At 35.8% G+C, this 56,508-nt stretch carries 44 protein-coding genes and 1 pseudogene; 12 read left to right on the top strand and 33 right to left on the bottom strand.

Annotation, left to right across the window (positions count from 1 at the left end; genetic code table 11):
- Positions 1 to 327: 327 nt before the first annotated feature.
- Both ACU1LP_RS05760 and ACU1LP_RS05755 read right to left on the bottom strand, forming a co-directional pair.
- Entirely contained in the window at positions 328 to 918 is a 591-nt protein-coding gene (locus ACU1LP_RS05760) for a HupE/UreJ family protein (protein WP_445735810.1), read from the bottom strand.
- A 34-nt stretch (positions 919 to 952) separates the two neighbouring features.
- Positions 953 to 1,924: an NAD-dependent epimerase/dehydratase family protein gene (locus tag ACU1LP_RS05755; RefSeq protein WP_445735809.1), complete on the bottom strand. Its 972-nt coding sequence runs from the start codon at positions 1,922 to 1,924 to the stop codon at positions 953 to 955.
- Between the two features lie 202 nt (positions 1,925 to 2,126).
- Here ACU1LP_RS05755 and ACU1LP_RS05750 point away from each other — a divergent pair, with 202 nt between their 5' ends.
- Entirely contained in the window at positions 2,127 to 2,645 is a 519-nt protein-coding gene (locus tag ACU1LP_RS05750; RefSeq protein WP_445733054.1) for a hypothetical protein, read from the top strand.
- A 68-nt stretch (positions 2,646 to 2,713) separates the two neighbouring features.
- Here the strand turns inward: ACU1LP_RS05750 and ACU1LP_RS05745 are convergent, their stop codons facing one another.
- The gene (locus ACU1LP_RS05745; RefSeq protein ID WP_445733055.1) at positions 2,714 to 3,427 is read right to left on the bottom strand and encodes a hypothetical protein; all 714 of its coding nucleotides are present in this window, start codon (positions 3,425 to 3,427) and stop codon (positions 2,714 to 2,716) included.
- A gap of 178 nt (positions 3,428 to 3,605) precedes the next feature.
- On the opposite strand from ACU1LP_RS05745, the gene ACU1LP_RS05740 reads away from it, so the two are divergent.
- A complete protein-coding gene (locus tag ACU1LP_RS05740) occupies positions 3,606 to 4,073 on the top strand; it encodes a CBS domain-containing protein (protein WP_445733056.1) in 468 nt (155 codons plus the stop codon).
- Between the two features lie 2 nt (positions 4,074 to 4,075).
- Here the strand turns inward: ACU1LP_RS05740 and ACU1LP_RS05735 are convergent, their stop codons facing one another.
- Positions 4,076 to 4,426, bottom strand: coding sequence for a hypothetical protein (locus ACU1LP_RS05735; RefSeq protein ID WP_445733057.1), 351 nt, complete (start codon positions 4,424 to 4,426; stop codon positions 4,076 to 4,078).
- A 114-nt stretch (positions 4,427 to 4,540) separates the two neighbouring features.
- Complete coding sequence (locus tag ACU1LP_RS05730; RefSeq protein WP_445733058.1) at positions 4,541 to 4,672, bottom strand: hypothetical protein; 132 nt, start codon at positions 4,670 to 4,672, stop codon at positions 4,541 to 4,543.
- A gap of 646 nt (positions 4,673 to 5,318) precedes the next feature.
- On the opposite strand from ACU1LP_RS05730, the pseudogene ACU1LP_RS05725 reads away from it, so the two are divergent.
- The 3 genes and pseudogenes from ACU1LP_RS05725 to ACU1LP_RS05715 all read left to right on the top strand — a co-directional run bounded on the left by ACU1LP_RS05725 (position 5,319) and on the right by ACU1LP_RS05715 (position 8,079).
- A pseudogene (locus tag ACU1LP_RS05725) lies at positions 5,319 to 6,239 on the top strand (IS1595 family transposase).
- Entirely contained in the window at positions 6,232 to 7,344 is a 1,113-nt protein-coding gene (locus tag ACU1LP_RS05720; RefSeq protein WP_445734368.1) for a virulence RhuM family protein, read from the top strand. Before ACU1LP_RS05725 ends, ACU1LP_RS05720 begins: the two are co-directional and overlap by 8 nt.
- A 402-nt stretch (positions 7,345 to 7,746) precedes the next feature.
- Complete coding sequence (locus tag ACU1LP_RS05715; RefSeq protein WP_445735808.1) at positions 7,747 to 8,079, top strand: single-stranded DNA-binding protein; 333 nt, start codon at positions 7,747 to 7,749, stop codon at positions 8,077 to 8,079.
- Between the two features lie 55 nt (positions 8,080 to 8,134).
- Here the strand turns inward: ACU1LP_RS05715 and nadB are convergent, their stop codons facing one another.
- The 3 genes from nadB to ACU1LP_RS05700 form a co-directional block, all read right to left on the bottom strand.
- On the bottom strand, positions 8,135 to 9,694 hold the full coding sequence (gene nadB, locus ACU1LP_RS05710) for an L-aspartate oxidase (RefSeq protein WP_445735807.1): 1,560 nt from the start codon (positions 9,692 to 9,694) through the stop codon (positions 8,135 to 8,137).
- 1 nt (position 9,695) lies between these two features.
- Positions 9,696 to 10,622, bottom strand: coding sequence for a quinolinate synthase NadA (gene nadA / locus ACU1LP_RS05705; RefSeq protein WP_445731665.1), 927 nt, complete (start codon positions 10,620 to 10,622; stop codon positions 9,696 to 9,698).
- Between the two features lie 604 nt (positions 10,623 to 11,226).
- A complete protein-coding gene (locus ACU1LP_RS05700; RefSeq protein ID WP_445731664.1) occupies positions 11,227 to 13,056 on the bottom strand; it encodes a hypothetical protein in 1,830 nt (609 codons plus the stop codon).
- 470 nt (positions 13,057 to 13,526) lie between these two features.
- Here ACU1LP_RS05700 and ACU1LP_RS05695 point away from each other — a divergent pair, with 470 nt between their 5' ends.
- Entirely contained in the window at positions 13,527 to 16,115 is a 2,589-nt protein-coding gene (locus ACU1LP_RS05695; protein ID WP_445735806.1) for a phosphoenolpyruvate carboxylase, read from the top strand.
- 299 nt (positions 16,116 to 16,414) lie between these two features.
- On the opposite strand, the gene ACU1LP_RS05690 is transcribed toward ACU1LP_RS05695, so the two are convergent.
- From ACU1LP_RS05690 to ACU1LP_RS05570, 25 genes are all read right to left on the bottom strand, one after another.
- Complete coding sequence (locus ACU1LP_RS05690; protein WP_445731662.1) at positions 16,415 to 17,320, bottom strand: geranylgeranylglycerol-phosphate geranylgeranyltransferase; 906 nt, start codon at positions 17,318 to 17,320, stop codon at positions 16,415 to 16,417.
- 54 nt (positions 17,321 to 17,374) lie between these two features.
- A complete protein-coding gene (locus ACU1LP_RS05685) occupies positions 17,375 to 18,304 on the bottom strand; it encodes a mevalonate kinase family protein (RefSeq protein WP_445734752.1) in 930 nt (309 codons plus the stop codon).
- Between the two features lie 271 nt (positions 18,305 to 18,575).
- On the bottom strand, positions 18,576 to 18,698 hold the full coding sequence (locus tag ACU1LP_RS05680) for a hypothetical protein (RefSeq protein ID WP_445735805.1): 123 nt from the start codon (positions 18,696 to 18,698) through the stop codon (positions 18,576 to 18,578).
- Positions 18,699 to 18,715: 17 nt separating this feature from the next.
- Positions 18,716 to 19,846 carry a diphosphomevalonate/mevalonate 3,5-bisphosphate decarboxylase family protein gene (locus tag ACU1LP_RS05675; protein ID WP_445734277.1) on the bottom strand — a complete coding sequence of 377 codons (1,131 nt, stop codon included), beginning with the start codon at positions 19,844 to 19,846 and terminating at the stop codon, positions 18,716 to 18,718.
- A 3-nt stretch (positions 19,847 to 19,849) separates the two neighbouring features.
- On the bottom strand, positions 19,850 to 20,383 hold the full coding sequence (locus ACU1LP_RS05670; protein WP_445731659.1) for a DUF1697 domain-containing protein: 534 nt from the start codon (positions 20,381 to 20,383) through the stop codon (positions 19,850 to 19,852).
- A gap of 2 nt (positions 20,384 to 20,385) precedes the next feature.
- Positions 20,386 to 20,655, bottom strand: a complete 270-nt coding sequence (locus ACU1LP_RS05665; RefSeq protein WP_445731658.1) for a type II toxin-antitoxin system RelE/ParE family toxin — start codon at positions 20,653 to 20,655, stop codon at positions 20,386 to 20,388.
- The gene (locus ACU1LP_RS05660; protein ID WP_445731657.1) at positions 20,639 to 20,890 is read right to left on the bottom strand and encodes a hypothetical protein; all 252 of its coding nucleotides are present in this window, start codon (positions 20,888 to 20,890) and stop codon (positions 20,639 to 20,641) included. The genes ACU1LP_RS05665 and ACU1LP_RS05660 overlap by 17 nt, the downstream gene beginning before the upstream one ends.
- A 374-nt stretch (positions 20,891 to 21,264) precedes the next feature.
- A complete protein-coding gene (locus ACU1LP_RS05655) occupies positions 21,265 to 22,518 on the bottom strand; it encodes an NAD(P)/FAD-dependent oxidoreductase (protein WP_445734278.1) in 1,254 nt (417 codons plus the stop codon).
- Entirely contained in the window at positions 22,515 to 23,363 is an 849-nt protein-coding gene (locus ACU1LP_RS05650; protein WP_445734279.1) for a uracil-DNA glycosylase family protein, read from the bottom strand. Before ACU1LP_RS05650 ends, ACU1LP_RS05655 begins: the two co-directional genes overlap by 4 nt.
- Before the next feature lie 10 nt (positions 23,364 to 23,373).
- Complete coding sequence (locus ACU1LP_RS05645; protein ID WP_445731654.1) at positions 23,374 to 24,060, bottom strand: glycerophosphodiester phosphodiesterase; 687 nt, start codon at positions 24,058 to 24,060, stop codon at positions 23,374 to 23,376.
- Between the two features lie 59 nt (positions 24,061 to 24,119).
- The gene (locus tag ACU1LP_RS05640) at positions 24,120 to 24,983 is read right to left on the bottom strand and encodes an acyl-CoA thioesterase (protein ID WP_445734280.1); all 864 of its coding nucleotides are present in this window, start codon (positions 24,981 to 24,983) and stop codon (positions 24,120 to 24,122) included.
- An 84-nt stretch (positions 24,984 to 25,067) separates the two neighbouring features.
- Positions 25,068 to 25,583, bottom strand: coding sequence for a peptide-methionine (S)-S-oxide reductase (locus ACU1LP_RS05635; protein WP_445734281.1), 516 nt, complete (start codon positions 25,581 to 25,583; stop codon positions 25,068 to 25,070).
- Entirely contained in the window at positions 25,574 to 26,518 is a 945-nt protein-coding gene (locus tag ACU1LP_RS05630; protein WP_445735804.1) for an aldo/keto reductase, read from the bottom strand. Before ACU1LP_RS05630 ends, ACU1LP_RS05635 begins: the two co-directional genes overlap by 10 nt.
- Positions 26,519 to 26,549: 31 nt before the next feature.
- Complete coding sequence (locus tag ACU1LP_RS05625; RefSeq protein WP_445735803.1) at positions 26,550 to 28,112, bottom strand: protein adenylyltransferase SelO; 1,563 nt, start codon at positions 28,110 to 28,112, stop codon at positions 26,550 to 26,552.
- Positions 28,113 to 28,192: 80 nt separating this feature from the next.
- The gene (msrA, locus tag ACU1LP_RS05620; protein WP_445732989.1) at positions 28,193 to 28,732 is read right to left on the bottom strand and encodes a peptide-methionine (S)-S-oxide reductase MsrA; all 540 of its coding nucleotides are present in this window, start codon (positions 28,730 to 28,732) and stop codon (positions 28,193 to 28,195) included.
- 659 nt (positions 28,733 to 29,391) lie between these two features.
- Positions 29,392 to 29,844: a peptide-methionine (R)-S-oxide reductase MsrB gene (gene msrB, locus ACU1LP_RS05615; protein WP_445732991.1), complete on the bottom strand. Its 453-nt coding sequence runs from the start codon at positions 29,842 to 29,844 to the stop codon at positions 29,392 to 29,394.
- A 191-nt stretch (positions 29,845 to 30,035) separates the two neighbouring features.
- Positions 30,036 to 31,697 carry an alpha-amylase family glycosyl hydrolase gene (locus ACU1LP_RS05610; protein ID WP_445735802.1) on the bottom strand — a complete coding sequence of 554 codons (1,662 nt, stop codon included), beginning with the start codon at positions 31,695 to 31,697 and terminating at the stop codon, positions 30,036 to 30,038.
- A gap of 67 nt (positions 31,698 to 31,764) precedes the next feature.
- Complete coding sequence (locus ACU1LP_RS05605; protein ID WP_445735801.1) at positions 31,765 to 33,645, bottom strand: alpha-amylase family glycosyl hydrolase; 1,881 nt, start codon at positions 33,643 to 33,645, stop codon at positions 31,765 to 31,767.
- A gap of 14 nt (positions 33,646 to 33,659) precedes the next feature.
- Positions 33,660 to 34,787: an alpha/beta hydrolase gene (locus tag ACU1LP_RS05600; protein WP_445735800.1), complete on the bottom strand. Its 1,128-nt coding sequence runs from the start codon at positions 34,785 to 34,787 to the stop codon at positions 33,660 to 33,662.
- A gap of 1 nt (position 34,788) precedes the next feature.
- A complete protein-coding gene (locus ACU1LP_RS05595; RefSeq protein ID WP_445735799.1) occupies positions 34,789 to 36,738 on the bottom strand; it encodes a glycoside hydrolase family 13 protein in 1,950 nt (649 codons plus the stop codon).
- A gap of 69 nt (positions 36,739 to 36,807) precedes the next feature.
- A complete protein-coding gene (locus ACU1LP_RS05590; RefSeq protein WP_445734582.1) occupies positions 36,808 to 38,922 on the bottom strand; it encodes a glycoside hydrolase family 97 protein in 2,115 nt (704 codons plus the stop codon).
- A gap of 174 nt (positions 38,923 to 39,096) precedes the next feature.
- Positions 39,097 to 41,406, bottom strand: a complete 2,310-nt coding sequence (locus ACU1LP_RS05585) for a glycoside hydrolase family 65 protein (RefSeq protein ID WP_445735798.1) — start codon at positions 41,404 to 41,406, stop codon at positions 39,097 to 39,099.
- Between the two features lie 170 nt (positions 41,407 to 41,576).
- The gene (pgmB, locus tag ACU1LP_RS05580; RefSeq protein ID WP_445735797.1) at positions 41,577 to 42,242 is read right to left on the bottom strand and encodes a beta-phosphoglucomutase; all 666 of its coding nucleotides are present in this window, start codon (positions 42,240 to 42,242) and stop codon (positions 41,577 to 41,579) included.
- Positions 42,243 to 42,245: 3 nt separating this feature from the next.
- Positions 42,246 to 43,607, bottom strand: a complete 1,362-nt coding sequence (locus ACU1LP_RS05575) for an MFS transporter (protein WP_445731418.1) — start codon at positions 43,605 to 43,607, stop codon at positions 42,246 to 42,248.
- Positions 43,608 to 43,829: 222 nt separating this feature from the next.
- On the bottom strand, positions 43,830 to 44,903 hold the full coding sequence (locus tag ACU1LP_RS05570; RefSeq protein WP_445735796.1) for a LacI family DNA-binding transcriptional regulator: 1,074 nt from the start codon (positions 44,901 to 44,903) through the stop codon (positions 43,830 to 43,832).
- A gap of 415 nt (positions 44,904 to 45,318) precedes the next feature.
- Here ACU1LP_RS05570 and ACU1LP_RS05565 point away from each other — a divergent pair, with 415 nt between their 5' ends.
- The 6 genes from ACU1LP_RS05565 (at position 45,319) to ACU1LP_RS05540 (ending at position 56,125) form a co-directional block, all read left to right on the top strand.
- A complete protein-coding gene (locus ACU1LP_RS05565) occupies positions 45,319 to 48,366 on the top strand; it encodes a SusC/RagA family TonB-linked outer membrane protein (protein WP_445735795.1) in 3,048 nt (1,015 codons plus the stop codon).
- Between the two features lie 16 nt (positions 48,367 to 48,382).
- Positions 48,383 to 49,822: a RagB/SusD family nutrient uptake outer membrane protein gene (locus ACU1LP_RS05560; RefSeq protein WP_445735794.1), complete on the top strand. Its 1,440-nt coding sequence runs from the start codon at positions 48,383 to 48,385 to the stop codon at positions 49,820 to 49,822.
- Between the two features lie 13 nt (positions 49,823 to 49,835).
- The gene (locus ACU1LP_RS05555) at positions 49,836 to 50,381 is read left to right on the top strand and encodes a hypothetical protein (protein ID WP_445735793.1); all 546 of its coding nucleotides are present in this window, start codon (positions 49,836 to 49,838) and stop codon (positions 50,379 to 50,381) included.
- Positions 50,382 to 50,391: 10 nt separating this feature from the next.
- Positions 50,392 to 51,183 (top strand): hypothetical protein, encoded by a 792-nt coding sequence (locus tag ACU1LP_RS05550; RefSeq protein WP_445731439.1) that lies wholly within the window; start codon positions 50,392 to 50,394, stop codon positions 51,181 to 51,183.
- An 11-nt stretch (positions 51,184 to 51,194) separates the two neighbouring features.
- A complete protein-coding gene (locus tag ACU1LP_RS05545) occupies positions 51,195 to 53,159 on the top strand; it encodes a SusF/SusE family outer membrane protein (protein ID WP_445735792.1) in 1,965 nt (654 codons plus the stop codon).
- Between the two features lie 176 nt (positions 53,160 to 53,335).
- Positions 53,336 to 56,125 (top strand): alpha-amylase family glycosyl hydrolase, encoded by a 2,790-nt coding sequence (locus ACU1LP_RS05540; RefSeq protein ID WP_445735791.1) that lies wholly within the window; start codon positions 53,336 to 53,338, stop codon positions 56,123 to 56,125.
- The last annotated feature ends 383 nt before the right edge of the window (positions 56,126 to 56,508 follow it).

Genomic DNA, 56,508 nt, shown 5'->3' with positions numbered 1-56,508 from the left:
TCTATAAAAGCAAGCAAGGCCATAGAATCAAACAGTTATGCCAAAATGCAGCGTAATGGGAAATTTGTCGTACACCCTATCAATTAGTTACGATTTAGTCTTTATTCTTTTCCCTATGAGCTGTCTTGAAAAACAAAATTAATAAATAAAAAACAGAAACCACTTGATAGTTAACACAGAATCTATCGGGACTAACAGCGAAGCGGTCTTGATTCTTTGTATTAAATGAAAAAATAGCAATCATCTTAATTTTACCCATTCTTCATTTTGAAAATAATAAAGTAATTTTATATGGTTATCATCTTGCTCGAAGATGAAGCACATATATCAAGATAAAAATTCACTATTTAGTATCATGGGAATAACCAAACCGACTACAATGGCTGAAATTACCATAATCCAATCGCGTTTGTTAAACCTAAAAATAGTTTGCATGATATAACCAAATAGCAAGACTGAAAATACGATAATGATTTGGGACAGCTCGATGCCCAGAGCAAATTCAAGCAGTAATACTATTTTATTATCTGAGTCGCCCAAAAGCATTTTAAACTCGCGGGCAAAACCCAAACCGTGTATTAAACCAAAGAACAATGTCGATAAAAACAATATGCCAACCTTTTCCTTTTGGGCGCCTTTACCCGATGTAAACACGTTAAAAAGTGCCACAACCAATATGGTTATCGGTATTAAAAACTCCACCATGGATGCCTTAACGCTTACAATATTATATACTGCTAAAACGAGCGATAAGGTATGGCCCAATGTAAACATGGTAACCAATAAAAGCACGCGTTTCCAGTCTTTGAATAGGTAGGGCACCGTTAATACAATTAGAAATAACAGATGGTCATAAGCCTTTACATCCAGTACATGATTAATGCCATATTGTACGTTAAACCAAAAATTTTCCAGCATAATAATTAAGATTTAGGGGTCGCCGAATATACAATTAATTAAATTCCTTTAACGCTGCACTATACTTTTTATTGAGTTGCAAAAGCATCTCTTTGGTAATATCTTCCAGTTTAAATGCATGTTTCCATTTCCAATCTTGGCGTGCATAAGCATCATTGATGCTTTTTGGCCAACTGTCCGCTATATCTTGCCGGTAATCGGGCGTGTATGAAATCCGAAAATCCGGGAGGTGTGTTTTTATGGATTCTGCAACCTCGTGGGGTGTAAAACTGATGGCAGCCAAATTATAGGACGATCTTATTTTTATGGCATCATTACTAGCGGCCATAATATCTACGGTCGCTTTAATGGCATCGTCCATAAACATCATGGGCAATTCGGTTTTTTCACTTAAAAAACAATCATAAAAACCATCGGTTATGGCTTTATGGTAAATTTCAACCGCATAATCGGTGGTGCCGCCCCCCGGTAAAGTTTTCCAACTGATGATACCTGGGTAGCGCAAGCTTCTCACATCCACGCCATATTTATTATGATAGTATTCGCACCAGCGTTCGCCCACCTGTTTGGTAATACCGTAAACGGTTGACGGTTCCATAACGGTATACTGTGGCGTATATTCTTTTGGGGTGGTAGGTCCAAAAACGGCAATGCTTGATGGCCAAAATACTTTTTTTATAAACTTTGCCCGGGCTAAATTCAGTACGTGGAACAACGATTGCATATTCAAATCCCAGGCTTTCATAGGGAATTTTTCTCCCGTGGCACTTAACATGGCAGCCATTAAGTAAATGGTATCGATTCCATATTTTTCAACACACACTTTTACGCTTGCGTAATTTTGCGCATCAACAATTTCGAAAATACCTGAATTTACAATATCTAAATTACTATAACTTATATCGCTTGCAATAACCTGGTCATGCCCGTACAACTGCCTGAGTTTGAATGTTAATTCCGAACCTATTTGTCCGCAAGCACCAATTATTAATATTTTAGACTTCATTTAAAACAGTATTGATAAATAATATTCAAAAATAATAAGTTTTTATTGATAATATCGTATTTTAAATTTGAAATATTTTTCACTTAACACTTAATTAAGATTTCTTTTTTTAATGGAACGAACAAACTAAAGTCTGTTGTTTTGTTTTTGTTTAAAAAAGAAACTAATCTTATATCTTTGTCATTATAGATAAATATAAGCTATGAACATTAAATTTTTAAGTCTGATAAGCCTATTTCTCATGCTTTTTTCTTGTAAAAAGGATCAAGAGAACACTGATTTAATTGCTAAAAAAGGCACTGATAGTCGAGAAATTACTGCCAAAGACATTTCAGAATTTAGATATACCGATTATATTTTGGATGATAGAACGGAGGAGACGATTGCAAACTGGAATGAATACAAACAACTTCAAGAGGTAGTGGATAATGTAAAAAAAGGGGATTTAAGTTTTTTCGACAATAACAAAAAAGAGGTAAGAGAATTACTTGTAAATTTAAAAAAAAACATACCGCCTCAAGTTAATACGTCTGCCATTTATGCACGATTGACTGCTTTGGAAACTAAACTTTATAAATTGGAAAGTCTTTCAAATTTGTCCACGACTTCCAAACCAGAACTCATTGGAATTTTAAAAGAATCTTTAGTGGCTTTTTCAAACTTGAATTTACAAATGAACAAGAAATTGGAAGGTGACCATATAATTATTGAAAAGCCCTAATGGTTTGGTTTATATAAACAACGGCAAGCATTTAAAAATGCTTGCCGTTGTTATTGTTTAATGTTTTGCTAATTTTTAGGTTGCGCTGCCTGGGCTTGTAACATTTGCTTTTGTCTTAACAATTCGTTTTTTGTCAAGTTAATTAAATTAAAGTTTGGCGATACTTTTAGGGTAGCATCCAAAATATCTACCGCTTTATCAATGTTTGCCTTTTTGTCCTTATTGTAAGTAGAAAGGGCATTTAAGTACATAAAAGCCGATTTTAACGAAACCTCATAAGGCGTTTGCGTTTCGTAAAATGCTTTTTTCATATCGTCTTTAGCATTTGCCAAACCATAAGCAATGTGTTGGTCTGCCTCGGCCAATTTTTGCGTTTGTAAATAAAGTTCTGCCAGTTCATACGCCACCAAAGCATTCGGGTTTCTTTTAAACATGGCTTCAAACTGCCCAATGGCCAATTCTGGTTGTTTTACCGCTTTTAAAGAAACCGCCTTTACTTCAATAGCAATGTCCGAATCATCTAACAATCGGTCATAACCAATAGTGTTAAGTGCCTGCACATACTGGTTTTCACTCATGTAAATATAGGCCAAGGTGTCTTTTCTGGCTTGGGAAGGCGCAAGAATATTTAAATGTGTCATACCATTTATAATGCCTTGAATATCTCCCTGTTCCTTCATTTGCTTATAATAAGCTTCATAATGTTTTAGCAAATCGGTGTTACTTTGTGCATTCAACATACAACCACCTACAAATAACCATAATGCGAAAAATTTTTTCATTTTTTTAAATTTATTTTGAAGTGCTAAAACTATAAAAAATTAACACTTAAACTCTTAAAAGAATGCTAATTATTTTAATGGCCCATTAACAATTGATTATTTTAAATGACGAAAAAGCAGATTCTTTAGGAAAACTTAAAAAAATTAAGTACTTTAGGATTTACTAAACCAAATAATTATGGGAATTAAAAGCTTTTTAGCCTCTAGAAAAAACCAGCAAAAGACCACAATAGAGGTGCCTCTTAAGGTTAGCGATTACATGTCTACCAAACTGATAACCTTTAAATCTGAGGACCATATAGATAAAGTTATTGATTCTTTAATCAAATATAGAATTTCTGGCGGCCCGGTGGTAAATGACAAGCATGAATTGATTGGAATCATTTCTGAAGGCGATTGTATTAAACAAATAAGCGAAAGCAGGTACCACAATTTGCCCATGACCAATAATACCGTTGAATCTTGTATGGTAAAAAATGTTGATACCATTGATGGGAATATGAATATTTTTGACGCTGCCCAACAGTTCTTGGAATCTAAGCACCGGCGTTTCCCTATTGTTGAAAATGGGAAGTTAGTGGGCCAGATTAGCCAGAAAGACATTTTAAAAGCAGCCCTCGCTATGAAGGGCGATACTTGGAAATAGTATTAACCCTCACGTTTTACCAAAGCAAAATAGTCGCCCTCTAAGGGCAGATACCCTTGGTCGTAAACAAAGTAATATATGGTGCCTACTTTGGTGGTGTAGATGCTTGTGAAGTAATTAAAATCAAAACCCGACTCAATCAATTTTGCCCGGGATGTTTTTGTTTTCTGTTCAGGGTTGAGCGCTTCTAAAATCCTGTAATTTTTACGAAGCCTGTTATTGGTGTTCCTAATCAGGTTTTTACTGTCTTTGTTTACATTGTTGTTATAGGCATTTCTGCACCCATCACTACAGAATTTTTTATCAATTCTTCCAACAATTTTTTCTCCGCATTCTAGACATTCTTTTGGCATGGATACTTGTTTTTATGTAAATATAAGCAGGGAACTATATACTTCTTTAGACTCATTTTTGGGATTTCCGAAAATCAATTCAATTTACAAAAAACTAAGCTATGAAAAAGAGGTTTAGTTTTTTGAAATCCCTAAAATGGAATCTTGAATATTTTTGGTTTTCATTTCCAACCTATCTATACTGTTTTTTAATTCTCGTTGTTTCTGTTCTATGGCTTCTATTTCTATGGTATTTTTTGAGTTCAAACTATTTATTTTAAGTGTTATTGCAAGTATAACGACAATTAACGATAGTATTGGAACAATAATCTGAACGAAGTTTTTAAACCAGTTTGTAATTATCGTATTGTTTTTTGTTAGGCATTTCTTTTGTGAAAATGATGATAATCCTTTTTGCGTAGAAGCCAAACCAATTACCTTTATATCTGTAAATTGAACTTCTTCATTTTCAAATAGTGGAGAAAAATAATTTCACACTTTTCCTTATTACAGTTTAATTTTTCTTGCAGTTCTTCAAAACTAACACCTAAAACAAAGTTACTACCGACTTTAGTAGTTCCAAATTCGATTATTTTAGAAGATAATATTTCTAATGTTTTATGCCTTTTCCTATTATAATTCACATTTATTTTGTTCAATTAGAACTTTTTTACATAAGTACATGACAAAAATTGAAACATACATTTTAAATGACTGATTGTCAATAGCTCTATAATATTTGGCGTTTCAGACCTGTCAGGTTTTTAAAACCTGACAGGTCTTGATTTCAGTAGGCTTAATAGAGTTTAATAAATGTTAATATAATTTTTTGTCATGTACTAAACTTTTTTACACTAAATATTTATTTATTGTGTAAATAACTTCCATATTTGATATATCAAATTCCAATACAATGTTCAACAAAGAAGTAAAATCAGTTTTAGATCTAATAAAAGCCTTTCCAACAGAGCAGTCTTGTATAGACCATTTAGAATTATTACGTTGGAGCGGTAACGTTGTAAGTCCGTTTGATGCTACTTCTAAAGTATATGACTGTAAAGGAAATAAATATAAATGTAAAAACACAGGAAAATACTTCAATGTTAAGACAAATACCATATTTGATAATACAAAAATGGAATTACAAAAATGGTTTCTTGCTATTTGGTTGGTTACTTCACACAAAAAAGGCATTTCATCACTTCAATTAGGGCGTGATTTGGGTATTACTCAAAAAAGCGCATGGTTTATGCTACAACGTATCAGAAACTGTTTTGGATTGGATAATAACGACCAATAAACGGTGAAGTTGAAATGGATGAAACTTATCTAGGCGGTAAAAACGAAAACAGAAGTGCATCTAGAAGACGTGATAAATCAGAATAAATGATAGAGCATTATAAAAAATCTACTGTTTTTGGAATGATACAAAGAAATGGCGAAGTAAGAGCAATGCACGTTGAAAATGCATCAGAAATAGCTTTATTGCCTGTTATTTATCAAAACATAAGCGTAGAAACCAAAGTTTACACAGACCAACATAGAAGCTATTCTACATTAGAGCGAGTTTATGACCACAAAACAGTAATGCACAGTAGAGGGGAATATGTAAGAGGTTAAGGTATCAACAAACCCAATAGAGAGTTTTTGGGCGTTGTTAAAACGTGGTATTTACGGGATATATCATTTCACATCTAAAAAACATTTGCACTTTTACGTTGATGAATTTGTGTTTAGACATAATACTCGCAATGGTTCTGAAAACGATAGATTTAATTTACCTTTGTGTAGTATTGAGAAGAGAATAATTTATAAAGAATTGATAAATGCATAGTTTAGAAAATACAGACTTCATGTTTTATTCTTCGGGTAATGGAACAACCAATATCCAAGTAATATTAGATGATAAAAACGAAACGGTTTGGGTATCTCAAAATAGCATGGCTGAAATTTTTGATGCTTCAAAACAAACTATCAGTTATCACTTAGGTAATATATATAAAGAAGGGGAATTAAATAAATTTTCAACTGTCAAAGAAATTTTGACAGTTCAAGAAGAAGGTGGAAGAGATGTGCAAAGAAATATTGAATTTTATAATCTTGATGCAATTATTTCAGTAGGTTATCGAGTTAGTTCCCAAAAAGCAACAATGTTTAGGATTTGGGCCAATAGTGTTTTAAAAAATTATTTAGTTAAAGGTTTTGCTATCGATGATGATAGACTCAAACAAGGTAAGAATCTATTTGATAAGGACTATTTTGATGAATTAATTGAAATAGTTAGGGAGATACGCGCTTCCGAACGCAGATTTTATCAAAAAATAACTGACTTATATGCAACAGCTATAGATTATGACTCACAAGCACCAATAACACGATTATTTTTCGCTACTGTGCAAAACAAATTAGAGTATGCAATAACACGCCATACTGCACCAGAAATTGTAAAATTAAGAGCCAACTCTAAAAAACCTCACATGGGTCTGACTAGTTGGAAAAACGAAAAAAAAGGTGGTAAAATCATGAAGTCTGATGTTGGAGTTGCTAAAAATTATCTTAAAAAAGAAGAAATTAGTGAATTGAACACACTAGTTAATATGTATTTAGATTTTGCTGAGTTACAAGCAAAAAGAGGTGTTACAATGAATATGGATGGTTGGGCAAATAAATTAGATTCATTTTTAAAATTTAATGAATATGATTTATTGGATGATGCAGGTAAAATCAGAAAGGATGTAGCTAAAAAATTCGCAGAAAAAGAATATGAAAAATTCAGACCTATTCAAGACAAAGAATTTAAATCTGATTTTGATAAAATGGTAGAAGGTATTAAAAAAGGTGAACTCCCGAAGGAAAAATTGAAAATAGAACAGCCTTTGTCTGAATTTAATAAAAATATAAAAAAAGGACGAAATTATAACCCAAAGGACGAAAAGTAACTATTGATGTTAGTTAGAATTAATAGTGGAATCCGTCACGCTTATTGATAAATAAGGACCTAATTTGATTATTTAATCAGCAAGAAGCTTATTCTTGGATACTGCTGAATTAGTGGCGGTCAATGGAATAGATTAGACAACTTATAATTTCAAAAAAAGCACATTTTTTAGTGCGAAATTAAACTTTGTTGTTTAGTGTGAACTTGTATATAGTTCCCTTTAAACAAAAATCATTATCCATTTACAAACGACTACAAACATTTACAAACGAATTTAAGCATTTATCAACCGAATAACATTTTGAAACTGTGACATCTTTGCAGTGTCGAATTAATGCTGGATTTTTTTCAGTAACATAAGAACTCGATAGCATTAACTGTTTAACCATAAAAATTTAAAAACATGAACACACTTAGAAACAAAGTACAGTTGATTGGTAACCTAGGAAACAACCCAGAAATCATCAATCTTGAATCGGGCAAAACATTGGCTAAATTTGCTATTGCCACCAATGAAAGTTACACCAATACAAAAGGTGAAAAAATTACAGACACCCAATGGCACAATGTGGTTGCTTGGGGAAAAACGGCCCAAATAATTGAAAAGTATGTAACCAAAGGAAAAGAAGTTGCCATTGAAGGCAAATTGACCTCGCGTAGCTATGATGACAAAGAAGGAAACAAACGCTACATTACCGAAGTAGTTTGTAGCGAACTACTCATGTTGGGAAAATAGATACTTCGTCTATAAAATTGTTTTAAACGAGGGTCCTTTAAAAAGGGAGCCTCGTTTATTTTTTTACATTATCAATATTAAAATACCCCCCTTTATTTTCTTTTCGTTCTAAAGATTGTGTTACAATTAAATGCGACACATTGACCATGTTACGAAGTTCGCAAAGCGAGGCTGTAATTTTTGATTCCTTGTAAAGTTCTTCAACCTCACTGTAAATTAAATCCAAATGCTTTATGGCACGTTTTAAACGTTTATTGCTTCTTACGATACCTACATAATCGCGCATTAATGCTTGCAATTGCTTTAAGTTGTGCTGTATGAGAATATGCTCTTTTTCAATCACAGTTCCTTTATCATTCCAATCTGGAATAACCACGTTTGCAGATTTATACTCGTTTGCACTGTGGTATTTATAAATGTTGTGTGCATACACTAACGCTTCCAGTAACGAGTTAGATGCCAATCTGTTGGCGCCGTGCAATCCTGTTCTTGTACATTCTCCACAAGCAAATAAATTGGCAATGGTAGTTTTTCCGTTTTTATCCACATTGATTCCTCCGCATAAATAATGGGACGCAGGAACCACGGGAATCCAATCGGTTTCTATTTTAATATGGTGCTCTAAACACTTATTGTAAATATTTGGGAAATGATTTTTAAACGCCTCCATATCTAAATGGGTACAATCGAGATACACATGTGAATCGCCCGATTTTTTTAATTCGCTATCAATACTTTGTGAAACAATATCCCGTGATGCCAGTTCTGCACGTTCATCGTGATCGAGCATAAACCGATGCCCTTTTTTATTGCGAAGATAGGCTCCGAAACCTCTTACCGCTTCCGATATTAAAAAGGATGATTCTCCTTTTACTTGGTATAACGCCGTTGGATGGAACTGTACAAATTCCATATCTTCAATGTGCGCTTTTGCCCTGTAAGCCATGGCAATTCCATCGCCTGTTGCAATAATGGGGTTGGTAGTATGCCCGTAAACACAACCAATACCACCTGAAGCTAAAAGCGTACTATTTGCTTTTATAGTGAAAATAGTTCCTGTTTTTTGATCGAAAACATACGCGCCAAAACAAGCTATGTCTTCTGATTGAAGGTCTTTAACATGATGGTTTGTAACCAAATCTATCGCAAAATGATGGGGTAAAATAGTAATGTTCGATAATTGATGTGCCCTTTTAAGTAAAGCGCGTTCTATCTCAAAACCCGTAATATCCTTGTGGTGAACTACGCGATATTCAGAGTGCCCCCCTTCTTTTCCCAAATCGAATTCACCGCTGGAATCCACATCAAAATTGGCCCCCCAAAGCATGAGTTCTTCAAATCGGTCGGGACCTTCTTTCACCACCATTTCTACCACCTCTTTATCGCAAAGGCCATCGCCCGCAATTAAAGTGTCTTCAATATGTTTTTTAAAAGAATCTTTTTCTTTATTTAAAACAACCGCAACCCCGCCTTGTGCATACTTGGTATTCGATTCGTCCTCATTTGCTTTGGTAACGATTACCACATTCCTGCCAGGAAATTTTTCTGCGATCTTAACCGAAAAGGTTAAACCCGCAATCCCCGAACCTATGACCAAATAATTTGCTTCAATCATATTATTTTGATAGTTCTAACATGCGTTCAATAGGCAAAAGCGCACGCTTTCTTATATGTTCCGGAACTTCTATTTGAGGGGTTTCGTTCAATAAACAGTTGTACAGTTTTTGTAGCGTGTTCATTTTCATAAAATGGCATTCGCTACAAGCGCAGGTGTTATCTTCTTTTGCAGGGGCAGGTACCAACTCTGTATTGGGCATTTCCAATTGCATTTTATGTAAAATTCCAGCTTCGGTAGCTACAATAAATTTTTCCTTGGGATGGGTTTTTACAAAATTTATCATCCCAGAAGTAGAACCAATGTAGGTTGCCGTGTTTAAAATGTGCGTTTCAGATTCTGGATGCGCTATAATTTTATAATCGGGATGCTTTTTGTGCAAAGCGATGAGTTTATCAATAGAAAAAGCTTCGTGCACAATACAACTACCATCCCAAAGCAACATATCCCTACCTGTTTGACTGATGATGTATTTACCTAAATTCTTATCTGGCGCGAATATAATAGGGGTGTCTTTAGGAACAGAATTAACAATTTTCAAAGCGTTGGATGATGTACAAACAATATCGCTCAAAGCTTTTATTTCCGCAGAACAATTCACATAAGTAATAACAATATGGTCTGGGTGCGCTTTTGTGAATGCTTCAAAAGTATCGGGCGGGCAAGAATCCGCCAACGAGCAACCCGCTTTTAAATCGGGCAGCACCACCATTTTTGTAGGATTTAATATTTTGGCGGTTTCTGCCATAAAATGAACCCCGGCAAATACAATAATATCGGCATCCGTTTCCGCGGCTTTTTGAGACAACTGTAAACTATCGCCCACATAATCTGCTATATCCTGTATTTCGGGCACCTGGTAATAATGTGCAAGAATTACGGCATTTTTTTCCTTTTTAAGGCGGTTTATTTCTTTTACTAAATCCATCGGTTTAATTAAGCTTGCAGTTTTTTACACAACAAATGTGCCTTGTTCAAATCAATTATTATACAAATATCTTAATTATAATCTTATGGAACTGATATTAACAATAAAAATGAATTAGAAATTAAAGAGATATTATCTTTTTATTAAATTTTTAAGTTCTTTTTAAGTAACAACTAAGACACGATCACACTTTTATTTGCCACGAATGCACGAATCAAACTAAAAATCGCTATAAAAATAATTGTCACGAATAAAAAAATCTATAGATTTTTTAAAAATTTGTGTAGATGTTTGGTGTATTCACTATAATGAACTTATCTTGACTATTTCCATCTACTGAAACCTTCCGGCAGACATGAATGGCAGAAATTCCCCAATATTTTTTCTATTTTCTTGTGCTAAGCGATGCTATGCTTCTCAATAATAGTCTCATCAGAACATCCCGATAGATTCTAGGGGGATTATTTTAAAAACAAAAAATCAAGATGGATTAAATAAAAAATTAGTGCATTTGTGGCTTTTTTTAAACAGAGTATGAGTTTACCCTGGCAAGGGCTTAATTATTTGATAAAATTAAAAATACCTTATAAATTACATATAAATACTAAACAGCTATTTGGTTTTTCTGGTTTTCAATAGACAGATTTTGAATTTCTAAACTTATTAAACCTAACGTTTTTTCACCGTTTTCCAACTCGTTTAAAACGGCATCTTTTATTTCTTGAAACGCACCTTTTAATTCGTTGAACATCGACTTGTAATATAAAATACCTTCGTTTAAATTGTTGGTAAAGGTTTGTAGATATTTTTCTTCTTTAGCAGTCATGGCTGTTCTTGCGTCTTCCAACTTGTTTTTTAAATAATCTATATAAATGTAAAGTTCTTTAATGAATATATTTGGACGGTCGGTTCTTGAAATCATATTATCTCTTCCGTAAATATGATCGGTCATGTTCTTTAGGCTCATAATTTTTGAATAGTACGCCATATTTGGGCCTGGGCAAATGGAAACCCCCGTTCCTTCTACCTTGGTATCTAAATTATAAGCTAACAGTGCCGAAGTTCCCAAACCAACGCAGGTACACGATTTTTCGGTTATTTTATTAAAAGCTTTTTCATATTCTTTTAATGGCAAGTCTTCCGTATCCAACGCTTTTATTTTTAAATGTTGGTACTCTCTGGAAGCTGTACAAAGCCCAGATTCTTTAAATTCTTTATTTAAAGCTACAAACTTTTTAGGGCAAGAACTTCCTGGTCTTCCTTTATTTATTAATACTTCTTTATCTAAATCTTTAGTATTCGCTCTAAGATTGTTAAATGGCACACCTAATGGCGAAATATCGCTTAAATACAAGTCTTCTTCTTTGGCAAGCACTAATTGATTCATGGTTTTTTCATCAACAGTTGTTGCTTCTGGCACCAATAAAAAGGGGGTCCCCCAACCAATAGAGTCCAGTTTATATTCATTCAGTAAAAATTCATGCTCCTCATGGGTGCCAACACCGCCTTGAGCCGATAATTTTATTTCCAAAGGTTTTTTTGAAGTGATGCGTCCTTGGTTTTCCAATTCTTGGTTTACCATGGCTTCGATACTGCTTCTTAATTCCTCTCTTTTTTCTTTAAATTCAGCCAAAACAGGCCCTAATAAATAACCGTCGGTTGCAAAGGCATGACCTCCACAATTAAGTCCGGATTCTATTCTATATTCAGATACCCACAAGCCTTTTTTAGCTAAAAATTTACCTTGAATTAAAGCCGACCTATAATCACTCACTTTTAAAATAATTTTTTTTGGAAAAGTACCTGCTTCCGTTGGATAAAAATCGTCAAACTGACCCATATAAGCGTACAAACGTGGATTCATTCCTGCCGATAATACCACTGAAGATTGTAATTTACTATTCGCAAAACCGCGTAAAGCGGCATGTGCATCATTATACTCAACGGGTAATTTTTCGCCTTTTATATAGTTGTCTTTATCAACTTTGGTCATGATATTCACATCGATACTCCCTTTGGTCAAGTTTTCTGAAATCCAATTCTTAATTTCAGAAACATGAAAACCTTTTTCCGTAAGTTTATGAAACTCTTCTTTAATGGCTGAACCAGAAGGCATCATATTGAAATACGCTTTTAGGGCTTCGCTTTTTTCATTCGATGCATTTTTTAAAGCTTCAAATTTTTTATCGACCAAATCGCTCATCATATTCAAATAGGAGGTGATTCGTTTTGCTCTAAAATCATCAATTTTATCGGTTATTTCAGTGTATGGAATTTCAAACTTTTCGCTGTACATTTTCCTTAATTTCTCCAGTAAAATATCGTCTACCAATGAGATTACAGAATCGATTCCGTACTGTGCCACTTTTAAAGGCGAATCTATGGTAAATCCAATTCCCATAACAGGAATGTGGAACGTATGTGTATTTTTCATCTGTATTCTTTTATTGTTTTTTATAGGTCAGATGCTACATCCATTTAGCATTGTTCTTGTGTGAGAAAACTTTAGTCATGGATGTTTCATCTGCTTTACATTTAAGATTAAAGAAATTGTCCTTAATCACCACTGATAATATTCAAAATGCTGTTATAGGCAATTGCACTTTATTTTGAACGTTTTTTTAATAAAATAAAAATGCGAAGTTACGGCTTAAGCAGTATACCAAAATATGATATTTGTCATGTTTTCAAATAGCGGCCTGTTGGTTAGAAAAAAAACAAGTTGGTTTTAAAAATGAAATATCCAACAACTTTAATTATAAAGATTAAGATTAAGTCGCCATTTTATTTAATTATTCACAATTAGGAATCGTTAAATGACAAAAATCAATAAAATTTTGTAAAGTCGGCAATCTTTAATTTAGCTTCCTTACTTTTATGGTTAATTTCCAATAGAATTCCCTTATGTCTGTAGAACCAAAACTAACACGATTTAAACAAAACGTACTGTCTAAATACCAAATATACAACAGTATATTTATGACCTTGCCTTTTGATGCCATTACCAAAACAGGCGCCTTACTCCCTTTATTCCACGAAACTTGCCAAAAAGGTTTTAAAAATGGAGACGACCCCACCACCATTGTAGATACTTTTTTTAAAAAATACCAAGCACGTCGCACAAAGGAAAGCCAAATAAATCTGCTTTTTAGGTTTATACAATATATAGAGCGCCAAGTGGTTTTGTTTGATGCTGTTGAAGATGCCGCATTCCCCATAGTAAACAACATGGAAGGGATTGGCACCTTAAGAAACCTAAAAGAATCGGCTATTTCCAACAATAACCTGGAAGAACTACAAAGCTATCTTGAAGCGTTTAAAGTGCGTATTGTTTTAACAGCGCATCCCACCCAGTTTTATCCAGGTTCTGTACTGGGCATTATTACCGATTTAACACAAGCTATCAAAACAAATAACCTGTCGGAAATCAATAATCTGTTTGCCCAATTAGGAAAAACACCGTTTTTTAAACACGAAAAACCAACACCTTATGACGAGGCAAAAAGTTTGATATGGTATTTGGAAAATGTTTTTTATAAATCTTTTGGGGAAATTTATAATTACATCCAACAGAATATTTATGACGACACAAAAAAACACAACGAAATAATTAATATTGGTTTTTGGCCGGGGGGCGACCGTGACGGAAATCCGTTTGTAAAACCAGACACGACCATTCGTGTAGCGAAAAAACTTAAACAAGCCATACTGAAAAAATATTATGCCGATTTAAAAAACTTAAGGCGTAAGCTTACTTTTAGAGGTGTTGAAGAGCGCATAATAAGTTTAGAAACCATTTTGTACAATTGTAGCATCAATTTGGATTACCCACAAGCGATATCGGCAAAAGAATTGCTTACTGAATTATTGAGTATTAGAAACGTTATTGTTGAAGAATTCCAATCACTTTATGTTACCGAAATAAACAGCTTGATTAACCGAATCCATTTATTTGGATATAATTTTGCAACCTTGGATATTAGGCAAGACAGCCGTATTCACCATGCCGTTTTCACAACGGTCATTGATCATTTGATCAGTAGAGGAGATACATCATTCCCGAAAAATTACCATGATTTATCGGAAGCTGAACAAATTAAAATTTTATCGGAAGTTAAAGACATCAGTATTGATATTGATGTGTTTGAAGATGAAATGGTCCATAACACCTTAAAAACCATTGAAGCCATCAAGGAAATTCAAGAAAGCAATGGTGAGCGTGGCGCCAATAGATATATTATTAGCAACAACCAAACCGCTTTAAATATGATGCAACTTTTCGCCATGCTTAAAATAGTGGCGTTTAAAGATCATTTACCGGTTGATGTGGTACCGCTTTTTGAAACCATTACCGATTTAGAAAATGCCCCTGCCGTTATGGAACAGCTATATACCAACCCAGTATATATGGCACATTTAAAAAGCCGTGGCAACAAACAAACCATCATGCTCGGTTTTTCCGACGGAACAAAGGACGGTGGTTATTTAATGGCTAACTGGGGTATTTACAAGGCTAAAGAACTGCTTACCAAAATGTCTAGAAAACATGATATAACTGCCATATTTTTTGATGGCCGCGGCGGACCACCAGCAAGAGGCGGTGGAAAAACGCATCAGTTTTACGCATCGTTAGGGCCCAATATTGAAGACAAGGAAGTACAGCTTACCATACAAGGGCAAACCATTAGCTCTAATTTCGGGACTTTAGATTCATCGCAATACAACTTAGAACAATTAATCAGTTCTGGGATGTTTAATAGAATGGGGAAAGAAAAGCTGGAAATGGCTAAAGAAGATAGAATAGTGATGACCGATTTGGCGGAAACCAGTTACCAAGCCTACAAAGATTTTAAAAGCCACCCGATGTTCATCCCGTATTTGGAACGCATGAGTACTTTAAAATATTATGCTAAAACCAATATTGGGAGCAGGCCTTCAAAACGAGGTAATTCTGATAAACTGGTTTTTTCAGATTTAAGGGCCATTCCTTTTGTGGGGTCGTGGAGTCAATTAAAACAAAACGTTCCCGGGTTTTTTGGCGTTGGTACGGCATTAAAAAAATATGAGGAAAAAGGAGAATTCCAGAAAGTGGAACATCTTTATAAAAACTCTAAATTCTTTAAAACCTTGTTGGAAAACAGTATGATGAGTTTAACCAAATCATTTTTCGATTTAACCAAATACATGTCCAAAGACGAAGAGTTTGGCGATTTTTGGAATATCATTTATGCAGAATACATCACTACCAAAACCTTGTTATTGAAACTTACGGGCTATAAAGAGCTTATGGAAAACGAACCTTCTGGAAAAGCCTCCATTGAAGTTAGGGAGTCTATTGTTTTGCCATTGCTTACCATACAACAATATGCACTTAAAAAAATTCAGGAATTAGAAAAGGAAGATGTTAAAGACGAAGAACAAATTAAAATATTTGAAAAAATAGTGATGCGTTCTTTATTCGGAAACATTAACGCTAGTAGAAATTCTGCGTAATCACTAAGATTAACTGTAATATAAAAGGCTGTCTGGAATTTCCAGACAGCCTTTCTGCTTATAAATGTTTCAAGATAAAAACTTAGCTTAAAGCATCTCCGGCTTTCCTCCAGTTTGTATTTCCTCGAGTACGGTGGCTAAAATCATTTGCAGTTTGCGTTATACGCTTTGCGTCTTGGCGAGCTAAAAAGGGCGGAAAAATAAAAAGATTTCTTTAAGTCAGTTAATAAAGAGCAGTATTTTATTGTTGCCAATGGTTTGACTTTAAAATACCATCAATTAAACTACAATTTACAATTTTATAAAATCCTATGGAGCAACACATTCACATCTATCAATAAAATGCTAAAAACGCCTAAAACGATTATAAATTTTAAAATATTATGAAGCCATAAATAGTGTATTTTGCTTTTTGATTTCCAAAGTAAAATCACAAAAACCCCAATCAAAACGATGCTTAAATAAAAATAAAAATACATATAACCAATTTCAAACTTATACAAAAGCAAATAACTTGGGACCCATGTTAACAATGCTAAAATTGTAAGCATTTTTTTTGAAATGCCTTCGCCATAAACCACGGGGATGGTATGGTAATTTTGGGTTAAATCGCCTTTAATGTTCTCTAAATCCTTGGTAAGTTCTCGCATCGAAATAAGCAAAAACAAGAAAATGGCATGTACAAAAATAACCGTCTCAAAATTTTTGTAATACATAAAAATGGCGAAAAATGGCGTAATGGTTAAAATGGCCGAGGTTAAATTACCTATAAAAGGCAACTTTTTTAGTTTATGTGAATAAAACCAGATTCCAAAAATATATAGGGAAAAGAAGATTACCGCCCTAAAAGACACATAGCTTGCCATAACAACCGCTAAAATATTTAGAACAAAATAAAAAGAAAGCTTCGTGTTTTGGCTTACCAACTTATCTAAAGTCGATTTAAAGGGCCTATTAATTAAATCCTTTTCTGAATCGTAGAAATTATTGATAATATACCCTCCAGCAATAGTGGCAGCGGAAGCCAAAACCAACATGAATAAATTAACATCCAAAACCACCTGCCTTAACGGTTTATCGTGTGCTAAAATATAAATAGATGCTAAGTATTGAGCTATTACTATAACAAGAATATTATAGCCTCTAACCACAGAAAACAGGCTAAAAAACTTAAGAAGTATGTGTTTTTGTTTTCTGGAGAGCATTGAAAGACTTGTTTTGATGGGATCCTGAAACAAGTTCAGGATGACAAAAAAAGTTTAAAAATTATAAACAACCTCTAGTTTGTAATCTTTTAACGAGCGTTTTGCTTTGTCTATATCTTTAGTAAATCCTAAAATATATCCGCCACCGCCAGAACCACACAATTTTAAATAGTACTCGTTGGTTTCAATACCTTTTTTCCAAAGCTCATGGAACTGGACTGGAATCATCGGTTTGAAATTGCCCAACACGACTTTTGATAGTTGTTTGGTGTTTTTGAACAAGGATTTTATATCGCCTTTCAAAAAATCGTCCACACAAGCATCGGTGTGTTTAATAAACTGGTCTTTTAGCATCTTGCGGAACCCTTCCTGCTTCATGTTTTCCATAAAAATACTTACCATGGGCGCCGTTTCGCCAATAATACCGCTATCCAATAAAAACACCGCGCCTTTGCCATCGGCTTTTTGCGAAGGAATGCCTGTAGCTTCAATATTATCTTGTGAATTGATAAGAATTGGAATACTCAAATAGCTGTTTAAAGGATCTAAACCCGATGATTTTCCGTGGAAAAAAGATTCCATTTCAGAAAAAATCGATTTCAAAGTCAGTAATTTTTCGCGGGTTAAATTCTCTAAAACCGTAACCTTATTATGTGCATAATTATAGTAAATGGCCGCAACCAATGCCCCGCTACTACCAACACCATACCCTTGGGGTATTGACGAATCAAAATACATGCCCGCTTCTACATCGGTTTTAAGTGCATTGATATCAAAAGTTACCAAGGCTGGACGAATGGTTTCAAGATACCCCACGAAACGCTTTAAACTTTCATTGGATTTTTTAGCAACTTCAGAAGGATTTTTATCGGTTTTTAAGGCACCATTGTAAAAATTATAAGGAATGGACAATCCTTTGGAATCTTTAATGATTCCATATTCGCCAAAAAGTAGGATTTTAGAGTAAAATAATGGTCCTTTCATTCTTTTTAATGAAAAATTAATAATGCAAAGTTAATGATTATTCTTTAGATGTTTTTACAATACTAACCAATAATCTCAACATTTACTGCGTTTTAGGTTTATATTTTTCAAATTCTTCCAAAGTTAAAAAATCAGTTGCGTGAAGTAAATCTATCCAATAATCCGTTTCATTTGTTTATTTTAAGCTGATGGACATTTTACTTGTGAAGTCTGGCTTTACTTTGTGCAAATTCGGCTTCTCTAACTTTTGCGCCGATGGACGTTCCTGATTTTAATAGTTGCCTTGACAGACATATTCCTTTTTATTGTATGCCAAATGCTTGTATAAGTTTACGATAGCTACTGCAAAATCAAAACTTTTGTCTTTAATAATGTTGCTTTCATCTGTTTTCAATTTTCAATTATTCATTCTTAATTCTTAATTAATCGAGCCCCGAAACCAATTTGGTCGCAAATATAATGCCCGTTTTGACACTGTGCAACTAATTCATTTTTAATGAATTCTAAAATTTCAGAAGTTTCATTTTTTGGATACAACACGTGCACGTTTGCGCCAGCATCCAAAGTGAAACTGATGTGCAAACCGGTTTCTTGCCTGAACTTCCATATTTTATTGATGATTTCCAAAGTATTTGGTTTCATTAAAATGAAATAGGGCATACTGGCCATCATCATGGCATGTAGTGTGAGGGCCTCACTTTCAATCAACGCTATAAAACCATCCAAATCGCCGGATTCCAATATGGTTTTTAACTTTTCAAGGTTGTCATGTGCCTGCTGAAACCTGTTTTTCGCATACGTATGGTTGTGCATCAAATTATGCCCAACCGTACTGCTTACCTGTTTTTTACCTTTATCGACCAGTAAAATAGTGTCTTGGTACGCTTTGAAAACATCATGTATTTTATAAGGATATTTTACCCCGAATAAATTGCTGCTTCCTTCAATTGAATTGGTTTTTCCCCAAACAATTAAATCGCCTTCAATGCTTCTACAAGCAGAACCCGAACCCAACCGCGCTAAAAAAGATGCTTTTTGGTTGAAGTATTCGTTACTGGAAGATGTCTCGTCCCGATAGCAATCGGGAGCGCTCGACGGGACAACTTTTTCAATTAATTGTTTTTCCACACTCATTAAACACAACGCCAACGCGCTCATGCCACTTGCCGATGATGCAATACCCGAACTGTGTGGAAACGTATTTTTGGTTTCAATTTTGAACTTATAGTTTCTTAAAAATGGCAAATAAACTTCAATACGTTCAAAAAAGGTCTGGATTTTTGGTTTGAAATCGTCTTTCTTCTCGCCATCTAAATACACGTCGAACTCAAAATTAGAAGTATCTTTTTTTTTAGAAAAAGTCAATGTTGTAATGGTTTTACAATTACTGAGCGTAAAACTTATGGATGGGTTTTCAGGTATTTGGTCTTTCTTTTTCCCCCAATATTTTACCAACGCAATGTTACTGGGCGATTCCCAAGTTATTTTTCCACTTTCTAAAGTATTTGGATATGGCAGTAGTATAAAGTCTTGTTCAGTCATTTCTTAATTTTCAGCAGACAAAGATAATAACTTTACCATGGTATTGTAGTTTCTTGCGGTTCCTGAAACCTTTAATTTTCGTTCGTATGAATTCATATTGAATTTTGTTTTCCCATAACCCGTTGAACAGTAAAAATAAAGACCATCGTTTTTTATGATGATTTCTTCATTATCATAAGTCAATAAATCCACTTCAGCAACCAAATGACTTTCAGGAATATTGCTGAGCAGTATGAAATAGCTTTTTTCTTTTTTTTCTTTTGAAAAAGGACAACCGTCAAAAATGGTTTGCAATTCCTTATTTGTTTTTACTATCACGGAAACTTCAAACCCAAAATGTGAAGAAATAAGATTTTGAATTTTTATTTCCAATTCGGATGCTTTTTTTGAAGATTGAAAAACAATGTTTCCGCTTTGAATATAGGTTTGAACGTTTTGAAAACCTGCATTGGCCAACAAATCGCGCAATTCTGCCATGGGGACCTTTTTATGTCCGCCAACATTGATGCCTCTTAAAAGTGCGATGGAAGTTTGCATGTTTAGAAGTTTTGGTTCTGGTTTAGAATTTTTAATATAAGAATCCGTTTATTGAAAATTGTGTAATGAATTGAATAATTAAAATGTTCTAACTGTACTATTCTAACTTTTTTATAGCGTAGCTGAAACGCTTTAGGCATGGAGCAAATGAGCCTTAATTGATTGATTAAATCATCTGTAAAAGCTTCTTCCTTGTCATACATTCGGAAAAAACAAATTGCTTTATTGAGGTCAATATCTGCCTCTTTGGAAATTTCATAATTCACGTCCATAACGTTTTAAAACTTCTGAAAGCGGCGTCGTTTCTAGCGTCCCGTTTTCCGTTCTCTCCAACATATCATCCATCATTTTTTTGTATGCTTCAGAAGGCTCGCTATATCGGGTGGCGATATCTTCCAAAGTATATTCCAGATAATTTTTGAGTGAGCGTTTTTGAAGTTTCGCCTGTTTCTCGAGGATTTTTATGGCCTTATCATCTAATTCGATTAATTTTTTAGTCTTTCCCATAATATATAGATTTTATATAGTAAATATATTAAAAATATATTGCGAAACCACTAGACCTGTCAGGTTTTCCGTCATAACAAACCTACAAGGTTTTTAAAACCTTGCAGGTTGATTGGAACATAAAAAAATATTTTTATACTAACCCTCCTAATTTCGATAAATCGAAATTGTTCTTCTTGAAAAAGATTTGACCCCTCCGCCTATCGGCATACCGAAATGAATTCGGCACAGGCTCTCCCCTTAAAAAAAGGGGAGGAATTATTTTAGAGTGTTTATAATTTGTATTGACCACAGATTAGTTAATTGACTTTTGAATACTTAGTTCCAAACGCTAGTTTAAACTAAAACCTACAAGGTTTTTAAAACCTTGCAGGTTAATGAGCGATATTTTTTGCTGCAATATAAGCCCCGGTCCAAGCATTCTGAAAATTAAAACCGCCTGTAACGGCATCCACATTTATAACTTCGCCGGCAAGATAAAGGTTTTTATGAAGTTTGCTTTCAAAGGTTTTAAAATTGATTTCCTTTAAATCGACACCGCCTGCGGTTACAAATTCCTCCTTAAAGGTGCTTTTTCCATCCACTTTAAAAATGGCTTGTGTGAGTTGCGATGCTAAAGTTTCCAATTGGTTTTTATTCAAATCTGCCCAACGGGTTTCTTGGTTTATATCAGAAGCCAACACTAAATTTTGCCATAAGCGTTTTGGTAAGTCAAAATGCGCAAATTTGAATACTGTTTTTTTTGCTAAACCGTGTTTCAATTCTTTTAAAACATCCAAACAATCTTCAAACGATTGTTTTATAAAATTGATTTCAATCTCAAATTTATAATTCCTTTTTGCCAGTTCTATCGCTCCAAAAGCCGATAATTTTAAAATAGCTGGTGCACTCATTCCAACATGGGTAATAAGCAAAGGGCCCTCGGATTCTAAAACCTCTCTGTCTCTTCGAGACATCTCTCCTTCTAAAGGAGAGAAATTATTCAGTAGTTTAACCGTTACATTTTGAGCTACAACACCAGGGATGTTTTTGATGCGCTCGTCCTTAATATCAAATGTAAACAACGAAGGCACTGGTTGTGAAATAGTGTGACCCAATTTTTCTAAAAGATTCCAGATTTTAGGATTACTGCCAGTAGCAATCAATAATTTTTTAGTTGAAAAATCACCCTGCGAGGTGTCTAATTTCCAAGCATCTTCTACTTTCTTTATGGACTTTACGGAATGATTGTACAAAATTTCAACCTGATGCTTTTTAGCTTCAGTCAAAAAACAATCAATAATAGTTTGTGATGAATTTGACACGGGAAACATCCTACCATCATCTTCAATTTTCAGTTCAACACCTCGTTTTTCAAACCACTCCATGGTATCGCCCGTCATAAATTGATGAAAAGGCCCTAACAATTCCTTTTCACCACGGGGATAATGCTTTATTAATTCTTGGGGAATAAATTCGGCATGCGTTACATTGCATCGGCCTCCTCCAGAAACTTTTACTTTTTGTAAACCTTCAGTTCCTCGTTCTAATATGGCAACTTTAAGACTTGGGCTTTGTTCTGCTATATTAATGGCGGCGAAAAAACCGGCAGCACCTCCTCCAATGACAATAACGTCTTTAAAGCTCATTTACTTAAATAATGCTGTATTAACTTAGAGAATGACAATCCATAATCAGCTTTTGTTTTTATCTCATTAATATTAAAATCATTATTTATAAAAAAACTTTTTAATTTACTATATCTTGCTGCTGGATGAACAAAAGGCAAAATCGGAATTCCTCCTAAATTATCTGCTATTATTATTTCAGACTCTTTAGATAAAGTTGGTATTTTTTTATCAACCAATTCTCCAATTGCATACTTTACATCGTTACCAAATGTTACAATTACATCAGGTCTAATCAATTCTATTTCTTTTAATAATATTTCTCGAGAATTATTAGATACATTTTCTTGTTTGTAATAATTGTAACTTCTTGTAACTTTAGAGGAAACATTTGTTTTGAAAAAGGTTTTGTACAAATCTGTCAAATAGATGAAATTATCATCCTTTAAACCTTCAATAATCTTCCAATAATTATTTGTTTTACCTTCTCTAACTGCTTTAGAATGCAAAGCGTAAGGAGTGCTTAATAATACATCTTCATAAATATTTGCTTTATTACCATTAGATTTTTCGGCCTTTTCAAAAGCAGATTTACTTCTCAAAGGATCTAAACCTATAATCATTATCCTTTTTTTGGAAGCTTCTATATTTCCAAAATAGAAAGGCAAATCTACACCTCTTAAATAAGCTTTATCAGGAACATTTTGGTTAGAATTAATTACTTCCTTTTTTTGAATCCATTTACCATTAGAGGACTCCCCGCTAAACCAGACTTTGTAAAGCCATTTTATTTCATCTTTTGAAAAATTGAGCATTTCAGAATGCACAATTTCAACTATTTTCTCGTTAAACTCTTCCTTATTCATTTATATATGTTCATAACCTATTCGGAAAATCGGAAATAACCCCATCTACCCCATAAGATTTTATGCGCTTTATAGGTTTTAAGTTGTTTACGGTATAAGTAAAGACTTTAAAATCTTTTTTTAAATTCTCAACGACCTCATGGGTTAACATGGTGTAATCTGGATGTATGGAAACTGCTTTTATTGTTTTTGCAAAAGCAACAGCGTTATCAAGATTGGAATCGGTCAATACGCCTAACGGTATGTTTTTGTTTATTTTAAAAACCGTTTGCAGCAATTCCTTTTGGAAACTGGAAACTATGATATTCTTATAGTCCCAACCCTTTTTCTCAACAAAAAAAGCGATCAATCTACTTGCTTCTTCTGCCGTATCATGTCCTTTTAATTCAATATTCAATAAGCATTTGTTGTTTACAAAAGTCAAAACTTCCGACAAGGTGGGAATTTGGCAATGCCCTTTAACCTCCACTTGCTTTAATTGGTTAAGGGTGTGTTTTGACACTTCGCCAGTACCATTGGTCATCCTATCCAAGGTAAAATCATGAAAAACCACCAATTGGCCAGAAGCGCATCTATGCACATCTATTTCAATGCCATCAACCCCTAATTGCAACGCTTTTTTGATGGATTCCAAAGTGTTTTCGGCTAAATGTCCTTTAGCACCTCGATGTCCTATTTTTAAAATTGAATTATCCATTGTTCATTATTTTTTTATACGCTTTCATTCAAAAATCAAAAATCGTAAATCGTAAATCGTTAATCCTTAGGTCGCATTAAACCTTCTTGTGCTACGGAAGCAACCAACTTGCCGTCTCTGGTAAATATATTGCCCCTAGCAAAACCCCGGGCATTGGAAGTGCTTGGAGATTCCGTGGCATACAATAACCAATCATTAAAGTCAAAATCCCTAAAATACCACATGGAATGGTCTAAACTCGCGGTTTGCGTATTGCCCCAATGTGCTTTACTGGCGTGCGGATATAGTGTGGAACCTAAAATATTATAGTCGGAAATATATGTTAATATTTGCTGTTTGGTGGCTAAATCCAAATTTTTTGCATCGCCTTTTAGCTTGAACCACACATCGCTATATGGCGGTAAATCTTTTTTGTCCATTGGATTTACAATGATTGTTGGTTTAAATTCAATTGGGCGATCAATTTCAAAAAAAGCTTTGAGGCTTTTTGGTAAATAATCCCCGAATTGTTGAAGGATATCGGTCCAACCCAATAACTCTTCAGGTTGCTTTAAATTGGGTTTCATTTCTATTTGATGGTTGTGCCCATCTTCTTTTTTATGAAATGACGCCGATAAAATAAAAATAGTGCGTTCTTTTTGATGCGCCGTAACCCGACGCACCGAAAAACTACCCCCGTCCCTAACAATGCTCACATTGTAAGTAATGGGCAATTCTAGATTTCCAGCTTCCAAAAAATAGGCATGCATGGAGTGCAACATGCGGTTATTGGTAATGGTTCTACTAGCGGCATTTATAGCTTGCGCCAGCACCTGACCACCAAAAACAATAGGGCTGCCAATGGTTTTACTAACACCATTGAATTCGGTTTCACTGATTTTTTCTAAAATCAATAGATTTAATAAATCGTTTACAGAAGTCATATAATCACTTTAATTCTTATATAAAGAACCACAAAAATACATCAGATACTTTTTTAAAAATAATAATTCTGGTTATATCTACTTTTATTCTTCCAAATGCTCTAACTTTTCAATATTCACGTGTTTAGAAAACCGTTCCCTTACTAATTTCAGTTTAGGATTGATAAACGTTTTACAAAATGGCTTTTTAGGATTTTTTCCGTAATAATTCTGGATGGCTTCACGCGATGCTTTAAAGGAATGAAAGGGGTCAACTTTTGTGATTAATTCAGTATCAAATTCCTTTTGAAAATTTTTGATAATAGCTTGAGATTGCTGTTTTTGTTCTTCTGAAAATGCATAAATAGCCGAACGGTATTTGGTTCGCATGGAATGGTTGCTGGTACTTTTATGGGTATGTAAATGAATTTCCATAAGTGTTTCCAATGAAATAACTTCCGAATTAAAATGGACTATGGCCGCTTCTGGGAAAGTATTGTTTTCCTCCATTGAAGCCGCATACCCTTGTTCAACTTTTTCAACGCCAATCAACATTTGAAAAACAGCTTCGGTACACCAATGGCAACCCCCTCCCAGTGCTATTTTTAATGTTAATTCCATTTTAATTGCTTGCGCTCGTTCCAATAGGTTTCTGGTTTAACTCCAAAACTTTGTAACCGATTTAGCTCTTCTCCAGTTAAAGCAAAAGCATCCATTTTTAAATTTTCCCGTAACTGACACACCGTACTCGCGCCACTTAAAACCATACTTTCGGGCATGGTTTTAGCACAAAACCGTAATGCAACGGCATCTACACCAACGCCATACTTTTTTGACAAGCTTTCAAGCGTCTTATATAAATCGTTATACTCCGGGTAATTTTTGTTTCTAAAAACCCTCCCATTTGCCAAGGCTTCCTTTATAATCAGTTTTTTGTTTTCCTGCTTCAATAATGCGCCAACTTCTAAAATAGTTTGATCTAAAATATTATAAGTGCTTTGAAAGGTATCGAAAACCGGTGTGCCTTCTACGGTTACATCCAATGCTTTTTTAATGACCTCAACCTGATTGACGCCTGTTGTTGAAATTCCCATTTTTAAATTAAAGGCACTTTTTAAATACGCCAACTCCTTTAAAACCGCTGTATTTTCCAAAACACCTGTTTCCAAAGTTGCCGAATGAATTTGATAGGTCGTTAAAAATGGCAATAGGCTTTTAGATATTTTCCATTGTGCTTTTAATTTTGAAACGCTGTGCTCTTTAACTTCATGCACTAACGCATCTTTATTAAAATTTGCAGTATAAATGTAACCCCATTTTGTGGCGACTTGAATGGTTTTATCGTTTTTATCAGATAACCAATCTATCAGTAAATTTTCGGCCAATCCATACCCTGGTGCCGTATCAAAATAGCGCACGCCCAAATTATAAGCTTCATCCAACACCTTAAATCCAGTAGTTTTAAGGTCGTTTACATTACTTTTTGCAACGGTATTGGTCCTTACATTAATGTAATGCGGCCTTCCAATTGCTGCCATTCCTAATCCTAAATTCACTTTGTATGTTTTTTTAACTGAATGGCATATTTTACGAACTGCACGATAACATGGAACAGCCTACTTTATGTCGTGCCCAATCGGGACGTTTTGCAAACCATTTTTCCTGCTCGGGCTGTTCATCATAAGGCTTTTTAAGCATCTGGAACAACCCATCAATTAACTTATAATCGCCTTTATCGGCATCATCAATGGCCAATTGCGTCATGTAATTACGAAGCACATATTTTGGATTCACCGAATTCATTTTTTCTTTTCGTTCTATGGAATTTATTTTTTCTTGTGCTAAACGTTCAGAATATTTTTGAAACCATGATGCCCATTTTTGTTGAATATCCTCTGAAATTTCAGTTGGAACATAAAAAGCATTTTCAACAATTTCTAATCCTTCGGAAGGTTTTTTATTATCAAAATCACTTAATTTTCTAAAGAAAATGGTCATATCGGTTTCTGTGAGTAACAAATTAGCTTCCAAATCTTGAACTAACAAAGCATCTGAAACACCTTCAACTTCCAATCCCAGTTTTGAACGCATCATCGCTAAAGATTTCATATCAAAATCCGATTTATAGGCGTCTAAAACACCTTTAAGTGTTTCTTCATCTTCAATTAAAGGATATAAGGCATTGGCTAGTTTGTATAAATTCCAAAGTCCAATATTTGGTTGATTGCCGTAACGGTAACGTTTATGTTGGCGGTCGGTAGTATTGGGTGTCCATCCAAAATCGAAGCCTTCCAGCCAACCATAAGGGCCATAATCTATGGTCAACCCCAAAATGGACATATTATCGGTATTCATCACGCCATGCACAAAACCCACACGTTGCCAATGGATGATCATGTCTAAAGTTCGTTGAGCGACTTCTTTAAAAAAGACTAAATATGTTTCTTTGGAAGGCTCGCCTAAATCGCTAAAAAAATGATTAATGGTATAATCTACCAATAGTTTCAAGGTTTTAAAATCTTGGCGCGCCGCAAAAATTTCGTAGTTTCCAAAGCGTAAAAACGATGGCGACACCCTGCAAACAATGGCACCTTTTTCGTATTCTGGGTTGCCATTATATAAAACATCCCGCAACACTTGGTCGCCCGATAATGCCAACGACAATGCTCTGGTAGTTGGCACGCCTAAATGGTGCATGGCTTCACTGCATAGATATTCCCGAATGGAAGAACGTAATACCGCCAATCCATCGGCAGTTCTGGAATAGGGCGTTTCGCCGGCACCTTTTAATTGAAGTGCCCAATGTTTATTGTTGTGTTCAACTTCTGCCAAATTTATGGCACGCCCATCGCCCAATTGTCCTGCCCAATTACCAAATTGATGGCCGCCGTAACACATCGCATAGGGTTTTGTGTTTGGAAGAACGGCATTACCAGTAAATACTTTTAGAAATGCTTCACTTTGTGACTCTTCTATGGTGAGTCCTATATTTTTGAGCATTTCGGATGATACATGAAGTAATTCTGGTTTCGCTGTTTGTTTTGGCGTTACAAAGGAAAAACAAGCTTTTTCAACCTGCCGTCTGGTGTTTTCCAAAATGGGGTCTGCTGGTAATTCTTTAGTTAATGTGTCTTCTATATGGAGTTTCATTTTTTCTGATTTAAACCTGCCAGGTTTTTAAAACCTTGCAGGTTAATTTACATATATAGGGTTTACTTAAATTTGCAGGTTTATTTTAATTTATCCGAATAAAGTTTTCGCAGTTTTGATAATTTTGGCATGATAACAAAACTGCAATAGCCTTGCTCTTTATTGTTTCGGTAATAATCTTGATGGGAGTCTTCGGCTTTATAAAATATATCCAACGGACTGATTTCTGTTACAATTTTTTTATCATAATAGTCCGCCACTTTTTTAACAACTGCTTCGGCAATCTCTTTTTGGTTTTCATCATGGTAATAAATTACCGAACGGTATTGTGTGCCAACATCGGCGCCTTGTTTGTTCAAAGTGGTTGGATCGTGCGTGGTCATGAAAATAACCAAAATATCTTCATAAGAAATGGTATCCGCATCAAAAGTGATTTGGACAACCTCTGCATGTCCTGTTAAACCAGAACATATTTCCCGATAGGTTGGATGTCCGGGCACATGGCCTCCAGAATACCCCGAAATTACTTTTTCAATACCTTTTAATTCTTGAAATACGGCTTCTGTACACCAAAAGCAGCCGCCACCAAAGGTGGCTTGTTTTATATTTTTAGTTTTCATTTAATTACTCTTTTTGTTTTTAACTTTCCATAACCCTTCCGTCTTTGATTTCCTTTGGGGAAATCAAAGCCATACCGAAATAAATTCGGCACAGGCTCTTCCCTTGAAAAAAGGGAAGGAGTTGTGCAGAGGTTAGATTTTATTTTTAGTTCTATTACCATATAAGCTAACCCAAACCATGCGGTTAAAGAGTTATTGGATTTTAGTTCAAAACATACATGTATTCCCGATTTTTAACTCTCCTCCTTTTTTCAAGGAGGAGTGGATTTGGTTTCCACTTAAAGGAAACCAAAGACGAGGTGGTTTTTCCTGCCTGTCCACCAATCCAAATTCCTTTGCATAAGGAATCCCATCAATGGGAGCATTTATGGTTGCGTATTTTGTCCAAGTTTATTAACCCTTCCGTCCTGCAGACTCCTTCACTTGAAAAAAGGGAAGGAGTTGTGCAGAGGTTAGATTTTATTTTTAGTTCTATTACCATATAAGCTAACCCAAACCATGCGGTTAAAGAGTTATTGGATTTTAGTTCAAAATATCCATGTACTACCGATTTTTAACTCTCCTCCTTTTTTCAAGGAGGAGTGGATTTGGTTTCCCCTTAAAGGAAACCAAAGACGAGGTGGTTTTTTACCCTTCCCTTGAAAAAGGGAAGAAGTTTATTAATTACTGCTTTTTTCCAATTGCAGGGATTCTGAATTGATACAATACCGCAATCCACTGGGTTCTGGACCATCAGGGAACACATGCCCCAAATGTGCATCGCAGGTATTGCACATTACCTCAACCCGTACCATGCCAAACGAACCATCTTTATGGTATTTAATGGCATTTGGCTTAATGGGCTGTGTAAAACTAGGCCAACCGGTGCCCGATTCAAACTTTATGGTAGAATCAAACAATGGGGTATCACAACACACACAATTATACTTTCCAGCTTCATGGATACTACAAAGTGCTCCACTATGCGGATGTTCCGTTCCTTTTTGTCGTGTGATCCTGAATTGTTCGGGGGTCAGAATTTGCCGCCATTCAGCCTCTGTTTTCTCGACCCGCTTGTCTGGAGTTGGGTTTCCTTTTACGCAAAAATCGATAACTTCTTTCCAAGTTAGCATCATTATATTCTTTTCTTTAAGTTAAAATTGTTACTGTTCATCTAAAAATCAGTCGGATGAACAGCTGTTTTCTTTCAAGCTATAATGTATCGAAAAATAAAAAGAACTTGGCAATTTTAACATATAATTAAAGATGCTAATATGTAGATAAATAATGTCAGGCCTACAAGGTCATAAACCAAGAATTCAAATTATTTCCTTTCCAGTAGAACTATTTCAAATTCAGAATCAATCATGGCTTTCCCATTTATAACCGTTACATCTTGATTGGAATACGCATCATGAAGCACATCGCCTTCTTTAAATACTTTTGATACATCCATATCTTTTTTGCCCTTAGATAAATCGAGCCCAACAACTACCAAATCGGTATAAGCTCCTTTTGCAAAACTTCTGTAAAACACATAAGGTTGTTGGGTTATCATTTGATGGATGCCCGCGCCAATGGCTGGATGGTTTGCCCTAAACTGTCCTAACTTTTGGTAATGGGCCAATATGGTTTTTGTTTGTGGGTTGCTTTTTATGGCGTTCCAATTCATAAAAGAACGCAAGGTAGCATCACCTTGGGCGCCTTCAACAACCAACGAACGTGCCGACTCATCGCCGTAATACACTTGCGAGGTTCCGGGAGCGAGCAACAATTTTGTACCAGCTTCAAATGGTTTGTTTCTATTGGCGTCAAAAGGTACGCTATCATCGTGCGAACTTAAATAATTAAGCGTTCCAAAACCTTTTAAATCGGTGTTCAAATAATTGTAATAGGTGCTAAAAAGTGTTTCATAATCCTGTTGTGCTGCATTCCATTTGAATTGAAAATTAATAAGACTGTTAAAAGCCTTATCAAAATAATTTACCTTTTTATCCCCAAAATCAAAATATAGTCCCGTATTGATTCCGTAGTTATAAACTTCACCTACCAAATAAAATTTATTGTCATCTAAAACCTTATCGGGATGGTTTTTCTTGAATTCCGCAAAAGCAACATCGCATTCTTTTCTAAATTCCTGCCATACAAACGGCTCAGTATGCTTTACGGTATCTACCCGATATCCATCAATTCCAAATTCCGTGATATAATCGGTTAACCATTTTATGATATAAAATCGGGGCGCTCTGGGGTAGCTCGTTCTTTTAAAAAACGCATCCAATTCTGCAACTTCCCGTTCATAACGCTCTTCGGTTTTCCATTTCTCGACCAATTGAGGTGGTAGCTCTACATGGTCGTTACTATCTGTTTTTATATCCGGTAAGTTTTTAACCAGGGTACAGGCGGTGGTGTTTTCATAAGAATCATACGTACAGGTTGGTCCGGTTCTTACCCAATCATTTGGCCAAACGGGGTCTTTATCGGTAACAGGCCCTGTATGGTTTATTACAGCATCCAACACAATACGGATACCTTTTTCATGTGCCGCCGCAACCAGTTGATGCAGATCTTCCTTGGTTCCAAAATTGGGGTCTATGGCTGTCCAATCACTGGTCCAATAGCCATGAAAACCGTAGCTCAATCCGGAGCCTTCATCCGTTCCGCCATGTATTTGTTCCACTATGGGTGTCATCCAAATGGCATTGATTCCTAATTCTGTAAAATAACCTTCTTTAATTTTTTGTGTCACGCCTTTTATGTCGCCGCCTTCAAAACCTCGAAGTTTTGCTGTTTCAGCTGTTCTACCAAAATTAATATCATTGGAATTGTCTCCATTATTAAAACGATCGGTTAGCAAAAAATAAATATTGGCACCTTCCCAAACAAATGGTGTTTTTGGGTTTGCTTCAACAGCCTTTGTTTTGTTTTGTTGTACACAACTTGTGAATGCTATTACTGTTAGTATGGTAATTATAATATGTTTCATCTGCAAGTATATTCTTCTGTTGATTATGCCTACAAGGTTTTAAAAACCTTGCAGGGTTTTCATGGTTTTATTGAATTTTTAATATGAATGACTCTAACGCATCCAACTTTATATTGATGCTACCCACACCATCTTTAACCGTTAAATTTGATGAAAACCCATTGTACAAAACATCATTGGTTTTGTAGTTACCGTCTTTTAAATTCCAAGTTTCAATTAGGTCTTTCGGAATTTTCAGATTGAATCCATACCCTTTTTCTGCATCAAAATTTGAGACAACAATCAGTTTTTCATCAGTGCTCCAACGTACAAAAGACAAGACTTTATCATTATAATTTTCTGTATTTTCTCTGTTGAATAAATGAATGTCTTGATAATTTCCAGCCAATGCGGAACTATTGATCGTGAAATTCAATAGACGTTTATAAAAATCCCGCAATGTTTTTTCTTCTTCTGTTGATTGCCCGCCATCAAATTGTTTGTTATTGACCCAACGCTGAAGATGTGGTACACCCACATAATCATATATTGATGTTCTTGAAGGTTTTCCAAAACCTGCATCCTCGGCCGCTGGCTCTCCCACTTCCTGCCCAAAATAAATCATGGTTGGGGAGGTACTTATGGTTGCCGAAACCACCATGGCGGGTTTTCCTTTTTTGGCGCTTCCCGCAAATTCTGGACTTGCAATACGCTGTTCGTCATGGTTTTCCAAAAAATGCAACATGTGGTGCTCAATATCCTTTAAATCATCTTGGATAGGCGGGATATTATCTGTTTTTCCAAAACCTTGCATAATGTGTTTTATAGTGTCGTACAATTGCACTTTATCGTACAAATAATCCATTTTCCCTTTTTTGATGTAATCTCTGTACAAACTGGGGTTGTAAACTTCTGCCATTAAAAAAGCATCGGGGTTTTTCATTTTTATTGCAGAATTCATATAGCTCCAAAACTCCACAGGCACCAGTTCTGCCATATCATAACGAAAACCATCAACACCAAAACCAATCCAATACAAGGCGATGTCCTTAAATTTTTTCCAAGAATTGGGAACGGTTTTATCTTTCCAAAACTCAAAATGCTTTTTATAATCTTCATTTTCAAAACCTGCTGGCAATTCTTCAAAATCTTTTTTGCCTTCAGGGGAAATACCGTAGTTGATTTTTACCGTTTCGTACCAATCATTAAAATTGGGTTGTGATAAGCGCGATCCATTCCCGGTCCATTTTGCGGGATTTTCATCAAAATAATCATCTTCCAATAGATGTTTTTCATCCCCTAAAGGCGTATATCCATCCTTCCAAGCGGGTACCTTAAAAGCTTCTTTAGTGTTGTAATAGAAATTATTATTAACATCATAAGTCACATTTTTATCATCGCTAGCCCCGAAATCTTCAACACCTTCCGGATTTGTTAATCCTTGATAATTTCTAGCGACGTGATTGGGTACGATGTCTATAATTACCTTAAGTCCCTCATGGTGCGTTCTTTCAATAAGTGCTTTAAATTCTTCCAATCTGTTTTCAACATTTACAGCCAAATCGGGGTTTACATTGTAATAATCCTTTACGGCGTAGGGCGAACCCGCACGCCCTTTAACCACATCGGGATCATCGTTGGAAATGCCATATTTGGTATAATCCCTGATTACGCCATGATGCGGCACGCCCGTGTACCAAATGTGTGTAACCCCTAAATCCTTAATTTCCTTTAAGGCTTTATCGGTAAAATCGTTGAATTTTCCAACCCCGTTTTCCTCAATGGTTCCCCAAGGTTTGTTGGTGGTGTTGGTGTTTCCAAAAAGGCGTGTGAATACTTGATAAATTACTTGTTTTTTATATGCTATATTTTCAATGGGTACTTGCACTGGTTCTGTTTTTTTTGTTTTATTACAGCTATATAAGATGATAACCATCGTTATTAAAATGTATGTATGCTGCTTTTTCATTATGATATAAATTTTTAATTAAATAGCCAAAGTATAGCATTTTCAAATTCTGTTTTCCAAAACGATTCGCTGTGGGTGCCGTTCGGAACTACTTTGATGTATAAATTGTTTTCGGGAAACTTGTTGTTTTTCATGATATTAACCATTTTTTCAACATCCTCTACCTCCCCTTCGGCTTCTTTACCGCCAACTAAAAAATAGATTTTTACATGTTTTACATGGGCATGTTTTTCAGTATATGAATAGATCTCATCAGCATACCAAAATACAGGCGAAAAAACCCCTACCTTAGCAAAAACATTTGGGTACTTTAAACCAGCGTAGTACGATATAAGTCCGCCCATGGAGCTACCCATAATGGCCGTATTTTTTGCCGTTTTTTTAGTCCGGAATGTTTTATCAATTTCTGGCTTTAGGGTATTTACAATAAATTCTAGATACGCATCGCCTTCGGCTTCTCCATATTCAGGGTTGGACCACGGCGAATATTCACTAATCCGTTTCTGGTTTCCATGATCGATGGCCACCACAATAAGATTCAATCCTTTTTCTTTACTTAGTTTGTTTAAGGTTTCGTCGGCTTCCCATTCACCTGCATACGAGGTCGCCACATCGAACACGTTTTGTCCGTCCTGCATATACAACACTGGATATTTTTTGGTAAAAGTTTCATAATTTGGAGGTAAATAGACGCTAATTTTCCGTTCTCTATCTAACTGGGGCATTTTAAAATGTTCCGCAAAAACATGTACATTTTTTGACGCTGTGGAACGATTTATTTTAGAAGTTCCATCGGCCCAATTAACAATTTTAATGTGAATGGTATCTAGTTTAGTGCTAAAGGTATGCATACGATTTTCAACAGGGTTTCCATTCAAATCGCACTCCGCAACATCCCAAGAACCTAAAGTGAATTTAAAACTGATGGTTTCTTTAAGTTTAGGAATTGTTATGTGATAGTGTTTGTTGGTTTTTGTTAATTTATAGTCTTTATTTCCTCCAGACCAGCCTTCAAAATCGCCAGACATATATATGTCCTTTTTATAGTCGTGATTTTCAGGTAAACTATCAACAATAAAGGTTGCTTGACCACTTAACATTTGATACCATGAAACCGCTATTATAAATACTAAAGCTTTCATTCTAATTGGTTTTGGTGGTCAATAAGCTAATGCCTTTAGAATTCAACGTCAGCCCATCTCCCCAAACAAAAGTTTCGTTGGTTACAATATTTTTTAAGGTTTTATCTTTCAACCCCATTTCATCATACCGTTTCAAATCGATGGTTATAGGGTTATCGTTTTTATTGATTATCACAGCAACCGTTTCGCCTTCAACAACCCTAAACAACAAATAAGTACCCATAAGCGGTGCAAAATGAATGGTTTTCCCATAGTGGATGGCTTTGCTGTTTTTGCGATAGTTCAATATCTGCTTCACAAAACCTTGCATATCCTTTTGTGCGTTGTTTAAACCTTCGCCAGTAAAGGCATTTATGGTGTCGCCTACCCAACCACCCGGAAAATCGGTACGGATCAAACCATGGTCGCCCGGGTTAGCTGAATCGTTCATTAAAATTTCGGTGCCATAATATATTTGGGGAATTCGAGGTAAGGTCAATATATAGCCCAATGCTATTTTGGTATTGGCTACGTCTTCTTTTAATTGGGTAAAAATGCGGCTCATATCATGGTTGTCGGGAAAAATCATGATATCTTTTGGAGTGGCATAATGAAAATCGTTTGCCAACCCTTCATACATTTTAACCAAACCCGTGTCCCAACTTTCCCATTCGTTCAATCCATTCACAATTTGACGTTGCATGGCAAAATCCATGGGCGATTTTAAATTGGATTTATACCCATCTCTATTGTTAGCGCCTTTTTGCCAATAGCCAATGATCAATGGGTTATAGCTCCATTCCTCGCCAACAATACTGAAATTAGGGTATTGCTCCATAATGGCGCCAGCCCAATGGCTCATAAACTCCTTATCGGAATATGGATAGGTATCTTGGCGGATACCTCCTAATCCAGCAGTTTCTATCCACCAAATACTATTCTGGATGATGTATTTTGCCATAAACGGATTGCGTTGGTTTAAATCTGGCATTCCAGATACAAACCAACCATCGCTCATCTCCTCTCGGTCTATTCTAGACGAATAAATATCTTGGTTACTGGTGCGCCTGTGATTGGATGTAATGGTTGCTTTTTTATCCCAAGCATCTATATTTTCCTCATAGTTTTCCTGGTAGTTTACCCAATTTTTAAATGGCAAATCCTTCATCCACCAATGCTCTAATCCGCAGTGGTTCGCCACCTGGTCCATAATCAGTTTTAGGCCTTTTTCCCTGGCTTTACTGGCCAATTCCAGATATTCTTCCATGGTGCCAAAACGTGGATCAATTTCATAAAAATCGGTCATGGCATAACCATGGTACGAACCACTGGGCATATCGTTGGTTAACACGGGAGTTGGCCAAATGGCCGTAAACCCCATACTTTCAATGTAATCCAAATGATTTGTAATCCCTTTAATATCGCCACCATGCCTTGCATAATTATTGGTTCTGTCAATGGTTTTCTCCAATAAATTTTCGTTGATATCGTTTGAAGGATCTCCGTTGGAAAATCGATCGGGCGTAATGAGATAGATGACATCCGAACTATTAAAACCAATATAATCCTCTGCTGGTTTTTTTCTTGACTTTAGTTGGTAGGTCTGAAGCTTTTTATCGCCATTTCCAAACTTAAATACGATATTGAATTTGCCTGCTTTAGTGGTTTTTGCAATATTCAAATCGATAAATAAATAGTTGGGGCTATCTGCCTTAAGCACTTTAATAATAGAAATCCCAGCGTAATTTATTTCTGGTATGGCATTCGTTATGTTTGGGTGTTTTACCAATAATTGTAGTTCTGTGTTTTTAAAACCTACCCACCAATTGGCTGGTTCCACGCGCTCAATTTCTAGATATTCTTCCATTAAGTTACTGTTTTGAGGCTCTAAAGATGGTTGGTTTTTTCTATTATTGCAGGACACATATAAAACCGCTAACCAAACTATAAATATAGGGCTTAAGTTTTTCATTTCAATTGGTTTTAATGTATAATTGATTTATGTTTTTTTCTTCAACAAAAACCTATAACAACATCCTTATTATTTAATTTCCTTGATACTAATGGCATAACCTCCACCTGGCGCCGATACTTGGGATAATTTTGATTTGTTGGTCACCTTTATTGTTTTTATGGTATAGGCCTGCGGATTGGTTTTATAGTGCGCATCTTTGGCATCGGCATAAATGGTGGCCCTATATTTTTTGCCTTTTTCAAGGAAGTCAAATGTTATGTTTGAGGTTCTGGTATCATTACCGTTCACATTCCCAATAAACCAATTGTTAGCAGCTTTCTCTTTTCTAGCCACGGTAATGTAACGACCGGGTTCAGCTTCCAAATAAATGCTTTCGTCCCAATCGATCGCCACCTCTTTTATAAACTGAAAAGCATCCATAAACTGCTCGTAATGTTCCGGTAAATCGGCAGCCATTTGCAAGGGGCTGTACAAGGTAACATATAGTGCCAATTGATTTGCAAGGGTGCTATTTACATGGGAATTATTATTAGGACTGAACTTACTAATATCCATTTCGAAAATACCGGGTGTGTAATCCATGGGACCACCAATTAATCGAGTAAAAGGCAAGATGGTAACATGGTTGGGTTTAGAACCGCCAAAGGCCTGATACTCGGTCCCTCTTGCGGATTCATTTCCTATTAAATTGGGGTAGGTTCTGCAAATTCCCGTTGGGCGTACCGCTTCATGCGCATTGACCATGATCTTATAATCGGCCGCTTTTTCGATGGCATATTGGTAATGATTGACAATCCATTGGCTATAATGATGTTCGCCACGTGGTAAAATATCCCCAACATAACCGCTTTTAACAGCATCGTACCCATGGGCCTTCATAAATTGGTAGGCTTTATCTATATGGCGTTCATAATTTCTAACCGAGCCCGACGTTTCGTGGTGCATCACCATTTTAATGCCTTTCGATTTTGCGTAGGCATGGATCGCTTCCACATCAAAATCGGGGTAAGGCGTTAAAAAATCGAACACATAATCTTTGGATTTTCCAAACCAATCTTCCCATCCTTCGTTCCATCCTTCAACCAAAAGCGCATCAAAGCCATGTTTTGAGGCAAAATCGATATACATTTTTACCTTTTCGTTATTTGCGGCGTGGGTACCGTTTGGCTTCACTTTGGAATAATCGGTTACGCCCAATTGCACAGAAGGCAACTCATCCGTATAAGCCCACGAGCTTTTTCCTGTTATCATTTCCCACCAAACACCCATATATTTTACGGGCTTGATCCACGAAGTATCTTCAATTTTACAGGGGTCGTTTAAGTTTAAGGTCATTTTTGAAGCTAAAATGTCGCGCGCATCGTCGCTTACCATAATGGTTCGCCAAGGCGAATTTAAGGGTGCCTGCATATAGCCTTTATCGCCCATGGCATCAGGTGTTAACCACGATTCAAACACCATGTTTTTATCATCCAAATTAAGGTGCATACAAGAGTAATTGATCAATGCCGCTTCGTGAAGGTTTATATACAACCCATCATCGGTTTTCATTATTAAAGCGGTTTGTACACCAGTTTTAGAAAACTGTTCTTGAGAGGCATTGCCGGTAACCGCCTTATCAAATTTTCCACGAATTTCAGAGAGTTTAGACTCTGTATAATCGTATTCTTGGGTGTCATAATCCCCAGGGATCCAAAATGCGGTGTGGTCGCCCGTCATCGCAAACTGGGTTTTTTCTTCTTTGATCACAAAATATATCAAGTTTTTTTGAGTGGGGAATTCGTACCGAAAGCCTAATCCTTCATCAAACAGTCGGAAACGAATGATGACAATTCTATTGGTTTCACGCTGTGTTAACGTAACCGCCAATTCATTATAATGATTTCTAATGGCTTTCACTTCGCCCCAAACAGGTTTCCAAGTGTCATCAAAAGTGGTAGTTTCTGTATTTGAAATTGTAAAATCGTTTAATAGTGATTTCTTATCATCTTTCAATTCCAGACCTAAACTACTGGTTTTTATAACAGGTTTGCTTTTATAGGACAGCTGATAGGTGGGTGTGCCATCACTTTTTAGCGAAAATTGCATTGCTAATTCACCGTTTGGCGATTTCAACTCTTGCGCACCAACAACATTGTGGGCTAAAAGCAAAAGGGTTAGGACACTTACAAATGACTTCATTTTTTTGTTTTTTTAATTTAGTAATATGGACCCCTCCGCCTATCGGCATACCGAAAACTCGGTACAAGCTCTCCCCTTAAAAATAGGAGGACTTATTGAGGGGCTATTTTTTATTGATTTGAGCTCAATTCAATTTTGTTTTTTAAGTTAATGTTTTTAATGGAATTCTTCTGATTAGATTAACGTTTGCATGCGCTTTTTTTGAAGCAGCACCCTTTTGTTATCCACATTAATTTCCAATTCTGTATCACTTTCCAATTCAAAAGTTGTTTGTTTTTGGTTAACAGTCACTTTTAAAATATGGTTTCTAAAATTAATTTTAAACGAATAGCTTTCCCATTGTTTGGGTATTTTTGGTGTGAACGATAATCTATTATTTTTAACGCGCATCCCACCGAAACCTTCCACAATGCTCATCCACGTGCCTGCCATGGAAGTAATGTGCAAACCTTCGTGTACTTCGTGGTTGTAATCGTCCAAATCCAATCGGGAGGTTCTTAAATAAAAGGTGTACGCTTGTTCCATTCTGCCCAGTTTTGCCGCTTGGATACTGTGCACACAAGGCGACAAAGAACTTTCATGAACCGTAAAGGGTTCGTAAAAATCGAAATGGCGCTCCAATTCCCCATTGGAAAAATCATCTTCAAAAAAGTAGAATCCTTGTAAAGTATCGGCTTGTTTAATATAGGGCGAACGCAAAATACGATCCCAGCTCCATTTTTGGTTGATGGGGCGTTGTGCCGTATCTAAATGGGCAACCGGTATTAATTCTTTATCCAAAAAACCATCCTGTTGCAAATACAGTTGATGCTTTTCAGAATATGGGAAATACATGTTGTCCGCTACAGCTTTCCATTCATTTATTTCTGAATTGGACAGCTTCACTTTATTTATGATCCGGGTATGATCGGATGGATATTCCGATTCCATCTTCATAACATTTTCTATGGCATATTGAATGCACCACTTTGCCAGATAATTGGTATAGAAATTATTGTTGACGTTGTTTTCATATTCATTTGGTCCCGTAACCCCTAAAATAACATATTTGTTTTTGTGGGTTGAAAACGTAGCGCGCTGTTGCCAAAATCGGGCAATCCCAATTAAAACCTCCAATCCTTTTTCGGGGATATAACTATAATCATCCGTATAGCGGTGGTAGTTATAAATAGCGAATGCAATGGCGCCATTTCTATGGATTTCCTCAAAGGTAATTTCCCATTCGTTATGGCATTCTTCCCCATTCATAGTAACCATAGGGTATAAAGCAGCTCCGTTTTTAAAACCCAATTTTGCGGCATTTTCAATGGCTTTTTCCAAATGATTGTACCGGTATTCCAAAAGTTTTTTGGCTACGTGTTCACCTTTGGTTGCCATATAAAACGGGATGCAATAGGCTTCGGTATCCCAATAGGTACTGCCGCCATATTTTTCGCCCGTAAATCCTTTCGGCCCTATATTTAAACGGGAATCTTTTCCTAAATACGTTTGATTTAACTGAAAAATGTTGAATCGAATGCCTTGTTGTGCTTTTACATCGCCCTGAATGGCAATATCTGCCAGGTCCCAAATATTTGCCCAAGCTTGTTTCTGGGTTTCCAATAAGCCATCAAACCCTAAATCGGTAGCGGTTTTCAAGGCTTTTTTTGCTGCGGAAACCAATTGGGTCTTATCGTGGTTTCTATCCACAGTATAACCACCGAATTTATGGATGGTAAAGACGTCCCCTTTTTTAACTTCTTGTGAATAACTGAAAGCCACAAAATTTTCATCTGTTTGTCTGCTTGGATTTATTGAAACCGCTTTATTATTCAAAAATACTTCAGACTCCATAAAAGTACAGGTGTAAAAATCTGTTTTCATGGTTTTGGCTTGAATAAACGCTTGACGGTTTTCGTGCTTTACCTCCAAGGTATCCCAAAATTTATCATCCCAATTGCTATCCTTATTGGTAATGGCACTATTTAAATACGGTTGAAAAATGATGTTTACATTATTATTTATTGGTTTAACACTGTATTGAATCGCACCAATTTCATCAAACTCCAAACTTAAAAATCGTTTGGTTTCTACTTCAATGTGAATATCATTTTGAAGGGTAGCCGAAAAACTTCGGGCCAACCAACCTTCTTGCATGTTGAGTTCCCTTCTAAAATTTTCCACTTTTTTACATGCGGACAGATCGAGTTGTTCGCCATCAACGGATACGTTAATTCCTATCCAACTGGGAGCGTTCAATACTTTGGCAAAATATTCGGGATAGCCATTTTTCCACCACCCCACACGGGTTTTGTCTGGGTAATAAACCCCGGCAATATAACTGCCTTGAAAGGATTTGCCAGAATACTGTTCTTCAAAATTGGCACGCTGCCCCATGGCACCATTACCAATGCTAAATAAACTTTCGGAAGATTCAATGCGCGATGCACTAAAGCCTTCTTCTATGATGGACCAATTATCTGGTATGATATAATCTTGATTCATATTTTTTTTTGAGATAAAAGAGAATAGACAAAAGAGTATAGAAAACAGACCGCTTCGCTCAAAGACAAAACACAACGTCTATCCTCTATGTTCTATGTTCTATTCTCTATATTCTATTCTCTTTATTCTTTGTTCTATGTTCTATGTTCTATTCTCTTAATACTTAATACTTAATACTTTGTACTATCCAGCAATTCATATAAAAACGCTTCAGAAATTTCAGTAAAATCATTAAAAACAAAATCCGCTTCACTAAGTGTTTCTTTGTCGCCTATGCCTATGGCGGTCATGTTGGCTATTTTAGCGGCTTCCACACCAGCAATGGCATCTTCAAAAACAATGCAATTTTCGGGTGGTAAGTGTAGCTTATGGGCCCCTATTAAAAACACTTCGGGATCTGGTTTTGCTTTAGAAACCGCATTGCCATCCACAATTCCAAAAAAACGATGGTGTAAGTTTATTTGTTTTAAAATCAATTCGGCATTTTTACTGGCAGAGCCCAAAACATAATGGATGTTGTTTTCATCTAAAAAATCCAAAACCGTTAACACACCCGGAAGGATTTCATCGGCACCCATTTTCTCAATATAGCCTAAGTAATCTTTGTTTTTACTTATTAATTTTTTTTGTTTTTCATTGTCGGATAGGGTGACCTTTCCAATATCCAATAAAATTTCCAACGAGCGTGTTCTACTAACACCTTTTAATAGCTCGTTATGCGCCTTGGTAAATTCAAAACCCAAAGCATCCGCTATTTTTTTCCATGCGAGGTAATGGTACTTAGCGGTATCTACAATGACCCCGTCGAGGTCGAATATGATTCCTTTATCGTTCATTTATTATGATTGTATCACGTCATCAACATCCTTTACTTTGTACACTAAAGCTGCTGCAATAAGAAAACTTAAGCCACTTAACATTAAAGCGAAGATGGCTTGGTTGTTATATGCATATCTAACCAGTGGGCCACCAATTAATGCATTGATTATTTGTGGAATGACAATAAAGAAATTGAAAATCCCCATATAAACGCCCATCTTTTTAGGAGAGATGGACCCTGCCAAAATAGCGTAAGGCATCGCCAAAATACTGGCCCAAGCAATGCCCACCCCTATCATGGATACAATTAACCAGTTTTTATCTGGCATGATGTAAATTGAGAGCAGCCCAACACCTCCAATAATCAACGACATGGCATGGGTTTTTTTACGTCCCATTTTTTTGGCAATGTACGGTAACGCAAAAGCGTAAAGCGCAGAAATTAAATTGTACACCCCAAAAAGGATCCCAATCCAATCGCCCGCATCTTGGTAGGAAGGACTTTGGCTATCTGTATAAGGTAGCCCATAAATATGCTGTGCGATGGCTGGGGTTGCAAATACCCACATGCCAAACAAACCAAACCATGAAAAAAATTGTACCCAGCTTAACTGGCGCATGGTAGTTGGCATTTTTTTGAAGTCCTCAAAAATATCCCATAAACTGGATTCTTTAACTTCTTCATCATTTTGAATCGCTTCCAAATGCGCTTTTTCGTCTTCAAAACTTTCTAATTCTTCTGGGGTGTATTCCTTTGTTGTTAAAACCGTTACCAAAATAGAAGCTATTAAAACAATAGCTCCAATTATAAATGATAGAATTAAATTTAGAGGGACCGTTCCCTGCGATGTTTGATTGGAAATACCAAACCAATGCGTTAAAACATAAGGCAACCAAGAACCAATAACGGCCCCAAAACCTATGAGTGCCGTTTGCACACTGAAACCTAAGGTGCGTTGGTCTGTCCTAAGATTATCGCCCACCAAAGCCCGAAAAGGTTCCATGGCAATGTTAAAGGACGCATCCATAATCATGAGCATGCCGGCACCTACCCAAAGCGCAGGTAAAAATGCAATAAAAATGTCTGCTTGTGGCATCAGCACCAAACCGATCGATGCCAAAATAGCGCCTGCCAAAAAATAGGGTTTTCTTCGTCCAAAGCGCCCCCAAGTTTTATCGCTATAATGACCTATTATAGGCTGCACGATCAAGCCCATTAAGGGTGCAATGATCCAAAACCACGATAGCTCGTGAACGTCGGCCCCGAAAATTTGGAGTATTCTGCTCGCATTGGCATTTTGTAGGGCAAAACCCATCTGAATTCCCAGGAACCCAAAACTCATGTTCCAGATTTGCCAGAAACCCAATCTACGCTTTTCCATTAAATAGTATATGTTAAATGAATACTATTTGATAAGCGGTAAACTTATCAAAACTTATTTCTGAGAAGTGAAAATATTAGTTTTGATTTGAGCAAAGATATATAAAAGATTTTTACACTTCCAAACTTTTTTATAAAAGGAGCGTATATTGTTCGGTGTTAAGGCGTATGTTGTTAAGTTGTTTGGTGTTAAGGAGTGAGACTGAGAACTGAGACTGAAGACTCATTTAGTGGAGTCTCTTTCTATCAATTCGGTTTCAATGATGACGGTTTTAAAATGCTCTTCACGCTCATTTTCCTCAATATATTCGCCATTTTCCTCGTCTTCAAGCTCCAATCTGTCAATTAATAAATCGGCTGCTTTTTCACCCATTTTTTGACCATGCTGGCTTACCGTTGTTAAACTTGGCGTGGCATGTTTTGACAAAACGCCATCGGTAAAACCAATCACTTGAACATCATCGGGAATGCTAAGCCCCAACTTACGTGCCGCTTTCATGGCGGTTACCGCATACAACTCGTTAACCGCAAAAACACCATCAATTTTTTTGTTGCTCCTAAAAAATTGTTCGATTTCATTTTCCAAAGCTTCAAAGTGGCCTTCAACATCCAAAGCATCATCAATCTTTAAAATTAAGTTGGCGTCCACCCTTATATTTCCATCTTCTAAAGCCTCTAAATATCCTTGGGTTCTAAGCCTTCCCACACTTACATAATCCATAGTGGTTATCAATGCGATGTTTTTACAACCTGTTGCTATTAATTTTTCCACAGCTTTTACTGCGCCTTTAAAATCATCAACAATTACTTTGTCGCAATTCACTTCACTAACAACCCTATCAAATAAAACAATAGGCATCCCTTGATTGATAGTGGCATTAAAATGGTGATAATCCTGTTTTAACAAAGTTTCCTTTGAAATTGATAAAATAAACCCGTCTATACTGCCATTGGCTAGCATTTCCATGTTTATTATTTCTTTGGTGAACGACTCATTTGACAACCCAACAATTACATTGTACCCGCGTTTATTGGCCACCAACTCAATACCCCTAATAACAGTTGAAAAGAAATGATGTACAATTTCCGGTATTAAAATCCCAATGGTTTTGGTCTTTCTGTTTTTTAAACTAAGTGCTATATTGTTGGGCCTGTAATTGTACAATTTTGCGAACGCTTGAATTTTTTGTTTGGTATCCTCGCTAATTTCTTTGCTGCCACTCAATGCCTTAGATACCGTTGAAATGGAAACATCCAATTCTCTTGCTATTTGCTTTAAAGTGATTTTTCTTTTCATTTTGTAGTTGATTATTGATTTTTAACAGGCATACGCCATGTGCCTTCTCCATTGGTATTTGCAACCAATTCTCGCCCATGCCCACATCGTGCCAAAATTTAGTTTATTAATTATGGAAGACTTTAAATATAATGATCTTTATCTAGATAAACAGGTAAATTTTTAATTCTCTGTTAAACAGACTTTTTTAATTCCCTGTATTTCTATAGAATTAAATCTCAATCGATTGCGCAACGCGCCGCATATTATTGATTTGTCAAAAATACACCTGTTTTGTACAAAGTTGTCAACACGAAAACGTTTTCGTTGTGAATTTCGTAATTTAAGGTTGCTGGTTTACATTAAATTTACATAAATTTGACATGAGAAGTGAAAATATAATAAACTAAACAAAACATTAATTTAACAAAATTATATGAAAACAACTTTAAACAGTTTACTGTTTTTTATGCTTTTGGCTCCCGTAATTTTATTTGGGCAAACAACGCTAAAAGGAATAGTAACAGAACAATCGACTTCAATTCCACTACCTGGTGTAAATGTTGTTATTAAAAACACCACCACGGGTACGGCCACAGATTTTGATGGTAATTATCAAATTGAAGCTAAAAAAGGAGACGTTATAGTATTTACTTATGTTGGTTACCAACCAAAAGAACTCACTTATAATGGTCAGGCTACTTTAAATGTGCAGATGGTTGATGATACAGCCCAATTAGATGAGGTTGTGATCATTGGTTATGGGGTACAGAAGAAAAGTAAAATTCTTGGAAATGCTGTACGAGTAAATGGTGAGGATTTAAAAGACAACCCCGTATCTTCTATTGATGCCGCCTTACAAGGAAAAGCAGCTGGGGTACAGGTAATTCAGGGTTCTGGATTAGCGGGTTCATCCAATGTGGTTAGAATTAGAGGTATTTCTTCTATCTCTGCAGGGGGCGACCCTCTATATGTTGTAGATGGGATACCTATTACACAAGATTATTTTCTACAAGGAGATTCGAACGGACAAAACAATAACCCACTAGCTTCTTTGAACCAAAATGATATCGAGAGCATAGAAGTTTTAAAAGATGCCGCGGCAGCTGGGATTTATGGTTCTCGTGGAGCGAATGGTGTTATTTTAATTAAAACCAAAAGGGGCAAGGAAGGGTTGAAATTCTCATATACAGGCAGTGTTACCACATCTGACCCAACTTACAAACCAAAAGTATTGAATAATAAGCAATTGTTGCAAGTATATCAAGAAGCTTGGGAAAATGATGGGAATGTTGGCTTAGTGCCTTTACCAGGAAATACATCTTGGGAAGATGCCTTAAATACAAACACCGATTGGGTAGATTTAGTGACCAAAACAGGAATATCAAACAGACATAGTTTTTCTGTGAATTATGGCACTGAAAAATTAAAAATGTATGCTAACGTGTCGTATGATGATACGGAGTCTTTCATTAAAAATGATGAATACAAAAGGTTAAGTGGGCGTTTTAATTTAGATTATCAGTTACTTAAAAACCTAAAAATCGGACTTAACTCATCGTTAACCCGAGGTGTTTACGATAAGGTAAATATTAACGATACTTGGAGAAATGCCCAAAGTTTCACTTTACCTTTTTATTCGCCTTATAAATCGAATGGAGATATTGACAATTCGTTCAGTAATCCATTAGAAGAATTACTATATAGAGATAGAAGATCTGAAGAAATGAGATCTATAAATTCAATTGCGATAGACTACCAACCTATAAAAAATTTATACCTTAGAGGAACAGGGTCTTTAGACTATATGGATTTTAGAGATTTTTACTGGCAATCTTTAGAAGTCGGAAGAATTAGTGGAACACCAGAAGCAGAACGAAATACGTTTGCATCTGCAAATCCATTTTTTGTAATTAACTACAACACAAACTTTACAGCATCCTATTTATGGGATGTTAACGAAAAAAACTCTTTTAACTTCTTACTGGGTACAGAATACCAACGTAGTGAAAAATTGTTATATAAATTCGGAAACCCACAAGGTTATATTAATAGCCCCGTTCCACTTTATGAATCGGATGCACCGGATTACACACGAGAAAGCACAGGTAAATCAGCCTATTCCTTTGCTTCTTATTTTGGACGTGTGAGCTATTCATTTAACAATGCGTTGGATTTAATGGTGCTGGCAAGGTTAGATGGCTCCTCTCGCTTTGGAGAAAATAATAGATACGGATTTTTTCCAACAGTTTCGGCTGCGTATAATTTTTCTAAGCATGGTCTTATAGCAAATAGCAATACCATAAGTCTATTAAAAATTAAAACATCTTACGGTATTACTGGTAACTCTGAAATAGGTAATGATTCAAGATTTGGCGCCTATAGTATCCCAAACTCTGGAACTGATTATTTAGGGAATCCTTATAAATCCATTATCAGACTGGACAATCCAGATTTAAAATGGGAAACAGCTCAAACGGTAGATTTCGGAATTGAACTAAACCTTTTCAAAAATCGCCTTGAAACGGAAATTTCGGGATATTACAAGAAATCTAAAGATGTATTATTGGATTTATTCCAAATCCCGTCATCAGGATTTGGCGAGAGTTTATGGATAAATGCTGCCGAAATTGAAAACAAGGGTATTGAATTTAATATGACTTCAAAAAATATTGTCAGCAATAATTTTTCTTGGACAACAACCTTCAATATAGCACACAATGCCAATAAATTGATTAGCTTGGGAGGTGTTAGTCCAGATTTATTAGAAGGTGGATTTAATGATACCCGAGTTATAGAAGGTCAGCCAATTGGAACTAATTATTTGGTTCGTTTTGCAAGAGTGGATACTACGGATGGTTTGCCAATTTTCTTGGATAAAGCAGGCAACGAAACCAAAACCTTCGATTTAGCCAATAGAGTTTCAGCAGGTTCTGTTATTCCGAACGCAACAGGCGGGTTTGCTAATAAATTCAAATACAAAAACTGGGGCTTGGATACAGATTTTGTATTCACCATTGGAGGTAATATTTACGACAGTTTTGCAAAACGTGCTTTAGGTACATTTATTGATGGAAATAATTCATCAAACGTGAGAACAGATATTTATGATAGATGGCGAAACCCTGGCGACGTTACAGACCAACCTAGACTGTTTTACGATTATAATGAAGTTAGAGGCCTTTCAGGTGTGTGGCAGTACAACCACACTGGCTTTTTGTACGATGCGTCTTATTTAAGATTAAGAAACGTTACGCTAAACTATACATTGCCAGCCGAGTTTTTAAAAGGCACCGGCATAAGCTCATTAAAATTTGCTTTAACTGGTTCTAACTTATTTACTTGGACCAAATTTCCTGGTGGAGATCCAGAAATTGCGAGAGATTTTCAATTTCAAAGAGATAGAAACTTATCGCCAAATGTGTCGTACTTAAGCATTCCACAGGCAAAATCATTCACATTTAACATTAATGCAACTTTTTAAAATGGAAACGATGAAAATGAATTTAAAATTAATATTAGCGTTGTTTTTCTCTATATCTTTATTTGTTTCTTGTGATTTAGAAGAACTTCCTCAAAATGTAGACATAGTTGGCCCTACCAATTTGGCCGATTTAGAAGCCTTATTAAACGCAGGATATAATGATTTAGGTTGGCCTTTAGGCGGAAACGCTCAACTTTACGCCGAAATTAATGGCGATAATATTTCTGGGCCTGTTGGGATTAATTCCGACGAAACCGAAATTTATAACAGAAGCACCTCATTCTTTAATAATACCATTAGAGATAATATGTACCGAGGATTTTATAGAATTGTACTAGATGCTAATGTGGTGTTAGGGCAAATCGAAAATAATCTGGACGCATTGGGGCTATCTGCAACCGATGCCAGAGTAAAAGAAATAAAAGGAGAAGCCCTTCTTTTGAGAAGTATAGCACTCTTTGAAGTTTCAAGATTCATGTCGCAATCACCTGGTTATAGTGCAGATAATTCACATTTGGGCATTCAATATATTACTTCGGTTAACAATGCCATTGGTCAAAAAAGAGAGACGGTAGCACAGAATTACGGGAATTTAATTAGCGATTTGAAAGAGGCTGAAAGTTTATTGAATACAACTAATACCAAAAATCAGTACTATGCTAACAAGGCAGCAGCACAAGCTTATTTAGCTAAAGTGTTTTTCCAGGCAGGATTTGGACCTAATATTGACACGGCTGGATCAAATTATGAACAAGCGTTCAGTTATGCAAATAGTGCCTTAACAAATACGTCTGCCATTTTTGATGTGAATTTATATCAAGGTGGTGCTACGGGAACTGAAAGGTTTGCCGGTAACCTTGTAGTTAATGATAATACCGAGACACCAAATGTGGAAACAATTTTCGGAATTGTTTCAGAAACTACGGCAAACAGTAAAGGCGGAACTTTTGGCAGGTATAGAACCGATTTAGCAGTTACCAATACAACCATTAGAATCATGCAAGATCTATACAACACTGTTCCATCAACAGATAAAAGAAAAGCATTACTTACGGAAGTTGATGGGGAATATTTTCTTAAAAAGTTTGACAAAGGAATTTTGCACATACCATTGGCGCATTATACAGAATTACTTTTAATCAGAGCCGAAGCAGCTGCTGAAACCAGTAAACTTCCTCAAGCAGAAACTGATATTAATTTAATTTTAAACCGAGCTGGATTGTCAACAATTAGTGGGCTTTCTAAAGTACAATTGATTACATTAGTAAGAGAGCAAAGACGTATCGAATTACTTGGTGAAGGAAACAGAATTAACGACTTAAAAAGAATTGGTGTAAATGAAACATCTCTCACCATAAGAAACGCACCCTGGAATTGCAATGGCATGGTGTTTCAATTTCCAGCAACTGAAGTATTTACAGGATTTATTCAAAACCCAACAGGTGGTTGTAACTAAAAAAAATAACACTATGAAATTAATTAAATACAGCTTTTTATTAAGCATATTAGTCATGTTCACCCAATGTAGTCCAGATAATGAAGGTACGTTTGGTGATACTGTAAATAGAAGCGAGCAAATAATGGGCACTTGGGCCATAGAAAGCGCTAGTCAAATAGATTTAGATGCTGAAAAGAAAAGTTTCCCAGACTTTGCGACCAAAATAGATATTACCAACGCTATCGCTGGTATGCCATTTTCAGATTTTACTTTGAAAATAGATAATAGTGCTTTAACAACTACTATTGGAAATTCTCCAATGGGGTATGTTATATCTGGAGGTACTGGAACTTGGTCTTGGATAAACAGTGACATGATTAATCTGGTTAACAGAGAATTAGGAATAAATGCATCATCTGGTATAAAAACTCAAATTAACGGTAAAAATGTTATCTTTTACATGAGAACGTATTCTGGAATTTCTGGAGATGCACCTAAATTATCTTTGAATTACGAACGATTGGATGCTGATAACAATGCCGTTACCAGATACGAATACATATTAGCTAAACAATAAAAACTGAATTATGAAAAATATATTATTTAGTATTTTCTTCTTATCCATACTAACCGTTCAAGCTCAAAACCCCGTAGTTACAGGAAATCCTGCAAGTTATACTGTTATTGATGAAAACATTGAAATAATTTTCAATGTAGCGGGCGCAAAGGATAAAGACGGAAATTCATTAGAAGGTAAAGATCTGTATATCTGGAGTTTTTCCAGTGCGGGCGATGCCAAAACAAATGGTTCTTGGACCAACATAAAAGCAGCAGCTAGATTGGCCAAAGTAAGCAATACAGAGTATCGGCTTAAATTCCCTATCGTTGATGGCAGCAATACCTATAAAACCTTGGCAGAATTATATGGTGCAGAAGCAGCTCCAGGATCTATAACAACCATTGGATATTTGCTAAGAGATAAAGCTCCTACATTCCAAACAGGTGATTTAACCATACCGTTTTCGCCTTTTAAGTTTATTCCAGATGAGGTAAGAACATTCCCATCGGCAGCGACAACCAAAGATGTTGTTACACTTCGCTTTAATAAAAACTTTACGGGTTTAACTAATCCTGCTATGGCGGGTGCGCAAAATATACGTGTAAATATAGGGCCAACAGTAGATCCATTATTAGCGATTGAAATGCCGACAACTTTTAGTGGGCTATACTACCAAGCATCCATAATACCTGCCGCTAGTTTTCCTAGTTTGTATAACTCAGGAAATTTAGTGGAATTACAGTATTATTTTTATGATGCCGATAATCCAACAATAAAATCTGCAACGGGGACCATTCGTTTAAGAGCAGCCAGTAATTAAAATTATATATTATGAAAAATATACTTTACAAAATATCAATAATTCTATTAGCGCTTTTTGTATCATGTACAGAAGACGTGGAATTTAGCTCTGATACCGAAGCTTTAAATGGTTTTAGCATTTTAGAAAGTACCGTTTCGAGCTATGTGTTAAATTCTGGAACACCAGAAAAAACTATAGAACTAACTTGGAAAACGGCCATACCAGGTGTTTCAAAAACGCCAACATATAAAGTCCTTTTCTTTAAAGCCGGATCTGACACTCCAGAGTTTGTGAGTTTTCCATCTAATAATGATGGTAAAGACAATAAGTTAACGGTGTCTTTTGCAACCATTGATGAAGCACTAAAAGCAGCAGGTTATGCTGTTGGTGAAACGGCTGAATTGCAATGGCAAGTAATTGCGACCAATGGAGATGTTGAGGTAATGACAAGTAAGAATAACATTGAATTTGTTAGGTTCTCAAACAATGGTATTAAAAATTTCAACTTATTGTTACCTAGCAATAACAACATTATAAAAGCAGACATTTATGCTGACCCGAATGGAGAAGTTGCTTTTTCATGGGAACCAGCTACTACAACTTCTGGAAGCGGAACCATTGAGTACACCTTGTTGTTTGATGAATTAGGAGGCGACTTTTCGGACCCTTTAAAATCGTTTCCAGTTCCTTCAGGAACTTCTTTCACAATGACGAATGCTCAAATAGGGCAAGAATTTGCAAATAACAAAAATGTTATTTGGACCGTAAAAGCTAAAATTAGCAATGGTGTTTCAGAATTAAAAGCAGAAAAAAAATATTTGAACTGGGATATTTTTGTTATCAACAAATTATACTTAGTTGGAAGTCATGTTGGATGGAACAGCTCAAACGCCAACGCTTTTAAAAGTAATGGAAACGGCGGTTTTGAAATACGAATAGATTTATCGGCAAATGATGAATTTAAATTTCTACCAACTCTAGGTACTTTTGATGGCGATTGGGGCGAAGACCCAAGCAATCCTGGTAAAATAGTTCAAAATGGCGAGCAAAACATGAAAGTTACAAGTGCAGGAACTTATGTTATTACTGTAGATTTCCCAACACTATCCGTTACCGTTAAAGAATTTAAAGCACCAGACAATTTATATATGGTCGGCTCTATTAATGGCTGGAACAATGGAACTGCTAAACCGTTTTATAATGATGGGGATGGCGTGTTTTCTTTAACTTACGACTTTAATGCTAATGACGAATTTAAGTTTTTGCAAACATTAGGAACTTATGATGGCGATTGGGGCGAAAATCCTACCAAAGCCGGAGGTTTAGTCCAGGATGGAGAAAATAATGTCAAAATAACGACTACTGGAAAATATGTTGTGGTGGTTAACTTTAACACCATGAGCATAAAAGTAGCTCCTATTAATAATTTATATTCGGTAGGTGCTCATAACGGATGGAATAGTGGCGATGCTTCTCAAAAATTTAATACAACAGGCAATGGTGTATTTGTAAGAGTTCAAACTTTTGAAGCAGGTGCAGAATTCAAATTTTTACCAACAACTGGTACTTTTGATGGCGATTGGGGGAAAAACCCTGATAAGGCAGGGAAATTAGTCCAAGACGGTGAAAGTAATATTCCCGTTGCAACGGCAGGTACTTATATGATTAATGTTGATTTTAATACACTGTCTTACACGGTTACACAAATACCCGATAACTTGTTTTTAGTAGGTTCTCCTGTTGGATGGAACCCAGGTAATGCTATTCCTTTTACTAAATTATCTCAAGGGGTTTTTGAACTTTCAACAGCATTGACTGCATCCGATGAATTTAAGTTTTTACCCACTTTGGGGACTTTTGATAACGATTGGGGCGAAAGCTCTAAATATCCAGGCATATTAGTAAGAGATGGTGAGAATAACTTGAAATCTCCTGGATCTGGTACTTATAAAATTACTGTTGACTTTAATAAAGGGACGGTAGTGGTTCAATAAAATATTTATACAATGATTAAAAGAGGCTGTCTGAAAAGTTAAATTCTATATCATATTGAGCCTGTCGAAATATTTTATCCTACTGATAATCAATATCGGTTTCGACAAGCTCAACCTGACAAATAAAATACAATACACTTTTTATACAGCCTCTTTTTTTTTCAAAATACCATACGATGAAAAAAATTATATATGTACTTAGTTTCTTTTCCTTTTTGCTTTTATCGGCACAAGAACAGCAAGTTACTATAAGTATTGACAAAACAGAGTTTTCAGCCAACGATGCGCTCACAATTACAGTCTCTAATGTGGACCCAACCTTATGGAACGCGGGGCAACCAAACAATATTTACATCTGGGCTTGGTATTTTGATTTGAATGGTGCTGCAGCGGGCGATTCTCCAACTAATGGATCATGGAACGCATCCAATGCCTTGCAACAACTTACCAATAATGGAAACGGCACCTATGGATTCACATTTACCCCAAGTTCATTGTTTGGAACTACAAACATCTCAAAGATTGGCTTTTTACTAAAAGCCAGTAATGGCACATCGACAGGCAGTGGTGATAAAAAATCCCAAAATACTTTTTTAAATCTTGCCATAAATGAACTGACTTTAACAGCACCAAGCGATTATCTTACAGTTGTTAATTCTGGAACATTAATCAATATTTCTGCGACCACAACTCAATTCTCCAATTTCACTTTAAGAGCAAACGGAACTCCAGTTAATACCGCAAATGGAATTAAAAATTATAGTTTTGATTATGCGTTAACTTCAGATGTAGATTTTGTGCTTGAGGCAAATGATGGTCACATTACGGTTTCTGAATCTTTTAAAGCTAGACTCTCTCCAAGCAGTCCAGTTCCATCGGGCATGTTGGACGGCATTAACTTAAACCCTAGCGATAATACAAAAGCAACCTTGGTACTATATGCGCCGAATAAATCAACAGTCCATGTGATAGGTAATTTTAACAACTGGCAGGAAAATATAAGCTACAATATGAATAAAGATACTGCAAGGGATAAATTCTGGATTGAATTAACGGGATTAACTCCAAACACAAACTATATGTTTCAATATTTGGTTGATTCTACGATTAAAATTGCAGACCCATATTCAACTACTATTTTGGATGAAAACAACGATTCGTCTATAAATTCAACAACATATCCGAACTTGCCACCTTACCCTACGGGTTTAACAAATCATGCTGTAACGCTACTACGAACAGGTGAAGTGGCGTACAATTGGCAAATTTCAAATTTTCAAAAACCTAATAAATCCGACTTAGTTATATATAAAATGCTTATTCGAGATTTTGATGTGCTTCATAGTTTTGATGCTATAAAGGCACGTTTGGATTATATTCAAGATCTAGGTGTGAACGCTATTGAATTATTGCCCGTTAGTGAGTTCGACGGAAATAAAAGTTGGGGATATAACCCTTCTTTTCACATGGCGCTAGATAAGTATTATGGAACACCAACAGCTTTTAAACAATTTATTGATGAATGCCACAGCCGAGGCATAGCGGTTATATTAGATGTTGTTTACAATCATGCCACGGGCCAAAACCCTTTTTATCGCTTATGGAATACTGATAATGGCGGTTATGGTGGGCAAGCATCTGTTAATAATCCGTTTTTTAACCAAACGGCTACTCATACGTATAGTGTTTTTAATGATTTTAACCATCAATCTAAAGCTACTAACAGTTATGTTGAAAGGACTGTAAAATACTGGATTCAAGAATATAAAGTAGACGGTTTCAGATGGGATTTAACGAAGGGGTTTACACAGCATTGTACGTCTTCAGATGAAAATTGTACGAATGGATTTAACAAAGATAGGGTTGAAGTTTTAAAGAAATATGCCGATTATCAATGGGCAATGGATTCTGGTTTTTATGTCATTTTTGAACATTTGGGAGGTATCGATGAAGAAAAGCAATGGGCAGATTATCGAATTAATGAAGGTAAAGGTATCATGCTTTGGAATAACTTAAATGCTTCTTATAACGAAGCGACCATGGGGTATCATGATAATAATAAATCTAATTTTTCAAACGTATCATATTCAGTAAAAGGATTTGATGGGCCTTCCGCCGTTTCTTATATGGAAAGTCATGATGAACAGCGTTTAATGTATAAGAATCTACAGTTTGGCAATTCAAGCGGTAGTTATTCAGTTAAAACAGCAAATACTGCTTTGGCAAGAATGCAAACGGCAGGTGCTTTTTTATTTACAGTCCCTGGCCCAAAAATGATTTGGCAGTTTGGAGAATTAGGATACGAAGTCGATATTAATTTTAATGGTAGAACTGGCGAAAAACCTATCCGATGGGAGTATGTAACGAACCCAGATAGAAAGGCAATATATGATGCATGGGCAAGATTAATATATTTAAAACATACTGAGCCCATTTTTAATACAACCAATTTTTCTATGGATGTAGGAGGGACAAATGGACTTAAAAGCATCCATTTAACTTTAGATTCCGCAACTGCGAATGACATTAAATATATTACGGTATTAGGTAATTTTGGGGTAACACAACAATCCATTAATACTAACTTTCAAGAGGGAGGAACTTGGTACGATTTAATGGATAAAACTGGAATAGCAACCTTTGATGGTACTGCCTCAACATTAAGTCTGGCTCCCGGTGAATTTAAAGTTTATGGAAACAAACCATCTACCTTGAGCACAAACTCCTTTAAAGGCACCTTGGATGTGGTTATATATCCCAACCCTGCGAACGGTTCTTTTTCAATAAATAAAAATGTTGAAGAATTAAAGATCTACGATATGACGGGGAAAATTGTAAAATCATATAAAGGCAACTTTGACAAGGGCTACGCTTTTGATGTAAGCAGTTTATCAAAAAGTATCTATTTAATAAAAATAACCAATAGTGTAGGTGAGCAAAGTACCAATAAGCTGGTTAAACTATAGTGTTGGTAAGTTTAGAATTGGTTAAGGACCAAAAAGCCTCCCTTTGCACGGAGGCTTTTTTAGTATTTATGCGAATCAAGAGTTAAAATATTGTAACTATTCAGCCGAATGGAAATTGGAATACGCGCTTAACTTAGGGGCGTTAGCCCCGCAGTTTTAGTAGCAAAATGGACCATGATGATGGATTAGGTGCTTTGGCCCTGACATCTTTGATAGAACAATTGTGTACGTGTTTGACATGTTTGTTAAATTTCAGGGCTATATCTTTTTTGTTCATTATCGTGTTATTTTACGAAGATAACAGGGCTACGCCCCTTTTATAATTAACGTTTGTATCTACGACGATTTTAGGGCCAACGCTCCCAATATTTGTCTTATAGATC

This window comes from Mariniflexile sp. (genome assembly GCF_052728615.1).
This window is presented reverse-complemented; position numbering and strand designations above follow the sequence as displayed.

Coding starts and splice junctions, on each gene's coding strand:
- ACU1LP_RS05760 (WP_445735810.1), bottom strand. CDS start 918: ATGCTGGAAAATTTTTGGTTTAACGTACAATATGGCATTAATCATGTA.
- ACU1LP_RS05755 (WP_445735809.1), bottom strand. CDS start 1,924: ATGAAGTCTAAAATATTAATAATTGGTGCTTGCGGACAAATAGGTTCG.
- ACU1LP_RS05750 (WP_445733054.1), top strand. CDS start 2,127: ATGAACATTAAATTTTTAAGTCTGATAAGCCTATTTCTCATGCTTTTT.
- ACU1LP_RS05745 (WP_445733055.1), bottom strand. CDS start 3,427: ATGAAAAAATTTTTCGCATTATGGTTATTTGTAGGTGGTTGTATGTTG.
- ACU1LP_RS05740 (WP_445733056.1), top strand. CDS start 3,606: ATGGGAATTAAAAGCTTTTTAGCCTCTAGAAAAAACCAGCAAAAGACC.
- ACU1LP_RS05735 (WP_445733057.1), bottom strand. CDS start 4,426: ATGCCAAAAGAATGTCTAGAATGCGGAGAAAAAATTGTTGGAAGAATT.
- ACU1LP_RS05720 (WP_445734368.1), top strand. CDS start 6,232: ATGCATAGTTTAGAAAATACAGACTTCATGTTTTATTCTTCGGGTAAT.
- ACU1LP_RS05715 (WP_445735808.1), top strand. CDS start 7,747: ATGAACACACTTAGAAACAAAGTACAGTTGATTGGTAACCTAGGAAAC.
- nadB (WP_445735807.1), bottom strand. CDS start 9,694: ATGATTGAAGCAAATTATTTGGTCATAGGTTCGGGGATTGCGGGTTTA.
- nadA (WP_445731665.1), bottom strand. CDS start 10,622: ATGGATTTAGTAAAAGAAATAAACCGCCTTAAAAAGGAAAAAAATGCC.
- ACU1LP_RS05700 (WP_445731664.1), bottom strand. CDS start 13,056: ATGAAAAATACACATACGTTCCACATTCCTGTTATGGGAATTGGATTT.
- ACU1LP_RS05695 (WP_445735806.1), top strand. CDS start 13,527: ATGTCTGTAGAACCAAAACTAACACGATTTAAACAAAACGTACTGTCT.
- ACU1LP_RS05690 (WP_445731662.1), bottom strand. CDS start 17,320: ATGCTCTCCAGAAAACAAAAACACATACTTCTTAAGTTTTTTAGCCTG.
- ACU1LP_RS05685 (WP_445734752.1), bottom strand. CDS start 18,304: ATGAAAGGACCATTATTTTACTCTAAAATCCTACTTTTTGGCGAATAT.
- ACU1LP_RS05675 (WP_445734277.1), bottom strand. CDS start 19,846: ATGACTGAACAAGACTTTATACTACTGCCATATCCAAATACTTTAGAA.
- ACU1LP_RS05670 (WP_445731659.1), bottom strand. CDS start 20,383: ATGCAAACTTCCATCGCACTTTTAAGAGGCATCAATGTTGGCGGACAT.
- ACU1LP_RS05665 (WP_445731658.1), bottom strand. CDS start 20,655: ATGGACGTGAATTATGAAATTTCCAAAGAGGCAGATATTGACCTCAAT.
- ACU1LP_RS05660 (WP_445731657.1), bottom strand. CDS start 20,890: ATGGGAAAGACTAAAAAATTAATCGAATTAGATGATAAGGCCATAAAA.
- ACU1LP_RS05655 (WP_445734278.1), bottom strand. CDS start 22,518: ATGAGCTTTAAAGACGTTATTGTCATTGGAGGAGGTGCTGCCGGTTTT.
- ACU1LP_RS05650 (WP_445734279.1), bottom strand. CDS start 23,363: ATGAATAAGGAAGAGTTTAACGAGAAAATAGTTGAAATTGTGCATTCT.
- ACU1LP_RS05645 (WP_445731654.1), bottom strand. CDS start 24,060: ATGGATAATTCAATTTTAAAAATAGGACATCGAGGTGCTAAAGGACAT.
- ACU1LP_RS05640 (WP_445734280.1), bottom strand. CDS start 24,983: ATGACTTCTGTAAACGATTTATTAAATCTATTGATTTTAGAAAAAATC.
- ACU1LP_RS05635 (WP_445734281.1), bottom strand. CDS start 25,583: ATGGAATTAACATTAAAAATAGCACTGGGAGGGGGTTGCCATTGGTGT.
- ACU1LP_RS05625 (WP_445735803.1), bottom strand. CDS start 28,112: ATGAAACTCCATATAGAAGACACATTAACTAAAGAATTACCAGCAGAC.
- msrA (WP_445732989.1), bottom strand. CDS start 28,732: ATGAAAACTAAAAATATAAAACAAGCCACCTTTGGTGGCGGCTGCTTT.
- msrB (WP_445732991.1), bottom strand. CDS start 29,844: ATGCTAACTTGGAAAGAAGTTATCGATTTTTGCGTAAAAGGAAACCCA.
- ACU1LP_RS05610 (WP_445735802.1), bottom strand. CDS start 31,697: ATGAAACATATTATAATTACCATACTAACAGTAATAGCATTCACAAGT.
- ACU1LP_RS05605 (WP_445735801.1), bottom strand. CDS start 33,645: ATGAAAAAGCAGCATACATACATTTTAATAACGATGGTTATCATCTTA.
- ACU1LP_RS05600 (WP_445735800.1), bottom strand. CDS start 34,787: ATGAAAGCTTTAGTATTTATAATAGCGGTTTCATGGTATCAAATGTTA.
- ACU1LP_RS05595 (WP_445735799.1), bottom strand. CDS start 36,738: ATGAAAAACTTAAGCCCTATATTTATAGTTTGGTTAGCGGTTTTATAT.
- ACU1LP_RS05590 (WP_445734582.1), bottom strand. CDS start 38,922: ATGAAGTCATTTGTAAGTGTCCTAACCCTTTTGCTTTTAGCCCACAAT.
- ACU1LP_RS05585 (WP_445735798.1), bottom strand. CDS start 41,406: ATGAATCAAGATTATATCATACCAGATAATTGGTCCATCATAGAAGAA.
- pgmB (WP_445735797.1), bottom strand. CDS start 42,242: ATGAACGATAAAGGAATCATATTCGACCTCGACGGGGTCATTGTAGAT.
- ACU1LP_RS05575 (WP_445731418.1), bottom strand. CDS start 43,607: ATGGAAAAGCGTAGATTGGGTTTCTGGCAAATCTGGAACATGAGTTTT.
- ACU1LP_RS05570 (WP_445735796.1), bottom strand. CDS start 44,903: ATGAAAAGAAAAATCACTTTAAAGCAAATAGCAAGAGAATTGGATGTT.
- ACU1LP_RS05565 (WP_445735795.1), top strand. CDS start 45,319: ATGAAAACAACTTTAAACAGTTTACTGTTTTTTATGCTTTTGGCTCCC.
- ACU1LP_RS05560 (WP_445735794.1), top strand. CDS start 48,383: ATGAATTTAAAATTAATATTAGCGTTGTTTTTCTCTATATCTTTATTT.
- ACU1LP_RS05555 (WP_445735793.1), top strand. CDS start 49,836: ATGAAATTAATTAAATACAGCTTTTTATTAAGCATATTAGTCATGTTC.
- ACU1LP_RS05550 (WP_445731439.1), top strand. CDS start 50,392: ATGAAAAATATATTATTTAGTATTTTCTTCTTATCCATACTAACCGTT.
- ACU1LP_RS05545 (WP_445735792.1), top strand. CDS start 51,195: ATGAAAAATATACTTTACAAAATATCAATAATTCTATTAGCGCTTTTT.
- ACU1LP_RS05540 (WP_445735791.1), top strand. CDS start 53,336: ATGAAAAAAATTATATATGTACTTAGTTTCTTTTCCTTTTTGCTTTTA.